We start from the raw sequence: 42502 nt of genomic DNA on the forward strand, positions 1-42502 counted from the left end.
GCGGGCGACCAGATCGCGCGCCTCGCGCAGCAGCCGCTCGACCGGGCGGGAGACCTCGGCGCCGCGGGTATAGGGCACCACGCAGAAGGCGCAGAACTTGTCGCAGCCCTCCTGCACGGTGAGGAAGGCCGCCGGCGCGCGCCGGGTCTTCGGCGCCGCCGGCAGGTGGTCGAACTTGTCCTCCTCGGGGAACTCGGTGTCGAGCTGGGCGCGGCCGGTGCGGCGCGCCGCCTCCGCCAGCTTCGGCAGCCGGTGATAGGCCTGCGGGCCGACCACCACGTCCACCGCCGGCGCGCGCGCCAGCATCTCCGCCCCCTCGGCCTGGGCGACGCAGCCGGCCACCGCGATCTGCACGCCGGCGCGGGCCTTCAGCGCCTTCAGCCGGCCGAGCTCGGAATAGACCTTCTCCGCCGCCTTCTCGCGGATGTGACAGGTGTTGAGCAGGATGAGATCGGCGTCCTCGGGGGTCTCGGTGGTGGCATAGCCCTCGGCCGCCAACGCCGACTCCATGCGCTCGCTGTCATAGACGTTCATCTGACAGCCATAGGTCTTTACATAGAGTTTACGTGTCATCGCGCGGGGGGCCTCCCGAAACGCCGAGCGGCGGGCCACCGGGGCCCGCCTCTCGCAGCTGCTCTTGCTGTTCGTGCTCGTGATACCGCGCCCGTGCCGCCGCCGGCAAGGCGGGCGCGGCCGCCGCGGCTCAGGCCGATTTCGGCTTGCGCCCGAGGCCGATCTTCTTGGCGAGGTCCTTGCGCGTCTTGGAGTAGTTGGGCGCGACCATCGGATAGTCGTGCGGCAGGCCCCATTTCGCGCGGTATTCCTCCGGCGTCATGCCATAGGCGGTGGAGAGGTGACGCTTGAGCATCTTGAGCTTCTTGCCGTCCTCGAGGCAGATCAGGAAGTCGTCATTGATCGATTTCTTGATCGGCACGGCGGGTTTCTGCTCGGGCTCCGGCTCCGCCGGGGTGCCGTCCAGCCCCGAGAGGGTGTGGAACACGGTCTCGATCAGCTGCGGCAGATCGGTGTTCGCGACGGCGTTGTTGGAGACATGCGCCGCGACAATCTGAGATGTCAGCGACAGAAGGGTGCCGTGCTCGTTGTTCTGTTCGGTCATGTCTAGGTCTCCGGATTGCGGCTGTCCGGAGCTTTTCGGGGCATTCCCGCCGTGCGGCAGTCCGTCCATCTAAAAGCTCCCAGGTGTTTCGCGTGTGTTGCCTCGATCACGCTACCTATAAGCTCTCGACACAGTAATTTCAAATGCCCCGGGGTAAAAAACTTGGGGATTTTTTGCCGGGAAGCCGGATTTGTTCGGAGACGGGTCAGGACCAGGGGCGCACGGCGCCGGCGAGATGCGCCAGGCCGTCGGGTCGCAGCGCGCGCGCCAGGACCCGCGCCGGGTTGACCGGCCGCGGGAAATCGAGCGCCTCGGCGGCCGCCCGGGTGAAGCCGAAGCGGCGGTAATAGGGCTCGTCGCCGACCAGGATCACCGCCGGCCAGCCGGACTCGGCGGCGCGTTCCAGCGTCTCGCCGATCAGCGCCGCGCCGATGCCCTCGCCCTGGCGAATCGGGTGCACCGCGACCGGGCCGAGCAGCAGCGCCGGATCGCCGGCCGCGCCCACCCGCACCGGCCAGAAGCGGATCGCGCCGACCAGCGCGTCGTAGTCGTCGCGGGCGATCATCGAGAGCCCGGCCACCGGCGGCACGCCCTGGCGCAGCTGGTAGGAGGAAAGCAGCTCCCGCCCCGGCGCGAAGGCGAGATCGAGCAGCCCCTCGACCTCGGGCAGGTCGGTTTCGGTCTCGGGCAGGAAACGCAGCATGGGCAGCAACCGGAGGATGGCGAGGGGCGTCGGTTCGGGGCGGGGCGTGGTTTGCAAGCGGCGCGGGCCGCGATAGATGTCGGGCGGCGTTAACACAGGAGGCGCGCGATGTTCTACCGTCCCGAAGCCGGCCACGGCCTGCCGCATGATCCCTTCAAGGCGCTGGTGGCGCCGCGGCCGATCGGCTGGATCTCCACGCGCGACGCCGAGGGGCGGGCCAATCTCGCGCCCTACAGCTTCTTCAATGGCTGCGGCGACAACCCGCCGATGGTGATGTTCGCGCAGACCGGGCGCAAGAGCCGGGCCGAGCCGGTGAAGGACAGCATCGCCAATATCCGCGCCACCGGGGAGTTCGCCTGCAACATCGTCGGCGCGGCGCTGGCCGAGGCGATGAACGCGAGCTCCGGCGTGCACCCCGCCGAGACCGACGAGTTCGAGGTGGCCGGGCTGACCGCGGTGCCCTGCGAGGCGATCGCGCCGCCGCGGGTGGCCGAGGCGCCGGCGGTGCTCGAATGCCGCCTGGTGCGGGTGATCGACGACCTGCCGACCTGGAAGCCCCATGCCGCCAACATCATGGTGATCGGCGAGGTGGTGGGCGTGCATATCCGCGACGAGGTGCTGGTGGAGGGCCGGGTCGATGTGCTGAGGTTCCGCCCCGTGGCCCGGATGGGCTACATGGACTACACCACCGTGGAGGCGGGCTGGGAGATGCTGCGCCCGGGCTGAACCGGCGCGGGCCCGCCGCCTCCCCCGCCCGCCCACCCGGAGCCGGCGGGCCCGCGCGCGCCGGGGGCCCGGCCGGCGGACCGGGCGGCGGACCGGGCGGCGTGCAGCGATGCGAGGGAGCGAGCGATGGCGGAGACGGATGGCACCGCGCCTGCGATGATCGGGGTGATCGGCGGCAGCGGGCTCTATGCGCTGGAGGGGCTCGAGGAGGCCCGCTGGCAGGCGGTGGAGACCCCCTGGGGCGCGCCCTCGGACGAGATCCTGACCGGGCGGCTCGGCGGCGTGCCGGTCGCCTTCCTGCCGCGCCACGGCCGCGGCCACCGGCTGCCGCCCTCCGACATTCCCTACCGCGCCAACATCGACGCGCTGAAGCGCCTCGGGGTTACCGACATCCTCTCGGTCTCCGCCTGCGGCTCGTTCCGCGAGGAGATGGCGCCCGGCGATTTCGTGCTGGCCGACCAGTTCATCGACCGCACCGTGGCGCGGGCCAAGAGCTTCTTCGGCCCCGGGCTGGTGGCGCATGTCAGCCTTGCCGAGCCGGTCTGCGGGCGGCTGCGCGCGGCGCTCGGGGCGGCCGCCGCGCCGCTCGAGCTGCGGGTGCATCCGGGCGGGACCTATCTCGCCATGGAGGGGCCGCAGTTCTCCACCCTCGCCGAGAGCCGGATGTATCGCGAGAGCTGGGGCTGCGACGTGATCGGCATGACCAACATGCCCGAGGCCAAGCTCGCCCGCGAGGCCGAGCTCTGCTACGCCACCGTCGCCATGGTCACCGACTATGACAGCTGGCACCCCGATCATGGCGAGGTCGACATCCAGGCCATCCTCGCCACCATGCACGCCAACGTGGCCAAGGCGCGGGCGCTGCTGGCGGCGGTGATCCCGGCCATGGGGGCGGCGCGGGCGCCCTGCTGCCACGGCTGCGACCGGGCGCTGGAATTCGCGCTGATCACCGCGCCGGAGGCGCGCGACCCGGCGCTGCTGGCCAGGCTCGACGCGGTGGCCGGCCGGGTGCTCGGCCGGGGGCCGGGCGCCTGAGCGGGCCGCACCGCGCCGCGCCTCCCTCCCGCCGCGCGGGGATTTGGCGGCGGCGCCAACTCGCGCTAGTCTCTCGCGGTGACCGAAGCCAGCCGGAGGCTCCCATGCGCCGCGTCGCCGTCCTTCGCCGTCTTGCCGTGGCCCTGCTCGCGCTCGGCGCCGCGCTGCTCGCGCCGGCCGCCCTGGCCAGCCCCTGCCAGAGCTATGTCGAGGGCGTGCCGGGCATCCGCTATGCCGCGCTCGGGCCGGTCACCCGGCTGGCGGCGGCGGAGCCCGAGGTGACGATCCGCTATGTCGGGCATTCCACCTTCCGCATCGAGACGCCGGCCGGGGCCTCGGTGGCGACCGACTATTTCGGCTCCGACGGGCCCGGCGGGCCGCCGCTCGCGGTCACCATGAACCATGCCCACACGACGCATTACACCGACTACCCCTCGCCCGAGATCCGCCACGTGCTGCGCGGCTGGAACCCCGAGGGCGGCCCGGCGATCCACGATCTCGAGCTGCGCGACATGCGCATCCGCAACCTGCCCACCGATATCCGCAGCTGGGGCGAGACCGGGCGCGACGGCAACTCGATCTTCGTGTTCGAGATCGGCAGCCTCTGCATCGCCCATCTCGGCCATCTGCACCATGCGCTGACCGACAACCACTATGCCGTGCTCGGCCGCATGGACGTGCTGATGGTGCCGGTGGACGGCAGCTTCACCATGGAGGTGGCGGAGATGGTGGCGATCGCCAAGCGGCTGCGCTCCTCGATCGTGCTGCCGATGCATTTCTTCGGCCGGGCCTCGCTCGAGCGCTTCCTCTCGGCGATGTCGGAGGAGTTCGCCATCGATCTCTCGGCCCCCGCGGTGCTGCGCGTGGCGGCCGACCGGCTGCCCGCCCGGCCCACCGTGATCGTGATGCAGCCGGATTACGGCCGGCCCTGAGCGCCCCTGACCGGCACGGCGATTGACAGCGGCGCCCGGCCGCGCTCGGCTGGGCGCGCGGCGCAGCGCCGTGCGGAGAGGGGGGGAGCCCATGTTCACGCTTGCCGAGCTCGAGGCCGCGGCCGGCCTCGTCCATGCCCGGATGCCGCCGACGCCGGCCCATGCCTGGCCGCTGCTGGCCGGGCGCACCGGCGCCGAGGTCTGGATCAAGCACGAGAACCACACCCCGACCGGCGCCTTCAAGCTGCGCGGCGGGCTGGTCTATCTCGACGAGCTGGCCCGCGCCGAGCCCGGCTGCCCGGGGCTGGTGACGGCGACCCGCGGCAATCACGGCCAGTCGATCCCCTTCGCGGCGCGGGCGCACGGGCTGCCGGTGACGGTCTATGTCCCGGAGGGCAACGCGACCGACAAGAACCGCGCGATGCAGGCCTGGGGCGCGCGGCTCGTGGTGGAGGGGCACGATTTCGAGGCGGCGCGGCTCGCCTCGGTCGCCCATGCCGAGGCGGCGGGGCTGCATCTCGTGCCGTCCTATCACCCGCTGCTGGTGCGCGGCGTGGCAACCTATGCGCTGGAGCTCTTTCGCGACGTGCCGGATCTCGACGCGGTCTATGTGCCGATCGGGCTCGGCTCCGGCATCTCCGGGCTGATCCGCACGCGCGACCTGCTGGGGCTGAAGACCGAGATCGTCGGCGTGGTGGCGGCCGGGGCGGATGCCTATGCCCGCGCCTTCGAGGCCGGCCGGCCGGTCGCCACCGAGCGCGCGGTCAGCTTCGCCGACGGCATGGCCTGCCGGGTGCCGGTGCCGGAGGCGGTGGCGGTGATCTGCCGCGGCGCGGCGCGGGTGCTGCGGCTCTCCGAGCCGGAGCTCGCGGCGGCGGTGCGCATGCTCTTCGCCGACACCCACAACGTTGCCGAGGGGGCCGGCGCGGCGGCCTTCGCCGGGCTCTGGCAGGAGCGCGAGCGGATGGCCGGCAAGCGCGTCGCGGCGATCCTCTGCGGCGGCAACATCGACGCCGCCTGGTTCGCCGAGATCCTATCGGGCGGCGTGCCGGTGCCCGCCTGACGCGCCGGCACGCCGGCAGGGCGCGGCAGCCGCATCCTCGGCCGTGGGTTCGGCGCAACAGGTGCGCCGGGGCTGCCGGCCGGGCTTCCGGATCGCTGTCGTCTACAGGATTTGTTCACCTTTCGGGCGGTAGGGTCGGGCAAACCCATCGGAGCACCGACATGACCTTGCCGACCGCCCGCCGCCCGTGCCCGCGCCGCCTGCCTGCCGGCCGGAGCCCGCCGCATCGCGGCCCGCGCTCCGGGCGCCCCGGGCGGCCCGATCGCCCGGCGACCATCGCCCGCCATGCCGGACCGCGCTCCGCCCCGGTCCGTTTCCGCTAGCCCGCCCGGCCGATACCGGGCCGCCCGCCAGATCTCCGAGCAGCGTGACCTGCCCGGAGCCTTCCGCCACCGCGGCAGGCACCGGAAAGGACAGGATGAACGCCGCCGCCACCCGCCTTCTCGAATCCGAGCTTGCCGCCGCGGGCCTGCTTGCCGGCCCGGCCGACGGCCGGCGCGACCGCACCACCGATGCCGCCGCCGGCGCCTTTCTCGCCGGCGCCCGGGCGATGCTGCCGGCCGGCTGGCAGCGCTGGTCCGGCCGCCGCCGCGCTGTCGCCGCGCTGCAGCTCGTCGCCCGCGGCGCCGGGCTCGCGCCCGGTCGGATCGACGGGCTCTGGGGCCCGCTGACCGAGGAGGCCGTGGCCGGGCTGGCCGAGCTCCGCGCCACCGGCCGCAGTCCCCGGCCCTGGCGCGATGCCCTCGCCGCCGCGCCGGCCAACCCCAACGGCTGGCCGCTGCAGACCGAGGCCGCGATGACCGCCGTCTATGGCCCGCCCGGGCAGCCGGAGGGCCGCACCCCGCCGCTGGTGCCGGTCGAATGCCCCTGGGAGCTGCGCCTCGCCTGGGACCTGCGCCAGACCACCCGGCGCATCCACGCGCATGCCGGCGTCGCCGAAAGCCTCGCCCGCGTGCTCGCCCGGGTGCGGCAGGACTATCTCGCGCCGGAGCTCCGCCGCCTGCGGCTGGACCGCTATGGCGGCTGCTACAACCCGCGCCGGATGCGCGGCGGCAGCCGCTGGTCGACCCATGCCTGGGGCATCGCGCTCGACTTCGACCCGGAGCGCAACCGCCTGCGCTGGGGCCGCGACCGCGCCGCCCTGGCCGGCCCGGCCTATGACGCCTGGTGGGCGGCCTGGGAGGCGGAGGGCTGGGTCGGCCTCGGCCGCGCGCGCAATTTCGACTGGATGCATGTGCAGGCCGCCCGCCTGCCCTGAGCCGCGCCGCGCCGCGCTTGCCATCCCCGGCCGCGGGGTTAGGATCGCGCCGCCCGGCATCGGCCGGGCCGCGCCCGAGGAGAGCCCATGCCCGCATCCGAGACCCTGCCCGAGCCCGCCCCGCCGGAAGAGCCGCAGCTGAGCAGCTTCATCCGCACGATCCCGGATTTCCCGGTTCCGGGCATCCAGTTCCGCGACGTCACCACGCTGTTCCAGGACGCCCGGGCCTTCCGCCGGGCGGTGGACGGGCTCTCCGCGCCGTTCGCCGATCGCGGGCTCGAGGTGATCGCGGCGATGGATGCGCGCGGCTTCATCCTCGGCGGTGCGATGGCCTATGCGCTCGGCCTGCCCTTCGTGCCGATCCGCAAGAAGGGCAAGCTGCCGGGCACGACGCTGATGGAATCCTACACGCTGGAATACGGCGAGGCCTCGGTGGAGATCCACGAGGACGCCTTCGCCGCCGGCGCCCGGGTGCTGCTGATCGACGACCTGATCGCCACCGGCGGCACCGCGATCGCCGGGGTCAGGCTGATCGAACGGCTCGGCGGCGAGCTGGTGGCGGCGGGCTTCGTGGTCGACCTCCCCGATCTCGGCGGGCGCCGCAAGCTCGAGGCGATGGGTGTCGAGACCCATGTGCTGATGGCGTTCGACGGCGAATGAGCGCGCCCGCCACCGGCCCCTCCGCCGCAGATGTCATCGCCGGCCGGCTCTTCGATGCCGGGGTGCGCCAGGCCTTCGGCATTCCCGGCGGCGAGGTGCTGACGCTGGTCGATGCGCTGGAGCGGGCCGGCATCCGCTTCCGCCTCGCCAAGCACGAGAACGCCGCCGGCTTCATGGCCGAGGGCGCCTGGCACGCCACCGGCGCCCCGGCCGTGCTGGTGGCCACCGTCGGGCCGGGGCTGGCCAATGCCTTCAACGTCGCCGCCAATGCCGAGCAGGACCGGGTGCCGCTGATCCTGCTCTCGGGCATGATCGACCCGGCCGAGGCGCTCACCTTCACGCACCAGGTGTTCGACCATGCCGCGGTGTTCCGCACCGTCTGCAAGGCCAGCTTCCGCGCCGAGCAGGGCGCGGTGGACGCGATGATGGACAAGGCGATCGGCCTCGCCATGGCGCCGCGCAAGGGGCCGGTGCATATCGACCTGCCGGTGGCGCTGGCCGGCGCCGCACAGCCCGCCCCGCGCGACCGGCGCCGCCCGCCCGCGCTGCCCGCGGCGCCGGCCGGGCCGGCGCTGGAGACCGCGCGGGCGCGCTTTGCCGCGAGCCGCCGCCCGGTGATCATGGCCGGGCTCGACATCCTCGAGGAGCCGGACGGCCCGGCCCGGCTGCGCGCCGTGGCGGAGCGCCACGCGATCCCCGTCGTCACCACCTACAAGGCCAAGGGCATCCTGCCGGAGGACCATCCGCTGGCCCTCGGCGGCCACGGGCTCAGCCCGAAATCCGATGCGGCGGTGCTGCCGGTCTTCGCCGAGGCGGACCTGGTGATCGCCGCCGGCTACGACCCGATCGAGATGCGCATCGGCTGGCGCGACCCCTGGGACCCGGCGAAGGCGATCGAGTTCGCCCATGCGCCGAACACCCACGACATGCATCACGCCGCGCTCTCCTGGGTCTGCGGCGTCGCCGAGGGGCTGGAGGCGCTGACCGCGGATGCCGCGCCGAAACCGGGCTGGGACCATGCCCGGCACCGCGAGGCGCTGGCGGCGGCCTTCGCGCCCGGCGATGCCTGGGGGGCGGACCGGGCCATCGCCGAGCTGCTGGCGGCGCTGCCGCCGGAGGCCGTCACCACCGCCGATTCGGGCGCGCACCGGATCCTGCTCAGCCAGCAGCCCTATGCGCGGCGGCCGCGGGCGCTGCTGCAGTCCACCGGGCTCTGCACCATGGGCTGCGCGCTGCCGCTGGCGCTCGGGCACCGGCTCGCCGACCCGGCGCGCCCGGCGGTGGCCTTCATGGGCGATGCCGGGCTCGAGATGGTGCTGGGCGAGCTGGCGACCCTGCGCGACAGCGGCGCGCCGGTGGTGGTGGTGGTGCTGGCCGACCGCAGCCTCGCGCTGATCGAGCTGAAGCAGCGGCGCATGGGGCTGCAGAACGCCGGGGTGGATTTCGCGGCGACCGACTTCGCGGGCCTCGCCGAGCTCTTCGGCGGGCGGGGCGTGCGGGTCTCGGCGCCCGGCGAGGCCGGGCCGGCGATGGCGGCGGCGCTGGAGGCCGAACGCTTCACGCTGATCGAGGTGGCGCTGCCGCGGCGCGCCTATGACGGGCTGTTCTGAGCGGCGGCAGGCCGGGGCCGCCGCCGCCCCCACCCCTGAGATGTCGCGGCGGCTGCGGCGGCATCGCGGCCCACCCATGGTCGGCGGCGGGGGCCCGGCTCAGAGGATCAGCGTCGCGCGGAAATCGTTGACATTGGTCAGCGTCGGCCCGGTGATCACCTGGTCGCCCAGCGCCTCGAAGAAGCTGTGCGCGTCGTTCTCGCCGAGCATGGCGAAGGCGTCGAGCCCGGCGGCGCGGGCCCGTGCCAGGGTGTCCGGCCCGATCACCGCGCCGGCGACCTCCTCGGCGCCGTCGACCCCGTCGGTGTCGCCGGCCAGCGCATGCACCGCCGCGCCCTCCAGCGCCAGCGCATGCGCCAGCAGGTATTCGACGTTGCGCCCGCCCCGGCCATGGCCGCGCAGGGTCACCGTGGTCTCGCCGCCGGAGAGCAGCACGCAGGGCGCCCTTGCCGGCTGGCCGCGCCGCAGCACCTGCTGCGCGATGCCCGCCAGCACCCGGCCGACCTCGCGCGCCTCGCCCTCGAGGCTGTCGCCGAGGATCAGCGGCGTCACCCCGGCCGCGCGCGCCGCCTCCGCCGCCGCCTCGAGCGAGCGCTGCGGCGCCGCGATGATGCGGTTCTCGGCCCGCGCGAGGCGCGGATCCTCCGGCGCCGGGCAGCCTGCCCCGGCCGCCAGGTGCCGTGCCACCGAGGCCGGCGGCTCGACGCCGTAGCGCGCCAGGATCGCCGCGGCATCCGCCGGCGTCGAGCGCTCGCCCACCGTGGGGCCGGAGGCGATCACCTCGGGCGCGTCGCCGGGCACGTCGGAGATCAGCAGCGCCAGCACCCGCGCCGGATGCGCCGCCGCCGCCAGCCGCCCGCCCTTCACCCGCGAGAGATGCTTGCGCACGCAGTTCATCTCGCCGATCGCCGCGCCGCAGGCCAGCAGCATCCGGTTCACCGCCTGCTTCTCGGCGAAGCTGATGCCCTCGGCCGGCAGGGTCAGCAGCGCCGAGCCGCCGCCCGAGACCAGCGCGATGACGAGATCGTCCGCGGTGAGGCCCGAGACCGCGCCGAGCACGCGCTCGGTGGCGGCCAGCCCGGCATCGTCGGGCACCGGATGCGCGGCCTCGAGGATCTCGATCCGCCGGCAGGGGCGGGCATGGCCGTAGCGGGTGACCACCACGCCCTCGAGCGGGCCCGGCCAGGACGCCTCCAGCGCCTCGGCCATGCGGGCCGAGGCCTTGCCGGCGCCGACCACCACGGTGCGGCCCTTCGGCGGCTCCGGCAGGTGCCCGGCGACCACCTTCATCGGGTCGGCCGCGGCGACGGCGGCGTCGAAGAGCGAGATCAGGAATGCGCGCGGATCGGTCATGGGCCCTTTTTGTCGTCTGCGTGGTCCGGTGTCCATGGCGTCTCGCCGCGAAACTGCACGCGCGGGCGCACCGGCCGGCCCTCGCGCCAGGCGACGAACATGCCGGCGCCGACGATCAGCGCCATGCCGGCGAGGCTGAGCGGGTCCGGCACCGCGCCCCAGATCGCCAGGTCCAGCGCCCCCATCATCGGCAGATAGGCGTATTCGAAGGGCGCGATGCGGCTCGCCTCCGCCGCCTTGTAGGCCGCCAGCGAGGCCAGCATGCCGACGAGATGGGTCACCGCCGTGGCCAGCAGCAGCACCAGCGCCAGCCCGCCGAGCGGCAGCCAGCCCTCGAGCAGGAACGGCCAGGCGGCGCGGCTCTCCGGCGCCAGCCCGAGCAGCGGCACCGCGAGGATGCCGAGCCCGCCGAGCCCGGTATAGAGCAGGTTGTGCGTGAAGGTCAGCGCGAAGCTCGGCTGGTCGCGGCAGCGCCAGCGCGTCATCACCACCGCCAGCGCATAGCAGGTCGCCGCCCCCACCGGCAGCAGCGCCGCCGCGCGAAACCCCTCCATGCCGGGGCGCACGATCATCAGGACGCCGAGGAACCCCGCGATCACCGCCGCCACCCGGCGCGGCCCGATCGGCTCGCCGAGCAGCAGCGCCGCGAGGAGCGTGATCAGCAGCGGGCCGACATAGAACGCCGCCCCCGCCTCGGCCAGCGGCAGGAAGGGCAGCGAGCTGTAGAACATCAGATAGGCGCCGGTCATCACCAGGGCGCGCAGCAGCGGCCAGCGCCAGCGCGTCGGGATCAGCTCGTGCCGGCGGCCGAGGAGGTGCACCACCACGACCAGCAGGCCGAGCACCGCGGCCGAGCGGATCAGCTGCATCTGCCAGATCGAGATCGAGCCGGCGACCAGCTTCACCGTCACGTCCTGCAACGCGAAGCCGGTCATGGCGATCAGGATCAGCGGCGTCGCGCCGAGGCGCAACGCGATCTGGCCGCCGGCACGGGCGGCGGCGGCGGGCGGCTGTCGGGGCGCATCCATGGTGCGATCCTGACCGGGCCGCGCCGTCCGGTCTCACAGGAAAACGGCAGCCGGTGTCGCTTCCATGCGCCGCGCCGGCGCCGGCCTCAGCGCACCTTCAGATCCGAGGCGCGGCAGGCCACGGTGGCGCCGTCGACCGTGAGGCTCGCCTCGCTGCCCTGGCCGCGCAGCTCGACCCGATCGGTGGCATAGCGGAAGCCGCTCGCCACCTTGCGCTCGGGCAGCAGCAGCGCCGCCGGGCCGAGCCCGATCACCGTGGCGATGCGGCTGACCGGGTTGAAGGCCACCGTGATCCCCACATTCTGCTCGCAGGCATAGACGGTCTCGCGGGTCGTGTCCGGGTCGTCGCCCGAGCAGCCCGCGAGCCCCATCACCGCCGTCATCAGCCCCGCGCCAGCCCGCACGCACGCACCGCCCCGCATCCGATCCCCTCCCTCAGATGTCCAGATTCTCGACCGAGCGGGCATTGTCCTGGATGAACTGCCGCCTCGGCTCCACCACGTCCCCCATCAGCCGGGTGAAGATCTCGTCCGCCTCGGTCGATTCGTCGATGCGCACCTGCAGCAGCGTGCGCGCCTCGGGATCGAGCGTGGTCTCCCAGAGCTGGTCGGCGTTCATCTCGCCGAGGCCCTTGTAGCGCTGCAGGCTCACGCCCTTCTCGCCCTCGGCCATCACCGCGTCGAGCAGCTCCGAGGGGGTGCGGATCGGGATCGAGCGCTCCTTGCGGATCAGCTCCGCCGGGCGGTCGTAGATCTCGCGCAGGTCATGCCCGAGCTGGCCGAGATTGCGCGCCTCGGCCGAGGCCAGCGCGCCGGCGTCGATGGTGCGCACCTCGGTGACGCCGCGCACCGTGCGCTCGAAGCGGAAGCCGCCATCCTCGGTGAGCGAGCCCTGCCAGCCGCGCTCGGTCTCCGGCGCGAGCTGGTCGAGCCGGCGGGCGATCGCCCCGGCGGTCTCCTGCGCGGCGCCGGGCTGGTCGAGCAGGTCGGGATTGAGCGCGCCCTCCACCGCCGCCTGCTCGAGCAGGAAGCGCGGGATCGTGGTCGGGAACAGCGAGAGGATCTGGCGCAGCCGGCGCGCCTGGCTGACCAGCCGCAGCAGGTCCTGCGCGGCGATCTCGGTGCCCTCGGCGAGGCGCAGCGTCGCCCCGTCGATGCCCTCGGAGATCAGGTAGTCCTCCTTGTCGCGCTCGTCCTTGCAGTAGCGCACCGACTTGCCGCGGGTCACCTTGTAGAGCGGCGGCTGGGCGATGTAGAGGTGGCCGCCCTCGATCAGCTCCGGCATCTGCCGGTAGAAGAAGGTCAGCAGCAGCGTGCGGATATGCGCGCCATCGACGTCGGCATCGGTCATCAGCACGATCTTGTGGTAGCGCAGCTTGCTGATGTCGAACTCGTCGCGGCCGATGCCGGTGCCGAGCGCCATCACCAGGTTGCCAATCTCCTGGCTGGAGAGCATCCGGTCGAAGCGCGCGCGCTCGACATTGAGGATCTTGCCGCGCAGCGGCAGCACCGCCTGGATGTGCCGGTTGCGCCCCTGCACCGCCGAGCCGCCGGCCGAATCGCCCTCCACCAGGAAGAGCTCGCTCTTGGTCGCGTCCTTCTCCGAGCAGTCCTTCAGCTTGCCGGAGAGGAAGTTGACGTTCATCGCGCTCTTGCGGGTCATCTCCCGGGCCTTGCGCGCGGCCTCGCGGGCCTGCGCCGCCTCGACCACCTTGGAGACCACCAGGCGCTCCTCCGCCGGATGCTCCTCGAACCATTGCGCGAGCATCTCGTTCATCAGCGATTCGACCGCCGGGCGGACCTCGGAGGAGACCAGCTTGTCCTTGGTCTGGCTGGAGAATTTCGGGTCCGGCACCTTCACGGAGAGGACGCAGGTCAGCCCCTCGCGGGCATCGTCGCCGGTCAGGTTCACCTTCTCCTTCTTGGCGATGCCGTTGGCGGTGGCGGCGGCGTTGATGGTGCGCGTGAGCGCCCCCCGGAAGCCGGCGAGATGGGTGCCGCCGTCGCGCTGCGGGATGTTGTTGGTGAACACCAGCATCTGCTCGTGATAGCTGTCGTTCCACCAGAGCGCGGCCTCGATCTGGATGCCGTCGCGCTCGCCCCGCACCGCGATCGGCTGGGGGATCAGCGCGGTCTTGGAGCGGTCGAGCCAGCGCACGAAGGCCTCCACCCCGCCCTCGTAGTGGAGCTCGTGCTCGATCCGCTCGGCATGGCGCTCGTCGATCAGGATGATGCGCACGCCGGAATTGAGGAAGGCCAGCTCGCGCAGCCGGTGCTCCAGCGTCTTGTACTGGTAGTCGGTGTTGGAGAAGGTCTCGAGCGAGGCGAGGAAGCGCACCTCGGTGCCGGTCTCGTCGGTCTCGCCGGTGACCCGCAGCGGCTCGGCGGTGTAGCCGCCCTCGAAGCGGCACTTGTGCACCTTGCCGCCGCGCCAGATCGTCAGCTCCAGCCAGTCCGACAGCGCGTTGACCACCGAGACGCCGACGCCGTGCAGCCCGCCCGAGACCTTGTAGGAGTTCTGGTCGAACTTTCCGCCGGCATGCAGCTGGGTCATGATCACCTCGGCCGCCGACATGCCCTCCTCGTGCATCTCGGTGGGGATGCCGCGGCCGTTGTCGCGCACGCTCACCGAGCCGTCGGCATGCAGCGCCACGCGCACATAGTCGGCATGGCCGGCCAGCGCCTCGTCGATGGCGTTGTCCACCACCTCGTAGACCATGTGATGCAGGCCGGAGCCGTCATCGGTGTCGCCGATATACATGCCCGGCCGCTTGCGCACCGCGTCGAGCCCCTTCAGCACCTTGATGCTGTCGGCATCATAGGCGACCGGCTGCGCCGGCTCGGGCATCGGGGTGTTGTCGTCGTCGCTCATCGGCGTGTTCCTCGGATCGGGCCGCGAGATGCGGGAGAAGATGGGGGCACCGTCTGGCGGGCTCGGCTGCGTCTCAGCCGGCCGGGGCGAGCTGCGATCGCCCGCCGCTCTCGGAGACGGCGAAGCGCCGGGCGCCGGCCGGCAGCCCCGCGAAGAGCTCGGCGCCGGTGCCGGTCATGAAGGCCTGCGCGCCGAGCGCCTCGATCTCGGCATAGAGCGCCGTGCGCCGGTCGGCATCGAGATGGGCCGCCACCTCGTCGAGCAGCAGGATCGGCGCCGCCCCGGTGGCGCTGGCCAGCGCCCGGGCATTGGCGAGGCAGAGCGAGATCAGCAGCGCCTTCTGCTCCCCGGTGGAGCAGGCGCGCGCCGGCATCGCCTTGGCGGCATAGACCGCGTCGAGATCGCTGCGATGCGGCCCGGCAAGGGTGCGCCCGGCCGCGGCATCCTGCGCCCGGCCATCGGCAAGCCGCCGGGCGAGCCCGGCAGCCTCCACGGGCTCCAGCGAATCGAGATCCTCCTCCGCGCGAATCGCGCGGGCAAAAGCGGCTTCCATGTCGCCGAGAATAGCCATCTCGGCGGCGGGAAACAACGTCGCAGCCGCGTCCTGCGCCGCCGTGACCGCGGCCAGCGCCGCGGCGCGGGCGCGGGCGATGCGCGCACCCAGCCGGGCCATCTGTGCCTCCAGCGCGTCGAGCCAGCCGCCGCCGGCGGCGCCCTCCTTCAGGAGCCGGTTGCGCTCGCGCATCGCGCGCTCGTAATCCGCCGAGGTGCTGCCGTGATCGGGGGCGAAGCCGAGGGTCAGCCGGTCGAGGAAGCGGCGCCGCTCGCCCGCCGCCTCGGTCCAGAGCCGGTCCATCGCCGGGGTCAGCCAGATCTGCCGGATGCGGGCGCCGAGCGCCGACTGGCTGGCCGGCTTGCCGTCGATCTCCACCGCGCGCCGCGCGCTGCCGGCCTCGACCCCGGTCACCACCTCGGTCGGGCCCTCCGGGGTCAGCAGCTCCGCCCGCACCCGCCAGCCGATGCCGGCCGGATGCGCGCCGAGCTCCTCGACCCCGGCGCGGCGCAGCCCGCGCCCCGCCACCAGCATCGAGACCGCCTCGAGGAGATTGGTCTTGCCGGCGCCGTTCGGCCCGAAGAGCGCCACGCTGGCGCCCCCGGTCTCCAGATCCAGCGAAGCATAGGAGCGGAACTGCCCGAGCCGCAGCCGCTCCAGGCAGAGCCGGCTCACACCCGCATCGGCATCACGACATAGATCGCCGAGCGGTCGTCGCCCTCCGAGACCACCGTGGGCGAGCCCGGGTCGGAGAAGGCGAAGACCGCGTTCTCGCGCTCGATCTGCCCGGCGATCTCGAGGAGGTAGCGCGCGTTGAAGCCGATCTCCATCGGCTCGAACGGATAGGCCACCTCGACCTCCTCGGAGGCGGAGCCGGCATCCGGCGCGTTGACCGAGAGCACCAGCCGGTCCTCGTCGAGCGCCAGCTTCACCGTGCGCGAGCGCTCCTGGCTCACCGTCGCGACGCGGTCCACCGCCTTGTAGAAGGCCTGCGCCTCGACCTCCATGCGCTTGTCGTTCTCGGCCGGGATCACCCGGGCATAGTCGGGGAAGGCGCCGTCGATCACCTTGGAGGTGAGCACCAGCCCGTCCACCGCGAAGCGGATCTTGGTCTCGGAGACCGAGACCGCCACCGCCGCGTCGTCGTCGTCGAGCATCTTGCGCAGCTCGCCCACGGTCTTGCGCGGCACGATCACGCCGGGCGCGCCGTCGGCGCCCTCGGGCAGCTCGCCGTCGATCCGGGCCAGCCGGTGCCCGTCGGTCGCCACCGCGCGCAGGTGCTTGCCGTCGCGGTCCTCGGCCACGTGCAGGAAGACGCCGTTGAGGTAGTAGCGCGTCTCCTCGGTGGAGACGGCGAATTTCGACTTGTCGAAGAGCCGGCGCAGCAGCGGCGCCGCGGCGGTGTAGTCGCAGGCGAATTCCGCGGAGGCCATCATCGGGAAGTCCTCCTTGGGCAGCGTCGCGAGCTGGAAGCGCGAGCGCCCGGCGGAGACCTCGAGCCGGCCGGTATCGGGCTCGGCGGTCAGCGTCAGCTCGGCGCCGTCCGGCAGCTTGCGGACGATCTCGTGCAGCAGATGCGCGGCCACCGTGGTGGCGCCGGGGCGGTCGATCTCGCCGGCGATCTTCTCGACGATCTCGATGTCGAGATCGGTGGCGCGCAGGCTGAGGCTGTCGTCGCGCGCATCGAGCAGCACATTGGCGAGGATCGGGATGGTGTTCTTGCGCTCGACCACGCCCTGGGCGCGGCTCATCGCCTTCAGGAGGGCGGCGCGATCGATGCGGAGTTTCATGGGCTCTGGTCCTGGTCTCGGAAGCTGTGGCGCAGCGCGCGCGCCGGGCGACCGAGCCTATCGAAAAGCGCCCCGCGCGCAATCCCCGGAAGCCGGGATTTCGCCGCGGAGGGGGCGGCGCCTAGCCGCCGGCGTCGTGCAGCACCGCATCGACCTCGATCTCGACGAGCCAGTCCGGGTTCACGAAGCGGCTCACCGCCATGATGGTGTCCACCGGCTTGGCCTCGCGGCAGAAGCGGGCGCGCACCGCGACCACGGCCTTCCAGTCCTCGATATCGGTGAGAATCAGCCGGGTGCGCACCACGTGGCGCCAGCCGGCCCCGGCCCGGGCCAGCGCCTCGCCGGCGATCTCGAAGCAGCGCTCGGCCTGCGCCGCGGCATCGCCGATGCCCACCGTGCGGCCGTCGGCATCCACCGGGGCGGTGCCGCCGACCGAGATCCAGGGCCCGACCCGGACCGCCCGCGCGAAGCCGACGATATCCTCCATCGGATTGCCGTTGAGCACGAGGCTGCGCTGCATCGGCCGCTCCGACGGAGCGCCGCTCATGCCTCGAGCATCCGGCGCAGCAGCTCGATATCCTCGGCGAGCTGCGGGTCGGTGGCCTTCAGCTCCTCGATCTTCTTCACCGCGTGGATCACCGTGGTGTGGTCGCGTCCGCCGAAGCCGCGCCCGATCTCCGGCAGCGACTTGGTGGTGAGCTGCTTGGCGAGGAACATCGCCACCTGCCGCGGCCGGGCCACCGCGCGGGCGCGGCGGGCCGAGACGATGTCGGACATGCGCAGGCGGTAATGGTCGCAGACCTTGCGCTTGATGTCGTCGATCGAGACCTTGCGCTCGGCGCTGCGCAGCAGGTCGGAGAGGCATTCCTGCGTCATGTCGAGATCGATGCGCCGGCCGACCAGCTGGGCGAAGGCGAACAGCCTGGTCAGCGCGCCCTCGAGCACCCGCACGTTGGAGCTGATCCGGTGCGCGAGGAACTCCAGCACCTTCGGGTCGAGCACCACGTCCGGCGCGCCGGCCAGCATCGCATCCGCCTTGGTCTGCAGGATGCCGAGGCGCAGCTCGTAGTTGGTCGGGTGGATATCGACCACCAGGCCCCATTGCAGGCGCGACTTGATGCGGTCCTCCATCCCGTCCATCAGGTCGGGCGAGCGGTCGCCGGAGATCACGATCTGCTTCTTCTGGTCGATCAGCGCGTTGAAGGTGTGGAAGAATTCCTCCTGCGTGCTGTCCTTGCCGCAGATGAACTGCACGTCATCGACCATCAGCACGTCGACCGAGCGGAACTGCTGCTTGAAGGTCATGGTGTCGCGGAAGCGCAGCGCCTGCACGAATCGGTACATGAACTGCTCGGCCGAGAGATAGAGCACCCGCGCCGAGGGCCGGGTCTCGGCGAGATGATGGCCGATGGCGTGCATCAGGTGGGTCTTGCCGAGGCCGACCCCGCCATAGAGGAACACCGGGTTGAAGCTCGCATCGCAGGTCTCGGCGACCCGGCGCGCGGCGGCATGGGCCAGCTCGTTCGGCTTGCCGACGACAAAGCGGTCGAAGGTGAAGCGCGGGTCGAGCGGGGCCGATTCGAGCGCCTCGCCCGGCGCCGCCGGCAGCGGCACCGCCACCGGCCCCGGCTGCCGCGCCTGCGGCTCCGGCTGCGCCGGGGTCGCCGCCGGCATCGCGGTCACGGTGGCCGTCGGCATGTCGCCGGTGGCCACGATCACGTCGATGCGGCGGATGCCGGGCATCAGCGCCTGCAGGCTGCGCAGCAGGTGCAGCCCGTAGTTGCGCTCGATCCAGTCCGCCATGAAATGGGTCGGCGCGGCGACGATGGCGAGATCGCTTTCGACGGCCTTGAGCTTCACCGGGCGAATCCACTGCTCCACACAGTCGCGCCCGAGATTCTGGGACGAGCTGGCAAGCACCGCCTCCCACACCCGGCCGAGATCCTTCGGCGTCTGATCCTTCGTCACCTGCAGTCCGTCCCTCATCAGTCGGCCTTTCTGTCTCCGGATGCGCGGCATCGGGCGAGCTTCCGCCAGCGGCGCCGGCACATCTCCCCCCGGCGCGGCCATCCGTTCCCCATTCGGCCCCAGACTTCTGTCTGCGATCCTCAGCTCTGCGCCCAGGGCAGCCCCCGGGCCTTCCAGCCGCCGGCGCGTCCGCGCCGGCCCTCGGCATCGAGATCGCCTTCGAATCCCTCCGCCACGTTCGTGCAATGCACCCCCCGGCCCTCGGCCTCGAAGGCCGCCGCCACCGCCTGCGCCGCATGCATCGAGCGCCCGCCGGAGCGGCAGATGAACAGGATCCGCGCCGGGGTCTCCTCCCCGATCAGCTCGCGCAGCCGCGGCAGGAAGCCCGGATTCGGGCTCATCACCGGGAACTGCGCCCATTCCACCAGCCAGAGCGGCCGGTCGATTCCGCCGAGATCCGGCAGGCCGACGAAGGTCCATTCCGCGCGTGTCCGGACATCGACGAGCACCGTTCCGGGCGTCTCGCGCAGGATGTCGTAAGCGACAGAAGGATCGACGGCGTCGACCCGGGACACCGGTTGGGACATGGCGTGGTCCTCTCCCTGAGGGGGCAGTCTTTTGCGTTTCCTCTGCCTACCGGCGACGCCAGATTCGAGGCAATCCTTTTCCGGGTCGACTCGAAATAAAATCAAATTGCGAAACAAATTCAGCAAGTTAACGGCGCGGGGCCCGGCGGCATCTATATTGCCAGAGTCGTGCGCACGACTGTGCTCGCCCAGCTCTGTTCGAGTCTGGACTTTCCGGGGCCTTGCCCTGTTCGCAACAATATTGGTGGGCCGTCTCGCTGCGGAGACTATAGACGAGCCCCCGCGAAGCGCTCAACAGGGGGAAAGCGCGAACATCACAGTCCGACGAAGTTTCGATGACACGAGCGCAAGAGCAATCGCACGCAGCCCGGTTGAGCTGCGTGCGTGTCTTGCAACGTTCAGGCGAATTGGCGGGGCGACGGATCGCCCCCCGGGCGTCAGCCCGCCATGGCCTTGATGCGGTGGTGCAGGCGCGAGATCTTCCGGCTCGCGGTGTTCTTGTGCAGAACGCCCTTGTTGGCCCCGCGCACGATCTCCGGCTGCGCGGCCTTCAGGGCGGCCAGCGCCGTTTCCTGGCTGCCACCGGAGATGGCCTCCTCGACCTTGCGCAGGAAGGTCCGGATGCGCGACTTGCGCGCCTTGTTCACGGCGGTCCGGCGCTCGATCTGCCTGATCCGCTTGCGGGCTTGTGGCGAATTGGCCATGCTCGGGTCTCGTCTCCACTCTTGCGATGAGGGCGCATCAGCTACCTCAAGATCCGCCCCGCGTCAACGCCTTCCGGCAAAACGGGGCGACGGTAGGGGGCGCGGCACTGCGCGCGCACCCCCGGGAATCACGTCATTCGCCGCGGAACTTGGCGCTGCGCTTCTCGATGAAGGCGTCCATGCCCTCGCCCTGGTCGGCGGTGGCGAACAGCGCGTGGAACATCCGCCGCTCGAACAAGAGGCCCTCGGCCAGCGTGGTCTCGTAGCTGCGGTTCACCGCCTCCTTGGTGGCCATCACCGCCAGCGGCGCCTTGTCGGCGATCTTGGCGGCCACCGAGACCGCCTCGTCGATCAGCTTGTCGGCGGGAATCACCCGGCTCACGAGGCCGGAGCGCTCGGCCTCCTCGGCATCCATGAAGCGGCCGGTGAGGTTCATCTCCATCGCCTTCGACTTGCCGACGAATCGGGTCAGCCGCTGCGACCCGCCGAGCCCGGGCATCACCCCGAGATTGATCTCCGGCTGGCCGAACTTGGCGGTGTCGGCCGCCAGGATGAAGTCGCACATCATCGCCAGCTCGCAGCCGCCGCCCAGCGCATAGCCCGCGACCGCCGCGATGATCGGCTTGCGCACGCGCAGCATGGCGTTGTGCTCAGGCGTGAACAGGTCGTCGCGGAAGGTGTCCACGAAGCTCTTCGGGCGCATCTCCTTGATGTCGGCCCCGGCGGCGAAGGCCTTCTCGGAGCCGGTGATCACCATGGCGCCGATCGTCTCGTCGGCATCGAACTTCGCCAAGGCCTCGACGAGCTCGCGCAGCAGCTCGGCGTTCAGCGCGTTCATCGCCTGCGGCCGGTGGAGCGTTACCAGCCCCACATGGTCGCGTGTATCGACTTGAATGCATTTGTAGCCCATCGGCTGTCCCTCTTGGCTCGCGCGGTTCGTTCCGCGCCGGTCGGTCCCCGAACCCTAGCGATCGAGCGGGCCGCGTCGAGTCCCGCGGGTCCGGCGCGGCGTCCCGGTTCGGGGCGGATGGCCGGGGGCGGCAGATGCGCCGCGCTCCCGGCCGGAAGGCGCGCCTCATAGAGCAAAGCGCGGCCCGCGCCCAGCCCGGCAGGCCCGCGCCGCGCGCAAGGCTCCCTTGACGTTCGCGCAATCTCGCCCGGTCAGGCCGGCGGATTCGGTACGAGTTCGGCTTCCGGCGCCGGCTCGGCTTCCGGCGCCGGCCCGGCCGCCCCGTCAGCCTCCGGCTCGGGAGCGGGCGCCGCCGCCGGCTCGGGCCTTGGCGCCGCCGGTTGCGCCCCGGCCTGCGGCTTCGGCTCCGCCTCGGGGGCAGGATCGGCCAACGCTTCGGGCTCTGCCTCAGGCGCGGGCCCAGCCCCCGCCTCAGGCTCCGGTTCCGCACCGGGCGCCGGTCCAGCCTCCGCCGCAGGCTCCGGCGCCGACTCGGGCGGCGGTCCGGGCTCAGATTCCGCCTCAGGTGTAGGTCCGGCCTCCGCCCCGACCACCGGAACCGGTTCTGCCTCAGGTGCCTGTCCGGCCTCTGCCTCCACCTCCGGCGCCGGGGCAGCCGCGGGCGCCGGCCCGGCCTCGGGCTCCGGGTCAGCCTCAGGCGTCGGTCCGGCTTCACCCCCGGCCTCGGGCTCCGGGGCCGCCGCGGGCTCCGGTTCGGCCTCTGCCTCCGGCGTCGTTCCGGCCTCTGCGGCCGCCTTCACGTCGGGCTCCGGGGTGGCCGCGGCGGCGGGGCCAGCCGGCCCGGGCTCCGGTCCGGCCTCGGTCTCTGGCTCCGGTCCGGCCTCGGCGCCGGTCTCGACCTCCAGCTCGGGTTTGGGCGCGGGTTCGGGCAGGGGGCAGCCTTCGCGCGCCGCCTTCAGCGCGCGTTTCAGGCCGCCCGATTCGAACCGGTCGAACAGGATCACCCCGTCGGCGGTCACCGAGGCGAGGTAGAAATGCGGCGCGCGCACCAGCTCGCCGGCGATCTCCGGATGGTCCGCGGCATCCTTCGGGGCGGCGATGCTGTCGGCATGGCGGGCGAACGCGAACTTCACCGGTTTCCGCCCGGCGAAGAGGGCGATCTCCTCGAGCCGGTCGATCGCCATCCCGGCGTCGAAACGGTGGATGTCGCCGAGCGTCTCGTCCGGCGTGATCGCGTAGGAGACCTGCGTACGGGCGAAGGGCAGCGCCTCCGGCTCCAGCGCGCGGCCGTCCTTCTGGTAGCTCGCGGCATGCGCCTCGGTGCGCACCGTGCAGTCGACCCGGTCGCCGAAATCGACGCGGTAGAGCCGCCATTTCGCGAAGCTCCCGAGCGCCGCCACGCTGGCGCCGGGGGCGAAGCCGCGGGCGCTCGCGGGGGCCGGTTCCTCCGGGGCCGGGGCCTCCGCCACGGGGGCCGGAAGCGGCTGGCAGGCGGCCAGCATCGCGGCGAGGGAGAGGGGCACAAGGGCACGCGCCATGGGGCAGGGCTCCCGGACGGCTGGACGGCTGAAACGCAGCGCCTCAGCCTATCAGCGCTGGCAGCGCGAGCAATAGAAGCTGGAGCGCCCGGACTGCACGATGCGCAGCACCCGCGCGCCCTTACCGCCACAGGGGCAGGGCTCGCCCTCGCGGCCATAGACCCGGAAGCTGTGCTGGAAATAGCCGAGCTCGCCATCGGCGCGGCGATAGTCCCGCAGCGAGGAGCCGCCGGCGGCGATGGCATCGGTGAGCGTCGCCCGGATCTCCGCCGCCAGCCGCTCGATCCGCGCCCGCCCGATCGTGCCGGCCATGCGCCGCGGGTGGATGCCGGCCCGGTTCAGCGCCTCGCAGACATAGATGTTGCCGAGCCCGGCCACCACGCGCTGGTCGAGCAGCGCCGCCTTGATCGGGGTCTGCCGCCCGGCCAGCGCCGCCGCCAGCACCGCGCCGCTGAAGGCATTGCCGAGCGGCTCCGGCCCGAGCCCGGCGAGCAGGCGATGGGCCTCGAGCGCCTCGGTGGGCCAGAGATCCATGGCGCCGAAGCGCCGCGCGTCGTTGTAGACGATCCAGGTGCCGGCGGCGGTGAGCAGGCTGACATGGTCATGCGCGCCGCTGCCCGGCCCGCCATGCGCGAAGCGGCCGAGGGTCTGCGCCCCGGCGCCGGCCGGCTCCAGCTCCGGCTGCGGCTGCGGCTCCGGCGCCAGCACCGAGATCCGCCCGGACATGCCGAGATGCACCAGCCAGCTCTCGCCGCCGTCGAGATCCGCGATCAGGTATTTCGAGCGCCGGCGCAGCCGCTCGACCCGGCGCCCGGTCAGCCGCTCGGCGAATCGCTCGGGCAGCGGCCAGCGCAGATCGGCCCGGCGCTGCACCGCCTCGGCGATGCGCTGGCCGACCAGCACCGGCTCGAGCCCGCGCCGGACGGTCTCGACCTCGGGAAGCTCGGGCACCCGGCGGCGCTCAGTTCGGCGCGCAGGCGGCGGGGTCTGCGGCGGCGCCCGGCCGGCCGCCGGCCTCGGGGCGCCGCCCGGCGCCCGGCGCGCGCACGAGCGAGAGCAGCGTCATCGGCCCCCAGAGCGCGGCCCGCGCCACCGGGTTGGCCTCGATCGCCGCCTTGGTCTTCTCGAATCGCATCACGCCCTCGATGCGCCGGTCGAGAAAGGCCCAGGTGTCGGCCGCGCCCTGGCTCTCGTCGCCGAGCCAGAACAGCACGGTGGCGGAGTAGATCGAGGCGAGGATGCCGCGCTTGGTGTACCAGTTGTAGTCGGTCGCGGTGTCGCCGCAGGCGTTCCAGATGATGTCCGCGGTGCGCCAGATCGCCCGCGCGCCGTCGGCGGCATGGATCGGCAGCGCCAGCAGCGTGGCGCCGCGGCGCACCGCCTCGCGGTGCTCGGCCACCAGCTCGATGCGCCGGCGCACCGCATGGGCGATGCGCTCGCGGATCTTCAGCCGGCCGAAGTCCTCGCCGGAAAGCTCGGCGGCAAGGCGGGCATCCATCATGTCGTGGAAGCCGACGGCCATGTCGACGCCGCCGCGGGGAAACGCCAGCCGCGCCATCTCGGGCTCGATCCCGGTCTCGGCGATGGCGAGCTTCAGGCTCGCCTCCGACCAGCCGTCGAAGGGCACATGGGGCAGCGCCGCCTCGATCAGCCGCGCCCGCGCCGTGCCGATGCTGTCGCCGCCCGCCGCCTCGCTCTCCGGGGTGTGTGTCGTTTGCATGACGTCTCCCTCTCGCATCGCGACTGGCTGTGGACAGACCCGCTTCGCTCCCGTATATAGCACGCCAATCCAATCCGACATCCCCGGTATGAAAGGTGGAGGCCCTGTGCAGGTCCAAGTTCGCGATAACAATGTCGATCAGGCGCTCCGCGCGCTGAAGAAGAAACTGCAGCGCGAGGGCGTGTTTCGTGAGATGAAACTGCGCCAGCACTACGAGAAGCCCTCGGTGAAGCGGGCCCGCGAGAAGGCCGAGGCGATCCGCCGCGCGCGCAAGCTGGCTCGCAAGAAGGCCCAGCGCGAAGGCCTCCTCTGACACCTCCCTCGCCGCGACCCCTTCCGCTCTTCCGCTTGCGCCGCCTCTGCGCGGTGTCGCTCCCAGCAAGGAAGCCGCAATGGTGATGCTGCCGGATGCGCGCGGACCGGAGGGGCTGCGGATCTATGCCATCGGCGACATCCACGGCTGTCTCGACGCTCTGGTCGAGATGGCGCGGCGGGTGGATGACGACCTGTCGGCCCGCCCGGTGGCCGACTGGCGCGTCGTGCTCTTGGGCGACTATGTCGACCGCGGGCCCGACAGTGCCGGGGTGCTGGCCTGGCTCGCCGGGCGGGCCGGCGACAGCCGCCAGATCAACCTGCTCGGCAATCACGACGCGATGCTGCGCGATTTCCTCGCCGATGCCGAGACGCCGCGTTTCGGCACCTGGCTGGCCAATGGCGGGGTGGCGACGGTGCAGTCCTACCGCATCGGGCCGGAAGGCTTCGCCAATCTCGACAATGCCTATGGCCGCGAGAGCCTGCGCCAGATGCTCGAGGCGGCGATTCCCGCGGAACAGCACGCGCTGCTCGGGTCCCTCGTGCTCTCGGTGCGGTTCGGGGATTTCCTCTTCGTCCATGCCGGCATCCGCCCCGGCATCGCCTTCGAGGCGCAATCGGCGGAGGACCTGGTCTGGATCCGCGAGCCCTTCCTCGGCACCGCCGGCGATCTCGGCAGCGTGGTGGTGCACGGGCATACCCCGGTCGGCGAGCTCGAGCTGCATCCCAACCGCATCGCGGTCGATACCGGCGCGGTGTTCGGCGGCACGCTCTCCTGCCTGGTGATCGAGGAAGACCGGCTCGGGCTGCTCGACACCGGCGGCCATCGTCCGCTCGCCCCCTGACGTCTGCGTTCGCTGCAATCCTGCCTGCCCCGGCGGCCCCCTTGCGGCGCCGGCCGTGAACGCTCATCCTTTTGTCACACGACATCCGATTTCATGGCAGAGAGGCACTGATGCGGCGGATTGGCGCTCTGGTCTTCGAGGGGTTCGAATTGCTGGACCTGTTCGGCCCGCTCGAGATGTTCGGCATACATGACGAGGACTTTGCCCCGGTGATCATCGCCGAGGGCGCCGGCCCGGTCGCCAGCGCGCAGGGGCCGCGGGTGGCGGTGGATGCCCGGCTCGACGCGCCGCCGCCCTTCGAGATCCTGCTGGTGCCCGGCGGGCGCGGCGTGCGGCGCGAGGTCGGCAATGCCCGGCTTACCGGCTGGGTCGCCGAGGCGGCGAAGCGGGCCGAGATGGTGCTCAGCGTCTGCACCGGCGCGGCGCTGCTGGCCCGGGCCGGGGTGCTCGACGGGCGCCGCGCCACCACCAACAAGCGCGCCTTCGACTGGGTCGTCCGCCAGGGGCCGAAGGTCGACTGGCAGCGCCGCGCGCGCTGGGTCGAGGACGGGCACGTGATCACCGCCTCCGGCGTCTCGGCGGGCATGGACATGAGCCTCGCGGCGATCGGCCGGCTGCTCGGCAAGGAGGCGGCGCGGGATGCCGCGCGGCAGGCCGAGTATCTCCCCCATTGCAGCCCCGAGGACGATCCCTTTGCCCGCGCCGAGCCGGCGGCGCTGCGCGGCTGAGGCCGCGGCCGGCACCCTGCCGGCCCTGCCCAACGGAACCGTGATCGCGCAGGCGCTTGCGAAATCCGTCTCGATCCGCCTCTCTCTGCCCCTGCGCCGTTGCGGCGCGTCACCTGGCGGAGCAGGCAGGATGCCGGACCGGATCCCCACCACACCGAGACCCCGCGGCCTTCCGGGGCGGCTCGCGGCCGGGCTGCTGGCGGCGGCGCTCGGCCTCGCCCTCTCCGCGGCACCGGCGGCGGCCTGCGGCGGGCCGGAGGTGCGCTGCGCCGTCGCCGGCGGGGAATATCTCCTGCTGATGCCCGAGGGGGCGGCCGGCCCGGTGCCGGCGCTGCTCTTCCTGCATGGCTGGGGCAGCAGCCCGGAGGGCGCGCTCCGGCGGCTCTCGGGCGGCTTTCGCGCGGCGGCCGAGGCCGGCATGGCGGTGATCCTGCCGGAGGGCGTGCCGCGCGCCGGGCGCCGGCCGAAGGACTGGGCGGTGCGCGACGGCCGGCCCCATCCACGCGACGATTTCGCCTTTCTCGACACGGTGATGGCCGATGCCGCCCGGCGCGGCGTGGCGCGCGGGCAGGTGCTGCTCTCCGGCTTCTCGCGCGGCGGCTCCTTCGTCTGGGACATCGCCTGCGCCCGGCCCGGCTTCGCCGCCGCCTATGCCCCGCTCGCCGGCGCCTTCTGGGAGCCGCTGCCGGGCGGCTGCGCCGGGCCGGTGGCGCTGCACCACACCCATGGCTGGACCGACCGTGTGGTGCCGCTCGAGGGCCGCTCGTTCCGCGGCGGCGCGGTGGTGCAGGGGGATGTCTTCGCCAGCCTCAAGCTGATGCGCGAGACGCTCGGCTGCGCCGGCCGCCAGCCCGAGGAGGCCGGCACCGGAGGCCGCTGGCAGCGGCGCTGGCTGGCCTGCCGCAACGGCCGGCTCGAGCTCTGGCTGCACCCGGGCGGGCACGGCGCGCCGCCGGGCTGGATGGAGACGGTGATCGGCTGGTTCCAGGGCCTGCGCCGGGCCTCGGCCGAGTGAGCCGCCGCGCCTCCCGTGGCCGGTGGGGGAGCGTGACGGCGCGGCCCGGCGCCCCGGTTGCCGGGGCGGGCGGGGCCGCGGGAGGCGCGGCTTGCGGCGCCGGGCCGCACGCGCGGCCGCCGGCTCAGAGCCAGCGGCGGACGCGGGCGCGATAGGCCGCGAAGCCGGCGCCGAAGCGGGCCGCGAGACGGGCCTCCTCGGGCCGGATGAAGCGCGCCTCGAGCACCAGCGCCAGCGGCCAGGCCAGCAGCACCCCGTGCGGCGAGCCGAGCGCCAGTGACCAGCCCGCCAGCACCGCCAGATCGGCGAGATAGATCGGGTTGCGGCTCAGCCGGAAGGGGCCGCTGGCGACCAGCGCATCCGGCATAGCATGGGGCATCACCGTGGTGCCCCGCCGGCGCATCTCGAGCGCCGCCCAGACCGCCAGCGCCAGCCCCGCCGCGACCAGCGCGACGCCGGGCCAGACCGCCCAGCCCCCGAGCGGCGCCGAGAGCCGCGCGACGCCCCAGGCCGCGGCCATGAAGCCGAGCAGCCAGACCGGCGGCAGGTCGAGCGCCGCGGCCAGCCGCCCGGCCGCGCTCGCGGGCGCCTTCCCCGGCGCGCTCACCGGCCCGCACCGGGGACGGGCAGGTTGTCGATCAGCCGCGCCCGGCCGAGATGCGCCGCGCCGAAGATCCGCGCCGGGCGCGCCGGCGGGGCGCTCTGCACCGGGGCGAGGCTGTCCGCCTCCCGGCAGTCGACATAGTCGACCGCGCGGAACCCCGCCGCCTGCAGCGCGGCGGCGGCGTCGGCACAGGCCTCGGCCGGCGCCCGGCCACCGGCGATCTCCGCCGCCGCCGCCGTCAGCGCCCGGGCGAGCGCCGGGGCGACCGCGCGCTCCTCCGCCGTCAGGTAGCGGTTGCGCGAGGACATCGCGAGCCCGTCCGCCTCGCGCAGGATCGGCGCGCCGAGGATCTCGGTGGGGATGTCGAGGTCGCGCGCCAGCCGCCGGATCACCGCGAGCTGCTGCCAGTCCTTCTCGCCGAACACCGCGGCATCCGCCTCGGCCTGGTTCAGCAGCTTGGTGACGACCTGCGCCACGCCGTCGAAATGGCCGGGCCGGGCGGCGCCGCAGAGGCAGTCGGTCAGCCCGGAGACGCGGACCTCGGTGGCAAAGCCCGGCGGATACATCTCCTCGACCGGCGGCGCGAACAGCAGCGACGCCCCGGCCCGGGCCAGCAGCGCGCCGTCGCGGGCCTCGTCGCGCGGATAGGTGGAGAAATCCTCGCCGGCGCCGAACTGGGTGGGGTTGACGAAGATCGTCGCCACCACCCGGTCGGTCGCCTCGAGGGCGCGCGCGACGAGGCTGAGATGCCCCTCGTGCAGCGCCCCCATGGTCGGGGTGAGGCCGACGCGCAGGCCCTCGGCCTTCCAGCCCCGCACCCGGGCGCGGAGATCGCCGACCCGGCGGACCGTCTCGATCGCCCCCGCCATCGCCCCGGCCATCGCCCGCCTCCTCAGAGCCCGGCCGGCTGGCCGACCACCACCACCGAGAGCGCCTCGGGCTTCAGCAGCCGCGCCGCCACCCGGTTGACGTCCTCGAGCGTCACCGCCTCGATCAGCGCGTTGCGCCGGTTCACGTAGTCGATGCCGAGATCGTGCTCCTGCACGAAGACGAGGAAGCGGGCGATCTTGGCGTTGCTGTCGAAGCGCAGCGGGAAGGAGCCGGTGAGATAGGTCTTGGCGGCGGCGAGATCCTCGGCGGTGACGCCCTCCGCGGCCATGCGGGCCCATTCGGCGCGGATCACGTCGAGGCTCTCGGCCATCCGGGCATTCGCGGTCTGCACCCCGCCGAGATAGAGCGGCGCGCCCTTGCGCAGGCTGAAATAGGAATAGACCCCATAGGCCAGCCCGCGCTTCTCGCGCACCTCCTCCATCAGCCGCGAGGACAGCCCGCCGCCGCCGAGGATGTAGTTCATCACGAAGGCGGCGTAGAAATCCGGGTCCTCGCGCGGCAGCCCGGCATGGCCGAAGATCGCGGCGGATTGCGGCACCGGCAGCTCCACGACCTCGAGCCCCGGCGGCGGCGGTGCGGTCGGCGCCACGGCGGGCACCGGCTCGCCCTCGGGCAGCGCGCCGAGCAGGATGTCGACGAGGCGCCCGGCGCGCTCGGCATCCACCGCGCCGACCACCGCGACCAGCGCATTGGCCCGGGTCAGCAGGCGCCGATGCGCCGCCGCCAGCTCCTCGCGGGTGATCGCCGAGACGCTCTCGATGGTGCCGTCCGCCGGGCGGCCATAGGGGTGATCCGGGAAGGCGCGGGCCAGCCAGGCCTTGCTCGCGACATCGTTGGGCCGGCTCTCCTGCTCGGCCAGCATCGAGAGGAACTGCGCGCGGATGCGCTCCACCGCCTCGGCGTCGAAGCGCGGCACGGCGAGGGCCTCGGCCACCAGCGCGGCGCTGGCCTCGGCCTCCTCGGCGAGCATCTGCACGCCGACCTCGATGCTGTCGGAATCGGCCTTGGCGCCGAAACGCACGGCCAGTTCGTCGCGCGCCTTGGCGAAGGCCACCGCGTCGCGCTCGCCGGCGCCCTCGTCGAGCAGCGTGGTCATCATGCGGGCGAGGCCCGGCCGGTCCGCCGGGTCGAGCCGGGCGCCGCCGCGGAAGGTGACCTCCATCGAGACGATCGGGATCGAGGGCTCCTCGACCAGCCAGAAGGCGATGCCGCCGGGGCTCTCATGCGCCGCGACATCCACCGCGCGGGCGGGCAGCAGGCTGCCGGCGACCAGCGCCGCGGCGCCGAGGAAGGTGGCGAGTGTCCGGTGCAGCATCAGCCCTGCTCCTCTTCCGCGGTCTGCCTGACGAGCCAGCCGGTGGCCGAGGCCTCCGGCTGGAGAAGATGGGCGGCCTCGCGCACCTCCTCGGCGGTGATCGACTGCAGCACCGCGGGCCATTCGGCGATCTCCGCGAGGCTGAGCCCGGCGGCCAGCCCGGCCCCGTAGCGCCGCGCCAGCGACTGCTGGTCATCCAGCGCGTAAATGTCGCTCGCATGCATCTTGCGCTTGATCCGGGAAAGCTCGTCCTCGGTCGGGCCGCCCTCGCGGACCTCCTCCAGCACCCGCTCGAGCCCGGCCTCGACCTCGGCGAGGCCCACGCCCTCGGCCGGCACCGCATAGATCGTGAAGCCGGTCGCGTCGCGCTGGCCGGAATAGTAGTAGGCGCCGGTGTCGATGGCGGACTTGTCGCCCTGCTCCATCGCCTGGGCGAAGCGCGAGGTGATGCCGGCGCCGAGCACCTGGCTCAGGATCTCCAGCGCCGCCGCGGTGCGGGTGTCGCCGGTGCCGCGGCTCGGCACCAGATAGCGCCGCAGCACATAGGGCTGGCGCACCTTCTCGTCGGCCAGGGTCAGGCGCCGCGGCGCCATCGCCGGCGGCTCGGCCGGCCGCGCCGCCGGGGGCTGGCCGGAGGGCTCGAGCGGGCCGTAATGGATCGTCGCCAGCCGCTCGACCTCCTCCGGCGTCACGTCGCCGGCGACCACCAGGATCGCGTTGTCCGGCGCGTAGTAGCGCCGGTAATAGGCCAGCGCGTCGTCGCGGTTCAGGGTCTCGATCTCGTGGCGCCAGCCGATCACCGGCAGGTTGTAGGGGTGGTTGAGATAGAGCATCGCGCCGAGCTGCTCGTTCAGCAGGCTCTGCGGGTTGTTGTCGGTGCGCTGGCTGCGCTCCTCCAGCACCACCGCGCGCTCGGTGATCGCGATCTCCTCGGAGAACTCGAGGTCGCGCATCCGGTCCGCCTCCATGCGCATCACGAGATCCAGCCGGTCGGCGGCGATGCGCTGGAAATAGGCGGTGTAGTCGGGCCCGGTGAAGGCGTTGTCGGAGCCGCCATTGGCCGCGATGATCTTCGAGAAGGCGCCCTCGGGGATCTCGTCGGTGCCCTTGAACATCAGGTGCTCGAGGTAATGCGCGATGCCGGACTTGCCCGGCGGGCTGTCGGCACCGCCCATCGGATACCAGACCATATGGGTCACGACGGGGGCGCGGTGGTCCTCGATCACCACGGCGCGCATGCCGTTCCCGAGGATGAAGCTGGAAACCGCGGGGCCGGGTGCGGGCGCCGTGGCCGCAGGCTCAGGCGCGGGCGCCTCGGCCCGGGCCGGCGCAGGCGCGCCGAACGCAGCGAGGGCCAGGAACCCGGCAAGCCCGAGCAGGGCCGGATGGGCGGAGAGGGTCGGTCGCATGGGATCTCCTCAAGACTGTCTGACCGGGAGATAGGCCGTTTGGGCCGCCGCTGCCAGCGCCGGCGCCGCTGTCGTCACGCGCCCGCGACGGCGGTCAGTCGAGGAAGCCGACGCTGCCGATCGGAATGCCGGTGGCCGCGTCGGCGTTGATCGCGTCGCGCGGGATATCACCCTCGAAGCGCGGGGTTCGCGGCGGCGGCGCGGCGGCGGCGGCGGCCTCCTCGGCGGCCTGCTCGGCCTCCTCGGCGGCGACCAGCGCCTCGATCTGCAGCGCCCGGCGGTCGACCGGCGCGGGCACACCGGTCGCCTGCAGCCGCTGCGATTCGGCGACCGGGTCGAGCAGCACCTCGGGGTCGATCGCATCGTCGCCGGAGAACAGCTCGAAGATCGTCGGCACCTCGTAGGGCTGGTTCGCCTCCAGCGCCTCGTTCTCGGCCTGGATCTCGAGCCGGACCGCCGGCGACACGGCGCTGGCATCGGCCGCGGCCAGCAGCGCCGCCTCGCCGCGGCTCACGGTCACCCGCTGCGGCGCCGAGGGCGGCACCGCGCCGCCGGTCAGCACCGTCGCCGCATCGGCGCGCGGATCGGGGTCGAGCGGCGAGGGCCGGCCCGGATCGGGCGGCGGCAGGGTGGAATTGCCGAGCCCCGGCGGCATCTGCAGCCTGTCGCGCACCACCACGGCGAACTCGTCCGGCCCCGGTTTCTTCTGCGACAGCGCCTGGAGCGGGTTGCCGATGCTGCTGCATCCGGCCAGGGCCAGCGGGATCAGCGCTGCGGCGACGATGTGCCCGGTCCTCGGTGCCCGCATGGCGTACAGTCCTCCTAAGCTTCACTGCCCGGAATACTGCCCGCGGCGTCTGCGTGCAACAGCCGCGCTTGCCGGCTCACGCCTTCCAGGCGATGACCACGGCGCCGAGGAAGATCGCGACATCGGCAATGTTGAAGGCGAAGGGGTTCTGGATGCCGCAGCAGCTCATGTTGAGGAAGTCGGCGACGGCGCCATACTGCACCCGGTCCCAGGCGTTGCCGAGCGCGCCGCCGGCCACCAGCGCGGCCCCGGCGGCCAGCGCCGGCGTGCCGCGCCGCGCGGCCCAGAGCACCAGCGCGAGGCTGATCGCGGCGGCCACGGCGACCAGCACCCAGCGCATGTCGGCCGAGCCCAGCAGGCCGAAATTCACCCCCGGGTTCCAGGCCATCAGGAAGACGAGATAGGGCGGCGCCACCTCCAGCCGCCCGACGCTCTGCAGGTCGAGCACCTCGAGCACCCAGAGCTTGCTCAGCCGGTCGAGCAGCAGCACGCAGAGCGCCACCACGCCGATCAGCCGCCAGACCGGGCGGCGTGCCGCGCCGGCCGCTCTCGCACCGGTCATGCCGGGGCTCCTTCCGGGAGATCAGCGGGCGCCGAAGCCGCGGGAGAACACGTCGACCTGCCGCGACTCGCGGCTGGCCCGGAGCGTGCAGTCGAAATAGAGCGCGGCGGCGAGGCGGTCCTCATAGACGAACACCCGCCAGTCGGGATGCGACGGGTCGAGCACCCGCTGGCCGCGATAGCCGGTGCGGTCGAGCCGCCAGAGCACCGCGCGCATCTCCTCGCAGGAGAGCCCGGCAAGCTCGGGCATCTCGACCCGGACGCCCGCCTCGGTGACATGCAGCCGCGCCGGCGGATCGATCATGTCCACCGTCGGCGGGTTCACATCCGCCAGGCCGGAGCCTGCGACGACCAGAATCACCCCGAACACCGTCGACCGTCCCAACATCAAGCAACACCCACTCCAGTTCTCCCACGAGGGGACAGATTGCCCAACTTTCGGTCAAAATTAGGGCAAGGGCGGGAAATGTCATTCCCGCCGGAGTGGAATCTTCACGCGCGCGCTGTTTCACCGCAGGACCGGCCGGCATGTCACCGTCCGCCGGCCCCGATCACGCTGTCGCAGCGCCCGCAGAGGCCGGGGCGGGCGTGCCGGCCGACATCGGGCAGCACACGCCAGCAGCGGGCGCATTTCTCCCCCTCGGCGCGGTGGAAGACCACCCCGAGCCGCTCGTCCTCGAGCCGGAACGCCTCCGCCGGCACGTCGTGCTCGGCGATGCTCAGCCCGGAGGTGATGCAGAGCTCGGCCATGTCGATGCCCTGCAGCGCCGCCGCGGTCTCCGGATCGGCGACATAGAGCGTCGGCGCGGCCTCCAGCGAGGCGCCAATGGTCTTCTCCCGCCGCGGGCCCTCGAGCGCGCCGTTGACCACCCGCCGGGCGGCGCGGATGCGCTCCCAGCGCGCCGCCAGGGCGGCATCGCGCCAGGCGGCCGGGGTCTCGGGGAAATCGTGCAGATGCACCGAATCCTCGCCCTCCCCGGCGGCGTCGAAGCGGCTGAGCCAGACCTCCTCCATGGTGAAGACCAGCACCGGCGCGAGCCAGCGCACGAGGCGGTGGAACAGCAGGTCGAGCACCGTGCGGCAGGCCCGGCGGCGCAGGCTGTCCGGCGCGTCGCAATAGAGCGCGTCCTTGCGGATGTCGAAATAGAAGGCCGAGAGATCGCCGGTGGCGAAGGTGAAGAGCGACTGCATCACGCCCTGGAAATCATGGCCCTCGTAGCCCTTGCGGACCCGCTCGTCGAGCTCGGCGAGCCGGTGCAGCACCCAGCGTTCGAGCTCCGGCATCTCCGCCGGCTCGACCCGCTCGGCCTCGTCGAACCCGGCCAGCGCGCCGAGCAGGAAGCGCAGCGTGTTGCGCAGCCGGCGGTAGCTGTCGGCGGTGCCCTTCAGGATCTCCGGCCCGATGCGCATGTCGGCGGTGTAGTCGCACTGCGCCACCCAGAGCCGCAGGATATCGGCGCCATACTGCTTGATGACGTCCTGCGGCGCGACCCCGGTCCCGAGGGACTTGGACATCTTCTGGCCCTTCTCGTCCAGCGTGAAGCCATGGGTGACCACCGCCTTGTAGGGCGCCCGGCCGCGGGTGCCGCAGCCCTGCAGCAGCGAGGAGTGGAACCAGCCGCGGTGCTGGTCGGTGCCCTCGAGATAGACATCGGCGATGGCGTCCGCCGGGCCGTCGGCGCGGTCGCGCAGCACGAAGGCATGGGTCGAGCCGCTGTCGAACCAGACGTCGAGGATGTCGGTCACCATCTCCCACTGCCCGGCATCCGGCACGCCGGCGAGGAAGCGCTCCCTCGCGCCCTCGGCGAACCAGGCATCGGCGCCTTCGGTGCGGAACGCCTCGACGATGCGCGCGTTGACCGCCGCGTCCTGCAGCAGCTCGACCCGGCCCTCCGGCGTGGTGCGGCAGAAGCAGGCGAGCGGCACGCCCCAGGCGCGCTGGCGCGAGAGCACCCAGTCCGGCCGGTTCTCGATCATCGAGCGCAGCCGGTTCTGCCCGGTCTTCGGATACCAGGCGACCAGCTCGTTGATCGATTTGAGCGCGCGCTCGCGGATGGTCTGCCCGTGCGCGCCCATGCCGTCGTCGAGCGGCTTGTCGATGGCGACGAACCATTGCGGGCGGTTGAGCCGGATCACCGGCGCCTTGGAGCGCCAGGAATGCGCGTCGGAGATCGTCTGGCGCCGGGTGGCGGCCAGCGCGCCGATCTCCCTGAGCTTCTCCACCACCACCTTGTTGGCGGTGCCCTCGCGGCCCTTGCGGTCGAGGATGAAGTTGCCGGCGAAGAACGGCACATGCTCCAGGAACTCGCCCGCCGGCCCGATATTGTGGGTGATGCGGTCGAGCAGGCCCTTCTGGCGGAACAGCTCGTAATCGTCCTCGCCATGCGAGGGCGCGCAATGCACGAAGCCCGAGCCGGTGTCATCGGTGACGAAATCGGCGGCCATCACCGGCACATCATAGCCCCAGAACCCGTCCGCCGCGGCCAGCGGATGCGCGCAGGTGAGCCCGGCGAGCTCCTCGGCGCCGACCTGGCGGACGCGCTTGTAGCTGCCCGGCTCCAGCCGCGCCCGGCCGAGGATGTCCGCCGCCAGCGCATCGGCCATGACGAGCTTCTCCCCGGCAGTCACCCAGTTGCCCTCGGGCGCCTCGGTGACCTCGTAGAGCCCGTAGGCGATCTCCGCGCCGAAGGCGATGCCGCGGTTCGACGGGATGGTCCAGGGCGTGGTGGTCCAGATCACCACCGCCGCATCGAGGAGATCACTGCCGGGTGCTCCACCGGTGGCGATGTTGCTTGCGGCCATCCTGACCGGGAACTTCACCCAGATCGTGTCGATCTGACGGTCGTGATACTCGATCTCGGCCTCGGCCAGCGCGGTCTTCTCCATGGGCGACCACATCACCGGCTTGGAGCCCTGGTAGACCGTGCCGTTCATCACGAACTTGTGGAACTCCTCGGCGATCACCGCCTCGGCGTCGAAGGCCATGGTGAGATAGGGGTCTTCCCAGTTGCCGATCACGCCGAGGCGCTTGAACTCGGCGCGCTGCACGTCGATCCACTCGTCGGCGAACCTGCGGCACTCGGCGCGCAGCTCGTTGACCGGCACCGCGTCCTTCGACTTGCCCTTCTTGCGGTACTGCTCCTCGATCTTCCACTCGATCGGCAGGCCGTGGCAGTCCCAGCCCGGCACGTAGCGGCTGTCGTAGCCGCGCATCTGCGCCGAGCGGACGACGAAATCCTTCAGGATCTTGTTCAGCGCATGGCCGATATGGAGATGCCCGTTGGCATAGGGCGGGCCGTCATGCAGCACGAAGACCGGGCGCTCGCCGGCGCTCTCGCGCAGCCGCGTGTAGACGGCGAGCTTCTCCCAGCGGGCGAGCCAGTCGGGCTCGCGCTTGGGCAGGCCGGCCCGCATCGGGAAATCGGTTTCCGGCAGGAACAGCGTGTCGCGGTAGTCCGTGCCCTCGGGGGCGGCGGGGGTGGTCGGATCGGTGGTGTCGGCGCACATGGGGGGCTGCCTCGCTATGGCTCGTCAGGGTCAGGAGAGGGACGCGCGGCGGTCGCGCACAAGCCCGGCCCGCCCCGATCAGGATCGGCGACGGACCGGGCCGCTAATTCGAGCAATGATGCGCTGCGCCCAAGCCATGGCCCGCGTATACCGCCCGGCCTCCCGGGCGTCCAGACCGGATCGGTTTTGCCGGGTGCGCAAGAATAAATTCGCTCGGGCGGGGATTATTCTCGCGCAGCCGGCGCGCCATCTCGGGTCGGACACAGCACCGCCCCGCAATGATGGAGGGACCGATGACCGACACCGCCGCACCCGTTTCCGCACCCGTTTCCGCCGCGACCACCCCGCTGGCAATCCCCGCGCTCCGCCCGCTCTATGCCGCGGCCGGCCCGCTCGCCGATGCCGGCCTGCGCGTCGCCGCCGGGCTGTTCCTGCTGCCGCATGCCGCACAGAAGCTGTTCGGCTGGTTCGGCGGCTACGGGCTCGAGGCCAGCGGGCAGTACTTCGAGACCCAGCTCGGCTTTGCCGACGGCTTCGCGGCGGCGCTGGCCGCCGGCCTCGTGGAGCTGGTCGCCGGGCTAGCGCTGGCGCTCGGGCTCGGCACCCGGATCGCCGCCGGCGCCATCGCGGTGATGCTGCTGGTGGCGACCACCGTGCACCTGCCGAACGGCTTCTTCTGGACCGATGGCGGCTGGGAATACCCGGTGCTCTGGGCGATCCTCGCCGCCCGCTTCGCCGCCGCCGGGGGCGGGGCCTATTCGCTCGACCGGCTGATCGGCCGCGAGGTCTGAGCCCGAGACGCGGCGCTGCCGGGGATCGGCCCCGGCGGCGCGGCACCCCGAACGCCGCGCGGCGCGCCAGCAGGGGCCGGCCCGGTTCGCCATCCAACGCGAAGCCGGGCGCGGCGATGGCGGCGCCCGGAGAACGGCCGTTGGGCACGCCATCGACGGCAATGCGGCCGTAGCCGATCCGCGCCAGCGCGGCCGCCGCTGCCGGAGGCCGACATCGTGCCGGCCGGCGATCGCCCTTGTTGGCCTGCCAGGCCCTGCCGCCGCCGCCGGAGCGCCGGGCTTGATCCTGGCTGCGAAGGGCAGGGCCGAACGCGAAGCGGCGCCCAGCCCCGGCGCGGCGATCCTGCAGCGGAGCCGAAACGAATGCGGGCGCCCCCGCGTGCTGCGGAGGCGCCCGAAACGGTCGGGATCTGGCGCGCCGTCAGGCCCGGATCAGCCCTCGGCGACCTCGGTCTCGGCCTCGGTGCCCTCATCCTCGTCGTCGTCGCTGATGAGGCCCTTCGGCGTCGAGATGTTGAGGATCACGAAGTCGCGGTCGGTGATCATCGGCCGGGTGCCCTCGGGCAGCGCGATATCCGAGATCTTGACCGTGTCGCCCAGCTGGCGGCCTTCGAGATCGACCACCAGCTTCTCCGGGATCGCGCTCGCGTTCACCTTGAGCTCGACCTCCGGGCGCACCACGGTCAGCACGCCGCCCTTGCGCAGGCCGGGGCATTTCTCGTGGTTGATGATCTCCACCGGGATGTGGAGGTTGATGCGGCTGCGCTCGGAGAGGCGCAGGAAGTCCACATGGGTCGGCATGTCGCGCGTCACGTCGCGCTGCACGCCGCGGCAGATCACCGTGGTGTCCTCGTCGCCAACCCGCAGGTTGATGAGCTTGGACAGGAACTTGCCCGCCTTCAGCTCCTTGAGCAGCACGTTGAACTTCACGTTGATCGACTGCGGGTCCTTGCCCCCGCCATAGACGACGCCGGGGACGTAGCCGTCCCGCCGAGCCTGTCGGGCAGCCCCTTTGCCCGTGCCCGGCCGCGCCTCCGCCTCGAGAATCGGCAGATTGGCCATGATGTATCTCCTTGAATTGCCCTCCGCGGTGATCCTCCAGGGGTGTAAGCGCCGCGGAAGCGCGCCCTATAACGGGATTCGCCGCCTTTGGCCAGCCCTTCGGCGACGATGCCGGAAAGGCCGGCCGCCACGGCCATCGCGCTCGCCGCGCCGAGGTTAATGTAACGCGGCGGTGAAATTCAAATAAAATTCTCGTCTCGTTTCTGAATACATGTATCGCAACAGTACATTGACCGAAACCGCGCGGCGTGGTCGATCACGGGTCCAGTGAAAACCCGGATTTCGGAGCGACCCCATGCGGCTTCTGGCCCCTCTCGTCTTCTGCGTCGCGATGACCGGCAGCGCTGCCGACGCGGCGACGCTGACCGTGACGCAGCAGAACCCCGGCAACATCTTCGCCGATGCTGCCGGCAACAATGCCTGGCATGCCAGCGGCAGCGTGATCTACCACGGCCAGAGCCGGACGCCGATCGCCGGGCTGTTCCGCCTCACCGGCGACGACGGTGTCGGCCCGGCCTTCGATTTCGAGGCCTTCTGCATCGAGCTCGGCCAGTACTATGCCAATGGCAGCGTCTACGGCGCCGCGCCGCTCCGCGATGCCGCGGTCTACGGGCGGATCGACGCGCTGTTCAGCAATGCCTATGCGGGCGTGGTGGATGCGCTGACCGCGGCGGCCTTCCAGTTCGCGATCTGGGAGATCGCGACCGACCGGGTGCTGGATCTCGGCGCCGGGGATTTCCAGCTCGCCGGCAGCAGCACGGCGGGGGCCGTGCGGCTCGCGGCGAGCCATGTCGCCAACATCGCCGCCGGCGTCTGGACCGGCAGCGGCGGCGCCTATGACCTCCTGGCCCATCCCGGCTCGCAGGATCTGGTGCGGCTCGGCGCCGGCATCAGCGCCGATCCGGCCAGCGCGGTGCCGCTGCCGCCGAGCCTGCTGCTGCTGCTCGGCGGGCTGGCCGGGCTCGGGGTGCTGAAGCGGCGCGGGCGGGCGGGCTGAGCGGCGCCGGCGCCGCCGCTGCGCCAGCCGATGCGCCAGCCGGTGCGCCAAAGGGCTGCACCCGCCCTGATTGCCGTGGGCGCTCCCCGGCGGTACAGATTCCTGACCGCAACGGAGGGAGCTTGCATGGCTGAGCCCGACGCGCCCCGGGTGGCGCTTCTCGTCACCTGCCTGGTGGACATGATCCGCCCGGCCATCGGCTTCGCCAGCGTGCGCCTGCTCGAGGCCGCCGGCTGCACGGTGCATGTGCCGCGGCAGACCTGCTGCGGCCAGCCCAACTGGAACTCCGGCGACCGTGCGGGCGCGCAGGCGCTGGCGCGGACGATGATCGCCGCGATGCAGGGCTACGACTATGTCGTGGTGCCCTCGGGCTCCTGCGCCGCCACCGTCATCAAGGACTATCCGGCGATCCTCGCGGGCGAGCCGGAGGAGGCGGCGGCCAGGGATCTCGCCGGGCGGACGCACGAGATCGTCTCGTTCCTGACCGATGTGCGCGGTGTCGAGGGGGTCGAGGCGCAGCTTTCCGCCCGCGCCACCTATCACGACAGCTGCTCGGGGCTGCGCTCGCTCGGCATCAAGGAGCAGCCGCGCCGGCTGCTCGCCTCGGTGGCCGGGCTGGAGCTCGCCGAGATGGAGGATGCCGAGGTCTGCTGCGGCTTCGGCGGCACCTTCTGCGTGAAATACCCGGAGATCTCCAACAAGATGGTCTCCAACAAGGCGGGCAACATCGCCGGCACCGGGGCCGATCTGCTGCTGGCCGGCGATCTCGGATGCCTGCTGAACATGGCCGGCAAGCTCTCGCGCGAGGGGCGCGGGGTGTCGGCGCGCCATGTCGTCGAGGTGCTGGCGGGCGAGACCGAGACCCCGCCGATCGGGGAGGCCTGAGCCAGATGCCTTCAATATCTTGTGCCCCGGAGCTTATCCACAGCTTCATCTTGACCCCGGAGGGGCCGTGGACAAAAATGCCATTCATCCGAAACCCGATTCTGGAAGGGGGTGATGGAAATGGCGACCAAGACGGTGAACAAGAGCGCAAAGACTGGCCGGTTCGTTTCGAACCAGAAGGTCAAGTCGGCGCCGGCGACGACGTACAAGCAGACCGTGAAAACGAAGAAGGGCTGCAAGTAGGGCTGCCCCTCTCCATTGCCACATGCACTTGGGCGCGCCCCGATACGGGGTTGCGCCCCTTTTTGCGTGGGAGAGCTATGCGATGAGCGCGCTGCACCCCACCACGACGCGCTTCCGGCAGAATTCCCGCGAGGCGCTGGCCAACCGCAACATCCAGGCGGCGATGAGCCACGCCCAGTCGGGCTTCGTCGCCAAGCGGGCCGCGGCGCGCGCGGCGCTGCCGGAATTCGACGCGATCCGCGATGCCGCGCGCGACCTCAAGAACGAGGTGCTGCGCAATCTCGGCACCTATCTCGAGGCCTACGAGGCCAGGGTGACCGCCGCCGGCGGCCATGTGCACTGGGCCGAGACCGCCGAGGACGCCCGGCGCATCGTGCTCGAGATCTGCCAGCAGGCCGGCGCGAAGCGGGTCAACAAGGGCAAGTCGATGATCTCCGAGGAATGCGGGATCAACGACCATCTCGCGGCGCACGGGATCACCGCGCAGGAGACCGATCTCGGCGAATACATCATCCAGCTGCGCGGCGAGATGCCGAGCCACATCATCGCGCCGGCGGTGCATGTGACGGTGCCCGAGGTCGAGGCCGAGTTCCGCCGCGAGCACAGCCATCTCGATGCCGGGCGCAGCCTCGCCGAGCTGCCGGACCTGCTGGCCGAGGCGCGCGGGGTGCTGCGCGAGCGCTATTTCCAGGCCGAGGTCGGCATCACCGGCGCCAACATGCTGGTGGCCGAGACCGGCCAGTCGGTGATCGTCACCAACGAGGGCAACGGCGATCTCTCGCAGTCGCTGGGGCGGGTGCACATCGTGATGGCCTCGCTGGAGAAGATCGTGCCGACGCTCGAGGACGCCGCCACGGTGCTGCGGGTGCTGGCACGCTCGGCCACCGGGCAGGAGGCCACCGTCTACACCACCTTCTCCAGCGGGCCGCGCCGCGCGGGCGATCCGGACGGGCCGGAGGAATACCACGTGGTGCTGCTCGACAACGGACGCACCAACATGCTCGGCACCGAGTTCGAGGAGATGCTGCGCTGCATCCGCTGCGGCGCCTGCATGAACCACTGCCCGGTCTACCAGGCGGTGGGCGGGCATGCCTATGGCTGGGTCTATCCCGGGCCGATGGGGGCGGTGCTGACGCCCTCGCTGATCGGGCTCGAGGAGGGGCGCAACCTGCCCAATGCCTCGACCTTCTGCGGCCGCTGCGAGTCGGTCTGCCCGATGCGGATCCCGCTGCCGGGGATGATGCGGGCCTACCGCGCGCGGGAGTTCGACCGGGGGCTGACGCCCGGCGCGGCGCGCTGGGGGCTCGGCGCCTGGCGCGCGGTGGCCTCGCGGCCGCGGCTCTACGGCGCGGTGTCGCGGCTGGCGAATTTCGGGCTGAAGCTGCTGGCCTGGGGCGGCGCGCGGCTGCGCTGGATGCCGCTGGGCGCGGGCTGGACCGATCACCGCGACTTCGCCGCCCCGCCGCTCGGCGGCACGTTCCAGAGCCAGTGGAAGGGGCCGCGATGAGCGCGCGCGACCGTATCCTCGGGCGGGTCCGCCGGGCGACCGGGGGCCGCGCCGAGCCGGAGGCCGCCCGGGCGCGCCTCGCCGCCGCGGCGCAGCCGGCGCCGATCCCCGCGCAGGGCAGCACCGCCGGCGCGGCGATGACCGCGCTGTTCATCGAGAAGGCCCGCGCCGCGGATGCCACGCTGAGCCGGATCGACGGGCCCGAGGCGCTGCCGCAGGCGCTGGCCGAGGAGCTGCGCGCGCGCAACCTGCCGGCGGCGGTGCGGATCGGCGAGGAGCCGCTCTTCGAGCGCGACTGGGGCGGCATCGAGGCGAGCCGCGGCACCGGGCGGCTGGCCGAGCCGGCGACGCTGTCGCGCGCCGTGCTGGCCTCGGCCGAGACCGGCACGCTGCTGCTCGCCTCCGGCCCCGACAACCCGGTGACCCTGACCTTCCTCGGCGAGACGCATTTCGCGGTGCTCTCGGAGCGGGACATCTGCGCCGGCTTCGAGGCGCTCTGGGCGCGCTGGCGCGAGCTGGGGCGCGATCCGCGCACGGTGAACCTGGTGACCGGCCCCTCGCGCTCGGCCGATATCGGGCAGACCCTGCAGCTCGGCGCCCACGGGCCGGTGGCGCTGCACATCTTCCTGATGCCCTGAGGCGGGCGCTGCCGGCCCTTGTGCGGGGCCGCGCTGCCTTAGCCCCTGGCCCGGCAGCCACCGGCCCCGCCGCGCGCAGGGCCGGGGAGCCCGCGGCCCGCCGCCCGGCGCCGTGTCCCTGCCACGCGGCGAGCAGGCCTCCGGCGACGGTCCGCCGTTCCGCGCCAGCGCCGGGTTTCGCCCTTCCCGGAGGGCCTGCGGCCCCCCGGGGCGCCCGATCCGGCCCGCCGCCACCCCCGCCGCCGCCTTACGCGCAGG

42 protein-coding genes (1 of these 42 running past the window's edge) are annotated in these 42502 nt (G+C 72.4%); 16 read left to right on the forward strand and 26 right to left on the reverse strand.

Annotated elements, in window-relative coordinates; translation table 11 throughout:
* The 3 genes from miaB to QSJ97_RS06925 form a co-directional block, all read right to left on the reverse strand.
* Positions 1–573, reverse strand: partial view of a tRNA (N6-isopentenyl adenosine(37)-C2)-methylthiotransferase MiaB gene (gene miaB / locus QSJ97_RS06915; protein WP_285670945.1) — the start only. The gene continues 744 nt to the left of window position 1, outside the view; 573 of the gene's 1317 nt are visible here — the first part of the coding sequence; it begins with the start codon at positions 571–573; its stop codon lies off the left edge, out of view.
* A gap of 130 nt (positions 574–703) precedes the next feature.
* Positions 704–1117, reverse strand: coding sequence for a Ros/MucR family transcriptional regulator (locus tag QSJ97_RS06920; RefSeq protein WP_285670946.1), 414 nt, complete (start codon positions 1115–1117; stop codon positions 704–706).
* A 205-nt stretch (positions 1118–1322) separates the two neighbouring features.
* The gene (locus tag QSJ97_RS06925; protein WP_285670947.1) at positions 1323–1820 is read right to left on the reverse strand and encodes a GNAT family N-acetyltransferase; all 498 of its coding nucleotides are present in this window, start codon (positions 1818–1820) and stop codon (positions 1323–1325) included.
* A gap of 108 nt (positions 1821–1928) precedes the next feature.
* Here QSJ97_RS06925 and QSJ97_RS06930 point away from each other — a divergent pair, with 108 nt between their 5' ends.
* The 7 genes from QSJ97_RS06930 to QSJ97_RS06960 all read left to right on the forward strand — a co-directional run bounded on the left by QSJ97_RS06930 (position 1929) and on the right by QSJ97_RS06960 (position 9104).
* Positions 1929–2546: a flavin reductase family protein gene (locus QSJ97_RS06930; protein ID WP_285670948.1), complete on the forward strand. Its 618-nt coding sequence runs from the start codon at positions 1929–1931 to the stop codon at positions 2544–2546.
* Positions 2547–2672: 126 nt separating this feature from the next.
* Entirely contained in the window at positions 2673–3581 is a 909-nt protein-coding gene (locus QSJ97_RS06935) for an S-methyl-5'-thioadenosine phosphorylase (RefSeq protein WP_285670949.1), read from the forward strand.
* A 104-nt stretch (positions 3582–3685) separates the two neighbouring features.
* Positions 3686–4513 carry an MBL fold metallo-hydrolase gene (locus QSJ97_RS06940; RefSeq protein WP_285670950.1) on the forward strand — a complete coding sequence of 276 codons (828 nt, stop codon included), beginning with the start codon at positions 3686–3688 and terminating at the stop codon, positions 4511–4513.
* Between the two features lie 91 nt (positions 4514–4604).
* Positions 4605–5576, forward strand: a complete 972-nt coding sequence (locus QSJ97_RS06945) for a threonine dehydratase (protein ID WP_285670951.1) — start codon at positions 4605–4607, stop codon at positions 5574–5576.
* Positions 5577–5994: 418 nt separating this feature from the next.
* Entirely contained in the window at positions 5995–6834 is an 840-nt protein-coding gene (locus QSJ97_RS06950; protein ID WP_285670952.1) for a M15 family metallopeptidase, read from the forward strand.
* An 87-nt stretch (positions 6835–6921) separates the two neighbouring features.
* A complete protein-coding gene (locus QSJ97_RS06955) occupies positions 6922–7494 on the forward strand; it encodes an adenine phosphoribosyltransferase (protein ID WP_285670953.1) in 573 nt (190 codons plus the stop codon).
* Positions 7491–9104: a thiamine pyrophosphate-binding protein gene (locus QSJ97_RS06960; protein WP_285670954.1), complete on the forward strand. Its 1614-nt coding sequence runs from the start codon at positions 7491–7493 to the stop codon at positions 9102–9104. The genes QSJ97_RS06955 and QSJ97_RS06960 overlap by 4 nt, the downstream gene beginning before the upstream one ends.
* 99 nt (positions 9105–9203) lie before the next feature.
* Here the strand turns inward: QSJ97_RS06960 and QSJ97_RS06965 are convergent, their stop codons facing one another.
* The 14 genes from QSJ97_RS06965 to QSJ97_RS07030 all read right to left on the reverse strand — a co-directional run bounded on the left by QSJ97_RS06965 (position 9204) and on the right by QSJ97_RS07030 (position 24126).
* The gene (locus QSJ97_RS06965; protein ID WP_285670955.1) at positions 9204–10457 is read right to left on the reverse strand and encodes a glycerate kinase type-2 family protein; all 1254 of its coding nucleotides are present in this window, start codon (positions 10455–10457) and stop codon (positions 9204–9206) included.
* Entirely contained in the window at positions 10454–11485 is a 1032-nt protein-coding gene (locus QSJ97_RS06970) for a DMT family transporter (RefSeq protein ID WP_285670956.1), read from the reverse strand. The genes QSJ97_RS06965 and QSJ97_RS06970 overlap by 4 nt, the downstream gene beginning before the upstream one ends.
* Before the next feature lie 86 nt (positions 11486–11571).
* Positions 11572–11907 (reverse strand): MliC family protein, encoded by a 336-nt coding sequence (locus tag QSJ97_RS06975; protein ID WP_285670957.1) that lies wholly within the window; start codon positions 11905–11907, stop codon positions 11572–11574.
* A gap of 13 nt (positions 11908–11920) precedes the next feature.
* Positions 11921–14332, reverse strand: a complete 2412-nt coding sequence (gyrB, locus tag QSJ97_RS06980; protein WP_285670992.1) for a DNA topoisomerase (ATP-hydrolyzing) subunit B — start codon at positions 14330–14332, stop codon at positions 11921–11923.
* 97 nt (positions 14333–14429) lie between these two features.
* Positions 14430–15584: a DNA replication/repair protein RecF gene (gene recF / locus QSJ97_RS06985; RefSeq protein ID WP_285670958.1), complete on the reverse strand. Its 1155-nt coding sequence runs from the start codon at positions 15582–15584 to the stop codon at positions 14430–14432.
* Positions 15581–16699: a DNA polymerase III subunit beta gene (dnaN, locus tag QSJ97_RS06990; RefSeq protein ID WP_285670959.1), complete on the reverse strand. Its 1119-nt coding sequence runs from the start codon at positions 16697–16699 to the stop codon at positions 15581–15583. Before dnaN ends, recF begins: the two co-directional genes overlap by 4 nt.
* 121 nt (positions 16700–16820) lie before the next feature.
* The gene (locus QSJ97_RS06995) at positions 16821–17246 is read right to left on the reverse strand and encodes a RidA family protein (RefSeq protein ID WP_285670960.1); all 426 of its coding nucleotides are present in this window, start codon (positions 17244–17246) and stop codon (positions 16821–16823) included.
* Entirely contained in the window at positions 17243–18685 is a 1443-nt protein-coding gene (gene dnaA / locus QSJ97_RS07000; RefSeq protein WP_285670961.1) for a chromosomal replication initiator protein DnaA, read from the reverse strand. The genes QSJ97_RS06995 and dnaA overlap by 4 nt, the downstream gene beginning before the upstream one ends.
* A 122-nt stretch (positions 18686–18807) precedes the next feature.
* A complete protein-coding gene (locus tag QSJ97_RS07005; protein ID WP_285670962.1) occupies positions 18808–19254 on the reverse strand; it encodes a rhodanese-like domain-containing protein in 447 nt (148 codons plus the stop codon).
* Between the two features lie 437 nt (positions 19255–19691).
* Positions 19692–19958 carry a 30S ribosomal protein S20 gene (gene rpsT, locus QSJ97_RS07010; protein WP_285670963.1) on the reverse strand — a complete coding sequence of 89 codons (267 nt, stop codon included), beginning with the start codon at positions 19956–19958 and terminating at the stop codon, positions 19692–19694.
* 133 nt (positions 19959–20091) lie between these two features.
* Positions 20092–20868, reverse strand: a complete 777-nt coding sequence (locus QSJ97_RS07015) for an enoyl-CoA hydratase (RefSeq protein ID WP_285670964.1) — start codon at positions 20866–20868, stop codon at positions 20092–20094.
* 251 nt (positions 20869–21119) lie between these two features.
* Positions 21120–22406 carry a hypothetical protein gene (locus tag QSJ97_RS07020; RefSeq protein ID WP_285670965.1) on the reverse strand — a complete coding sequence of 429 codons (1287 nt, stop codon included), beginning with the start codon at positions 22404–22406 and terminating at the stop codon, positions 21120–21122.
* 51 nt (positions 22407–22457) lie between these two features.
* Positions 22458–23357, reverse strand: coding sequence for a bifunctional DNA-formamidopyrimidine glycosylase/DNA-(apurinic or apyrimidinic site) lyase (mutM, locus tag QSJ97_RS07025; RefSeq protein WP_285670966.1), 900 nt, complete (start codon positions 23355–23357; stop codon positions 22458–22460).
* Positions 23358–23367: 10 nt separating this feature from the next.
* The gene (locus QSJ97_RS07030) at positions 23368–24126 is read right to left on the reverse strand and encodes a COQ9 family protein (RefSeq protein WP_285670967.1); all 759 of its coding nucleotides are present in this window, start codon (positions 24124–24126) and stop codon (positions 23368–23370) included.
* 106 nt (positions 24127–24232) lie between these two features.
* Between QSJ97_RS07030 and rpsU the strand changes: the two genes are divergently transcribed.
* The 4 genes from rpsU to QSJ97_RS07050 all read left to right on the forward strand — a co-directional run bounded on the left by rpsU (position 24233) and on the right by QSJ97_RS07050 (position 27026).
* Entirely contained in the window at positions 24233–24439 is a 207-nt protein-coding gene (rpsU, locus tag QSJ97_RS07035; RefSeq protein ID WP_285670968.1) for a 30S ribosomal protein S21, read from the forward strand.
* Positions 24440–24518: 79 nt separating this feature from the next.
* A complete protein-coding gene (locus QSJ97_RS07040; RefSeq protein ID WP_285670969.1) occupies positions 24519–25283 on the forward strand; it encodes a metallophosphoesterase family protein in 765 nt (254 codons plus the stop codon).
* 110 nt (positions 25284–25393) lie between these two features.
* Positions 25394–26011, forward strand: coding sequence for a DJ-1/PfpI family protein (locus tag QSJ97_RS07045; protein WP_285670970.1), 618 nt, complete (start codon positions 25394–25396; stop codon positions 26009–26011).
* Positions 26012–26141: 130 nt separating this feature from the next.
* Positions 26142–27026, forward strand: a complete 885-nt coding sequence (locus QSJ97_RS07050) for a CE1 family esterase (protein WP_285670971.1) — start codon at positions 26142–26144, stop codon at positions 27024–27026.
* A 124-nt stretch (positions 27027–27150) separates the two neighbouring features.
* Here QSJ97_RS07050 and QSJ97_RS07055 read toward each other — a convergent pair whose 3' ends face one another.
* From QSJ97_RS07055 to ileS, 8 genes are all read right to left on the reverse strand, one after another.
* A complete protein-coding gene (locus QSJ97_RS07055) occupies positions 27151–27633 on the reverse strand; it encodes a methyltransferase family protein (protein ID WP_285670973.1) in 483 nt (160 codons plus the stop codon).
* Entirely contained in the window at positions 27630–28511 is an 882-nt protein-coding gene (panC, locus tag QSJ97_RS07060; RefSeq protein WP_285670974.1) for a pantoate--beta-alanine ligase, read from the reverse strand. The genes QSJ97_RS07055 and panC overlap by 4 nt, the downstream gene beginning before the upstream one ends.
* 11 nt (positions 28512–28522) lie before the next feature.
* Positions 28523–29836 carry a M16 family metallopeptidase gene (locus QSJ97_RS07065; RefSeq protein ID WP_285670977.1) on the reverse strand — a complete coding sequence of 438 codons (1314 nt, stop codon included), beginning with the start codon at positions 29834–29836 and terminating at the stop codon, positions 28523–28525.
* On the reverse strand, positions 29836–31245 hold the full coding sequence (locus QSJ97_RS07070; RefSeq protein WP_285670978.1) for a M16 family metallopeptidase: 1410 nt from the start codon (positions 31243–31245) through the stop codon (positions 29836–29838). The genes QSJ97_RS07065 and QSJ97_RS07070 overlap by 1 nt, the downstream gene beginning before the upstream one ends.
* A 94-nt stretch (positions 31246–31339) precedes the next feature.
* The gene (locus QSJ97_RS07075) at positions 31340–32053 is read right to left on the reverse strand and encodes a DUF3035 domain-containing protein (protein WP_285670979.1); all 714 of its coding nucleotides are present in this window, start codon (positions 32051–32053) and stop codon (positions 31340–31342) included.
* Positions 32054–32129: 76 nt separating this feature from the next.
* The gene (lspA, locus tag QSJ97_RS07080) at positions 32130–32615 is read right to left on the reverse strand and encodes a signal peptidase II (RefSeq protein WP_285670980.1); all 486 of its coding nucleotides are present in this window, start codon (positions 32613–32615) and stop codon (positions 32130–32132) included.
* Positions 32616–32636: 21 nt separating this feature from the next.
* Positions 32637–33002, reverse strand: a complete 366-nt coding sequence (locus QSJ97_RS07085; RefSeq protein ID WP_285670981.1) for a hypothetical protein — start codon at positions 33000–33002, stop codon at positions 32637–32639.
* A gap of 143 nt (positions 33003–33145) precedes the next feature.
* Positions 33146–36121: an isoleucine--tRNA ligase gene (gene ileS / locus QSJ97_RS07090; RefSeq protein WP_285670982.1), complete on the reverse strand. Its 2976-nt coding sequence runs from the start codon at positions 36119–36121 to the stop codon at positions 33146–33148.
* A gap of 293 nt (positions 36122–36414) precedes the next feature.
* Between ileS and QSJ97_RS07095 the strand changes: the two genes are divergently transcribed.
* The gene (locus QSJ97_RS07095; RefSeq protein WP_285670983.1) at positions 36415–36912 is read left to right on the forward strand and encodes a DoxX family protein; all 498 of its coding nucleotides are present in this window, start codon (positions 36415–36417) and stop codon (positions 36910–36912) included.
* A 432-nt stretch (positions 36913–37344) separates the two neighbouring features.
* Here the strand turns inward: QSJ97_RS07095 and QSJ97_RS07100 are convergent, their stop codons facing one another.
* Positions 37345–37974 carry a 50S ribosomal protein L25/general stress protein Ctc gene (locus QSJ97_RS07100; protein WP_285670984.1) on the reverse strand — a complete coding sequence of 210 codons (630 nt, stop codon included), beginning with the start codon at positions 37972–37974 and terminating at the stop codon, positions 37345–37347.
* 295 nt (positions 37975–38269) lie between these two features.
* On the opposite strand from QSJ97_RS07100, the gene QSJ97_RS07105 reads away from it, so the two are divergent.
* The 4 genes from QSJ97_RS07105 to QSJ97_RS07120 all read left to right on the forward strand — a co-directional run bounded on the left by QSJ97_RS07105 (position 38270) and on the right by QSJ97_RS07120 (position 42244).
* Positions 38270–38971 (forward strand): hypothetical protein, encoded by a 702-nt coding sequence (locus QSJ97_RS07105; protein WP_285670985.1) that lies wholly within the window; start codon positions 38270–38272, stop codon positions 38969–38971.
* 126 nt (positions 38972–39097) lie between these two features.
* The gene (locus QSJ97_RS07110; RefSeq protein ID WP_285670986.1) at positions 39098–39856 is read left to right on the forward strand and encodes a (Fe-S)-binding protein; all 759 of its coding nucleotides are present in this window, start codon (positions 39098–39100) and stop codon (positions 39854–39856) included.
* Positions 39857–40181: 325 nt separating this feature from the next.
* Positions 40182–41606 (forward strand): lactate utilization protein B, encoded by a 1425-nt coding sequence (locus tag QSJ97_RS07115; RefSeq protein WP_285670987.1) that lies wholly within the window; start codon positions 40182–40184, stop codon positions 41604–41606.
* Positions 41603–42244 carry a LutC/YkgG family protein gene (locus tag QSJ97_RS07120; RefSeq protein WP_285670988.1) on the forward strand — a complete coding sequence of 214 codons (642 nt, stop codon included), beginning with the start codon at positions 41603–41605 and terminating at the stop codon, positions 42242–42244. Before QSJ97_RS07115 ends, QSJ97_RS07120 begins: the two co-directional genes overlap by 4 nt.
* Positions 42245–42502 lie beyond the last annotated feature (258 nt).

Source organism: Paralimibaculum aggregatum (assembly GCF_030270585.1).
Taxonomy (GTDB): domain Bacteria; phylum Pseudomonadota; class Alphaproteobacteria; order Rhodobacterales; family Rhodobacteraceae; genus Thermohalobaculum; species Thermohalobaculum aggregatum.

Bases quoted from the DNA above. Each gene is read 5' to 3' on its own strand.
- QSJ97_RS07050 (WP_285670971.1), top strand. From the start codon at position 26,142: ATGCCGGACCGGATCCCCACCACACCGAGACCCCGCGGCCTTCCGGGG.
- ileS (WP_285670982.1), bottom strand. From the start codon at position 36,121: ATGTGCGCCGACACCACCGATCCGACCACCCCCGCCGCCCCCGAGGGC.
- QSJ97_RS06975 (WP_285670957.1), bottom strand. From the start codon at position 11,907: ATGCGGGGCGGTGCGTGCGTGCGGGCTGGCGCGGGGCTGATGACGGCG.
- QSJ97_RS06930 (WP_285670948.1), top strand. From the start codon at position 1,929: ATGTTCTACCGTCCCGAAGCCGGCCACGGCCTGCCGCATGATCCCTTC.
- QSJ97_RS06950 (WP_285670952.1), top strand. From the start codon at position 5,995: ATGAACGCCGCCGCCACCCGCCTTCTCGAATCCGAGCTTGCCGCCGCG.
- QSJ97_RS06925 (WP_285670947.1), bottom strand. From the start codon at position 1,820: ATGCTGCGTTTCCTGCCCGAGACCGAAACCGACCTGCCCGAGGTCGAG.
- QSJ97_RS06960 (WP_285670954.1), top strand. From the start codon at position 7,491: ATGAGCGCGCCCGCCACCGGCCCCTCCGCCGCAGATGTCATCGCCGGC.
- QSJ97_RS07085 (WP_285670981.1), bottom strand. From the start codon at position 33,002: ATGTTGGGACGGTCGACGGTGTTCGGGGTGATTCTGGTCGTCGCAGGC.
- QSJ97_RS06940 (WP_285670950.1), top strand. From the start codon at position 3,686: ATGCGCCGCGTCGCCGTCCTTCGCCGTCTTGCCGTGGCCCTGCTCGCG.
- QSJ97_RS06945 (WP_285670951.1), top strand. From the start codon at position 4,605: ATGTTCACGCTTGCCGAGCTCGAGGCCGCGGCCGGCCTCGTCCATGCC.
- QSJ97_RS06935 (WP_285670949.1), top strand. From the start codon at position 2,673: ATGGCGGAGACGGATGGCACCGCGCCTGCGATGATCGGGGTGATCGGC.
- QSJ97_RS07045 (WP_285670970.1), top strand. From the start codon at position 25,394: ATGCGGCGGATTGGCGCTCTGGTCTTCGAGGGGTTCGAATTGCTGGAC.
- QSJ97_RS07070 (WP_285670978.1), bottom strand. From the start codon at position 31,245: ATGCGACCGACCCTCTCCGCCCATCCGGCCCTGCTCGGGCTTGCCGGG.
- QSJ97_RS07015 (WP_285670964.1), bottom strand. From the start codon at position 20,868: ATGGGCTACAAATGCATTCAAGTCGATACACGCGACCATGTGGGGCTG.
- QSJ97_RS06995 (WP_285670960.1), bottom strand. From the start codon at position 17,246: ATGAGCGGCGCTCCGTCGGAGCGGCCGATGCAGCGCAGCCTCGTGCTC.
- dnaA (WP_285670961.1), bottom strand. From the start codon at position 18,685: ATGAGGGACGGACTGCAGGTGACGAAGGATCAGACGCCGAAGGATCTC.
- QSJ97_RS07105 (WP_285670985.1), top strand. From the start codon at position 38,270: ATGCGGCTTCTGGCCCCTCTCGTCTTCTGCGTCGCGATGACCGGCAGC.
- dnaN (WP_285670959.1), bottom strand. From the start codon at position 16,699: ATGAAACTCCGCATCGATCGCGCCGCCCTCCTGAAGGCGATGAGCCGC.
- QSJ97_RS07095 (WP_285670983.1), top strand. From the start codon at position 36,415: ATGACCGACACCGCCGCACCCGTTTCCGCACCCGTTTCCGCCGCGACC.
- QSJ97_RS07030 (WP_285670967.1), bottom strand. From the start codon at position 24,126: ATGCAAACGACACACACCCCGGAGAGCGAGGCGGCGGGCGGCGACAGC.
- QSJ97_RS06965 (WP_285670955.1), bottom strand. From the start codon at position 10,457: ATGACCGATCCGCGCGCATTCCTGATCTCGCTCTTCGACGCCGCCGTC.
- QSJ97_RS06920 (WP_285670946.1), bottom strand. From the start codon at position 1,117: ATGACCGAACAGAACAACGAGCACGGCACCCTTCTGTCGCTGACATCT.
- gyrB (WP_285670992.1), bottom strand. From the start codon at position 14,332: ATGCCCGAGCCGGCGCAGCCGGTCGCCTATGATGCCGACAGCATCAAG.
- QSJ97_RS07100 (WP_285670984.1), bottom strand. From the start codon at position 37,974: ATGGCCAATCTGCCGATTCTCGAGGCGGAGGCGCGGCCGGGCACGGGC.
- QSJ97_RS07115 (WP_285670987.1), top strand. From the start codon at position 40,182: ATGAGCGCGCTGCACCCCACCACGACGCGCTTCCGGCAGAATTCCCGC.
- QSJ97_RS07020 (WP_285670965.1), bottom strand. From the start codon at position 22,406: ATGGCGCGTGCCCTTGTGCCCCTCTCCCTCGCCGCGATGCTGGCCGCC.
- panC (WP_285670974.1), bottom strand. From the start codon at position 28,511: ATGGCCGGGGCGATGGCGGGGGCGATCGAGACGGTCCGCCGGGTCGGC.
- QSJ97_RS07065 (WP_285670977.1), bottom strand. From the start codon at position 29,836: ATGCTGCACCGGACACTCGCCACCTTCCTCGGCGCCGCGGCGCTGGTC.
- QSJ97_RS07120 (WP_285670988.1), top strand. From the start codon at position 41,603: ATGAGCGCGCGCGACCGTATCCTCGGGCGGGTCCGCCGGGCGACCGGG.
- QSJ97_RS06970 (WP_285670956.1), bottom strand. From the start codon at position 11,485: ATGGATGCGCCCCGACAGCCGCCCGCCGCCGCCGCCCGTGCCGGCGGC.
- QSJ97_RS06955 (WP_285670953.1), top strand. From the start codon at position 6,922: ATGCCCGCATCCGAGACCCTGCCCGAGCCCGCCCCGCCGGAAGAGCCG.
- QSJ97_RS07040 (WP_285670969.1), top strand. From the start codon at position 24,519: ATGGTGATGCTGCCGGATGCGCGCGGACCGGAGGGGCTGCGGATCTAT.
- lspA (WP_285670980.1), bottom strand. From the start codon at position 32,615: ATGACCGGTGCGAGAGCGGCCGGCGCGGCACGCCGCCCGGTCTGGCGG.
- QSJ97_RS07110 (WP_285670986.1), top strand. From the start codon at position 39,098: ATGGCTGAGCCCGACGCGCCCCGGGTGGCGCTTCTCGTCACCTGCCTG.
- rpsT (WP_285670963.1), bottom strand. From the start codon at position 19,958: ATGGCCAATTCGCCACAAGCCCGCAAGCGGATCAGGCAGATCGAGCGC.
- QSJ97_RS07005 (WP_285670962.1), bottom strand. From the start codon at position 19,254: ATGTCCCAACCGGTGTCCCGGGTCGACGCCGTCGATCCTTCTGTCGCT.
- QSJ97_RS07075 (WP_285670979.1), bottom strand. From the start codon at position 32,053: ATGCGGGCACCGAGGACCGGGCACATCGTCGCCGCAGCGCTGATCCCG.